This is a genomic window from Amycolatopsis sp. CFH S0740, from assembly GCF_004522315.1.
GTDB classification, from domain to species: Bacteria; Actinomycetota; Actinomycetes; order Mycobacteriales; family Pseudonocardiaceae; genus Amycolatopsis; species Amycolatopsis nivea.
The window spans coordinates 110,314-167,984 of record NZ_SDLS01000008.1 but is presented as its reverse complement, the minus strand read 5'-3'; the positions used below and the strand labels follow the sequence as shown (position 1 = coordinate 167,984).

Below are 57,671 nucleotides of genomic sequence, written 5' to 3'. Positions count from 1 at the left end.
CGATCGCGCCGAAGATGGCCGTGCCGACCGCGCTGCCCAGCGAACGGCTGAACATGTTGGTCGCGGTCACGACGCCGCGGCGCTCCCAGCCGACGGTGGACTGCACGGCCACGACTGTCGGGCTGGAGGAGAGCCCGAGCCCGATGCCGACCACGAACACGGCCGCCGCGGCCGTCCAGACCACCGAGTCCAGGCCGAGGAACGTCGCGATGACGGTCCCGACGAGCAGGAATCCGGTGCCGATCAGCGCGGTGTCGCGGAATCCGATCCGCAGGTAGATCCTCCCGGACAGCGACGCCGCGATCGGCCAGCCGATCGTGAGCGCGGCCAGCGCGAAGCCCGCGGTGAGCGCGTCCGTGCCGAGCACGCCCTCGGAGTAGGTGGGCAGGAACGAGCTGAAGCCGAGCAGCACCGCGCCGGTGACGAGCGCGACCAGGTTCCCGCCGATCAGCGTGCGGCGCGTGAACACCCACAGCGGCAGCACGGGTTCCTCCGCACGCCGTTCGACCAGCACGAACGTGACCAGCATCAGGACGGCGACGGCGAAGATCGCCAGGCTCGGCGCCGACGTCCAGCTCCACGCGACCCCGCCTTCCAGCAGGGCCAGGATCAGCAGCGCGCAGCCGAGCGTCAGCAGGGTCGCGCCGGCGTAGTCGACCTTGTGTCGCGTTCGGTTCACTTGCTCGGTGAACTTGCGGTAGAGCATCCACGCGGCGAGCGCGCCGAGCGGCAGGTTGACGAAGAAGATCCACCGCCAGCTGAGGTATTCGGCGAACACGCCGCCTAGCGTCGGCCCGATCACCGAAGCGACCGCCCACACCCCGGCGAGGTAGCCCTGCACCCGGGCGCGCTCCTCGACCGTGTACAGATCGCCGACCATCGTCATGCTGATCGGCTGGACCGCGCCCGCGCCGATGCCCTGCACCGCGCGCGCCGCGATCAGCACCGGCATGCTCCACGCGACCCCGCACAGCACCGAGCCGAGCAGGAACGCGGCGATGCCGAAGAACATCACCGGGCGGCGGCCGAGGACGTCGGCGAACTTGCCGTACAGCGGCACGGTGACCGCCTGGGTGAGCAGGTAGATCGAGAACAGCCACGGGAACTGGGAAAACCCGCCGAGGTCGCGGACCACGGAGGGGACCGCGGTGGCGATGATGGTGCTGTCGAGGGCCACGAGGCCGGTGCTCAGCATGACGGCGGCGAGAACGGGTCCCCGCTCGGATCGAAGGCCCACGGCGGCGCGTTTCGCCGCGGGCGGACTGCTCGTGCTACCCATGCCGGGAATAAACTCCTTCGCCCCGGCAAGCATTCCCCAGCCGATCGATCGGTGCCCGGGTGTTCGCCTGGCCGTCATCATGGAGGGATGGACAGATGGGTGCGGCCGATCGGCCGGGGCTGGGTCGTGCAGGGCGCGGTACCGGGCCCGGATGTCGACGAGTTCGCCGAACCGGAGGCGGTGACGAGGGCGCTCGCGGCGGCGGAAGGGGACACGCTGCTGGCCGCGCAGCATCCGGCGCGGACGCCCGCGGCGCTGGCGGCCGGGCTGGACGTCGAAGCGGCGCTGCCGGAGGCGCGGGCGACGCTCGAACGGCTGCTGACCAGGCATTACCGGCCGGAGACCGGGTTCGTCGCGGCTTACCGGATCGGCGAAACCATCGCGGGCGTGCTGTGCGTGGTCGACGTCCGGGAGCTGACCTCGGGCCAGGCGCACGTGAAGCACACCGAGGAGGTCTATCCGGAGGTGGTCGCCGAGCGCGCGGCTGTGCTGGACGGCCTCGGGTGCGCGACGAGCGCCGCCCTGCTCGTGCCGGTCGGCGACGCCGCGGAGCTGACCGCGGCGGTCAAGGAAGCGGCGAGTTCGGCGGATCCTGATGTGTCCACTGTGGACCGGGCAGGACTGGCGCACGAGCTGTGGGTGGTGCGGCCGGGGGAGATGCAGGAACGGCTGCTGGAGGCCGCGTCGGCGAGCGATTTGCTGGTGGCGGACGGGAATCATCGCGTCGCGGCCGCGGCGGGGAGCGGTCAGCTGCTGGCGTTGGTCACGGCGGGTTCGCAGCTGGAGATCCGGGCGATCAACCGCGTGCTCCTCGGTACCGGGCACTCCGCGGAGAGCCTGTTGGCGGCTTGGCAGGAAGCCGGGCTGGACGTGACCTGGTCGGATGACGCGACCCCGCCGTCTTGCCCCGGCACGGCCGTCGTGCAGGCGGGCTCACGCGTGCTGCGAGTGCGGCTGCCTGCGGCGGATCCGCTGGTGATCGACCACGAGGTCGTGGAACAGACGCTCCTCGGCTCGGCGCTCGGCCTCGACCCGGACGGTCCGCACGTGCGCCCGCTGCTGCCGGGCAGCCCGGTTCCGCCGAGCGCGGACGCGGTGGTGCAGCTGGCCCCGGTGCCGTTCGAGACAGTGCAGGCGGTGCACGCGGCGGGACGGCGGATGCCGCGGAAGGCCACGTACTTCACGCCGAAGCCGCAGGGCGGGCTGGTGCTGGCGCGCTGGTAAAAAGGTGCAGGTCAGCGTCTGTTCCGCTTAGGATCGCGCAGGTGGAGTTACCGCTGATGCCGCCGGTGCGGCCGATGCTCGCCAAAGCTGTGCACGAGGTGCCGCGCGACGGCGGGTTCTGGTACGAGCCGAAGTGGGACGGCTTCCGGTGCGTCGTGTTCCGCGACGGCGACGAGGTCGAACTGGGTTCGCGCAACGACCGGCCGCTCACCCGGTACTTCCCGGAGCTGGTCGAGCTGCTGCGCGACGCGTTGCCGGAGAAATGCGTCGTCGACGGCGAAATCGTGCTGGTCACGCCGCGCGGGCTGGACTTCGGGGCGTTGCAGCTGCGGCTGCATCCGGCGGCCAGCCGCGTCCGGAAGCTCGCGGAGGAGACCCCGGCCAGCTTCGTCGCGTTCGACCTGCTCGCGCTCGGCGACCGGGACCTGACCGAGAAACCGTTCGCCGAGCGGCGCCGGGAGCTGGAGGGCATTTTCGCGCCTTCGACCGGCTTGCAGCGGGTGCACCTGACGCCGCTCACGACGGATCCGGACACCGCGCAGGACTGGTTCACCCGGTTCGAGGGCGCGGGCTTCGACGGCGTCATGGCGAAGCCCGCCGATCTGCCGTATGAGCAGGACAAACGCGTCATGCTGAAGGTGAAGCACGAGCGCACCGCGGACTGTGTCGTCGCGGGTTTCCGGTGGCACAAGGACGGCAAGGGCGTCGGATCGCTGCTGCTCGGGCTGTACGACGACGAGGGTTCGCTGCACCACGTCGGCGTCGCGAGCAGCTTCACCGCGGCGCGGCGCCGGGAGCTGGTCGAGGAGCTGGCCCCGTGGCGGGAGAACGCGCTCGACGGGCATCCGTGGCGCACCTGGGCGGAATGGCAGGCCGACGAGGTGCGCCGGCCGGGCGCCAACAGCCGGTGGGCTCCGGACAAGGACCTGTCATGGGAACCGCTGCGCCCGGAACAGGTCGCCGAAGTCCGCTACGAACATCTCCAAGGCGGCCGCTTCCGCCATGGCGGGCGATTGGTGCGCTTCCGCCCGGACCGGACGCCGGAATCGTGCACCTACGCGCAACTGGACGAAGCCCCGCCTGCCGAGTTGGCGGATCTGTTCGGGGAGGCCCGATGAGCGGGGTGACACTGGAACTGGACGGCGTAGAACTGACCATTTCCAGCCCCGACAAGGTCTATTTCCCGGAACGAGGCGAAACCAAGCTCGATCTCGTCCGCTATTACCAAGCTGTCGCAGGCCCTTTGCTAGCTAGACTCGGCGGCCGCCCCCTGCTGCTGGAACGCTATCCGGACGGCGCGGGCGGAAAATCGTGGTTCCAAAAACGCACGCCCAAGAACGCGCCGTCTTGGCTGACCACCGCCGTCGTTTCCACACCCAACGGCACCACCAGCGACGCACTGGTGGCAGCAGACCTGGCCCACGTGCTGTGGGCGGTCAACCAGGGTTGCCTGGGCTTCCACGTGTGGCCAAACCGCGCGGCAGCACTGGAAATCGCGGACGAACTGCGCATCGACCTGGACCCGTCGCCCGGAATCGGGTTCCCGCAACTGCGCGAGGCAGCGGTTCTCGTGCGGGAATTCCTCGCCGACTTGGGAATCGAGGTCTACGTGAAGACCTCCGGTTCGCGCGGCCTGCACCTGTATTCGATACTGGAACCGCGCTGGGACGGCTACGAAGTGCGGGCCGCCGCGGTGGCGCTGGCAAGGGCGTTGGAACGGCGGCATCCCGACCTGATCACCGCACAATGGTGGAAGGAAGAACGCGGCTCGCGAGTTTTCGTAGACTTCAACCAGAACGCCCCGTATAAAACGGTCTTCGGCGCTTGGTGCGTGCGCCCGAGGGTCGGCGGACAGGTCTCCACGCCGATTTCCTGGGACGAACTGGCGACAGTGGAACCGGACGCCTTGACCCTGTCGACGGTCCCCGCGCTGGTCGCGGAACGGGGAGATCCGTGGGCTGGTGCGAACGATCGGCCGCAATCGATCGAAGCGCTGCTGGAGATGTCCCGGGAAGATCTGGCCAGCGGCCTGATGGACGCGCCGTGGCCGCCCGTGTACCCGAAGATGCCGAACGAACCGCCCAGAGTCGCACCAAGCAGAGCGAAAAAGACCCCCGCCGAAGGGTGACTCCGCGAGTCAGCAGGAAAGTCCGTGAGGGTTCCCCTCATTGACTCTGATTCCCTCAGGGTTCCCCTCACGACCCTCGGCGGGCCGTGAGGGGCTCCTTCACGGACTTGGATTCCCTCAAGGAGCCCTTCACGGCTTTTTCGCGTGCGTGAGGGCCACCCTGAGGGAATCTGATTCCGTCAGGGTTCCCCTCACGACCAGCTCGGCCGGTCCGTGAGGGTCCCTTCGCGGACCTCGGCTCGCCCGCCGCGCCGCCCGCTCGGGATACCGCCCCAATGCGGCATTGGGTGCGTCCCACGCACCGAACGCCACATTGGGGGCGTCCCACGCACCGAACGCCACGTTGGGTGCGTCACATGCACCCAATGCCACATTGGGGCGCTAGCCCCGACCTCAAGCAAACCGCCGCCGATGCACCCAACGTTCGGTGCACCCACACCACCCCCGCACCCCGATACGAAGCTCTTCTGCGGTCTGAGGGTGCTTGTCAAGGCATCTTTCCCGCCTTGACAAGCACCCTCAGACCGTCAGCACAATCAAGCTTCGGGGTGCCCCACGCAACCGCCACGGCAAGGTCGCCGCCAGGCGACGAGCCGCTGTCACCCCAACGGCAGATCAAACGCCAACTGCTCCTGCCCGCCAACCCCCACCGGCACCCCGGCCAGTGTCCCCGCACACCCAGCACAAGGCGTCACATGCCCAGTCCCAGGCGCGGTCAAATCGATCGGCGTCCAAGTCCGCGATTCCCGCTCCCCGCAAGCAGACCGCCGATACCGCAGATCATCCGCCCGGGTCATCACATGCGCGACCGGATCGTCCTCCGGCAACGCACCCACGAGGTACCACCGAGCCGCAATCGTCTCCGCCATGGAACGAGTCCTCCAAAGAGGCTGGTCCGAGCTACGAAGACATAGTGCGACCACACCACCGCGAATCCGCGCGTTTACCCGTCTTCGGCGTGGCGCGCCCCATCCTCGGGTTCATCGAGATACCGGAGAAACCGCAAAAGCCCCCGCTCGTCCGGCACCTCATCCTCCGCCACACAAGCCGCAAGCTCCCGCTCAACAGCCGCAGAATCAATCCCAGCACCAATCAAAACGAGCTCGGTCCGCCGCGGCCCAGCTCCCCAGCTCGACCGCTCTACCTGCACAAACGCCCCAACAGTATGCAATCCGAACCGAGACCGAGACTCCGGAGCCCCGAGATCCACCTGCCCCTTAACCCGATACAACCCAGCAGGACGGCTCTCCAGAAACGCCAGAAACCGCCGAGGCGAAAGCGGTCGCTCAGCACTGAACACGACACTCTCATACCGCGCGTGCAAATGCTCGGAATGATCATGTTCGCGCAGATCGTCAAAAGACAACTGCCCGTAACTCTCCCGAGGCCGGGGATCGAAAAACAGCCCCGGATCAACCCGCCCCCGCTCGGTCTCCAGCACCGGCACCCCGGGCGCGTACTCCTCGACCACTGCCCGGACCTTGGCCAGCACGTCCGCCTCGGCCCGGTCGACCTTGTTGAGAACCACCAGGTCGGCCACCCGCAGATGCTCAGCCAGCTCCGGATGCCGCGCCCGGGTCGCCTCGAACTCGACCGCGTCGACCACCTCGACCAGCCCGCCGTACCGGATGTCCGGGTTCTCGCTGGCGATCATCAGCCGCAGCAGGTCGCGCGGCTCGGCGATCCCGCTCGCCTCCACCACGATCACGTCGATCCCGGCTTCGGGGCGCGACAGTTTGCCCAGCATCGCGTCCAGCCCGCTGGCGTCGACCGCGCAGCACAGGCAGCCGTTGCCCAGCGAAACCATCGTGTCGACCTGCCCGGCGACCGCGAGCGCGTCGATGTTCACCTGGCCGAAGTCGTTCACCACCACCCCGACCCGGACGCCCTGGCGGTTGGCGAGCAGATGGTTGAGCATCGTGGTCTTCCCCGCACCGAGAAAACCCGCCACGAGCACTACCGGAACCCGCTGCCTGGCCACGCGTCACCCCTCCTGTCGTCCGGGCAGCCGACGATACCCGCAGCGGGCGCCGGGCCGTGGCAGCCCGGCGCCGTGCTCGGCGAAAAGCAGTTGGCGCAGTGTGCCGTCGTGGCAGGATGAGCGGATGATCTGGACGCCGGGCAGGGAGGACCGGGTCGACGGCATGCCGACGGCCGGAGAGTGGCGGCAGTTGTCGGTCGTGCCGGAGAAACGGGAGGTCTTCGGCTACGACCTGTACTTCCGCGAGGGCTGGGCGGACGTGCTCGCGGTGTTCGGCGGCGACGCGACGAGCGTGCTCGGCGGGCTGGCGATGCTGGTGGTCAAACCGGACGCGGTGGTCGGCCGCAGGCTCGGCCCGATCATGGATTACCTGGCGGACAACGGTTTCGTGCCCGTCGCCGCCACCCGGTTCGGCTACACGCGGCATTCGATGCGCGAGGTGTGGCGCTACGACTGGCACATCTACACTGTCGACCGGCTGCAGTTGTGCACTTTCTGGTATCTCACCAACGATGTGCTGCTGTTCCTGGCACGCGACGTCCGCCCGGTAGCGGGATTGCCCGCGACGGTCCGGCTGTGCGAGCTGAAGGGCGTCGGCGATCCGGCGCAGCGCCGGCCGCACCATTTGCGCACGAAGCTGAACCCGCCCAACCGGATCCTGAACTTCGTGCACGTCGGCGACGAGCCGGCGGACATCGTGCGCGAGCTGACGATTTTCCTCGACCGCCCGGAGCGGCTCCGGTTTCTCGAGGAGTTGCGGGCGCATCTCGCCGAGGACCGCACGGCGCAGGCACGAGCCGAGATCGCCGCCATCGAGGCGGATTGCCCGGCGCACGACCTGGACATCGACGCGACGCTCGCCCGGCTGGCTCCGACAGCGGGCGACGCCGCGGTTTCCCGGTTGCGGGACGTCGTCGAGGGCGGGGACCGGATCAGCTGGGACGAGCTGGCCGAGCTGGTGCCTTTCGAGAAGGCCGACCGCTGGGACGTGATCGTGACCGCGTCGTTCGTGGTGCACAACGAGCGCCCGGTGCCGCATGCGCTGCTGCCTGCCGTTTCGGCGGAGGCGTGGACCGCACAGGTGCGGTAGCGCGCCGCCTACAAGGGACGTCGGGCCCGGGGCTTGGCCCAGTGCGCCGGATCCGGGTTGGAGATCAGCTTCGCTTCGCCGGGCTCGTCGCATTCGATCAGCCCGGCCCCGACCGCGGCGAGATCCCAGCGATCGACCTCGGCTCCGCTTTCGGCGACCGCGTCGGCGACCTCGATCCAGGGCACGGATTCCCCGAACCGCAGGCGTTCCAGCAGCTGGAGCGCCCGGCTGCCGTGCTCTGCCCGCTTGAGCGCGTCTGCCACCGCGTCGGCGGCCGTGCTGGCGTCGAAGGTCCGCGGGGTGGAGGCGGCCTCGGCGGCGAGTGCTTCTTCGAGAAACGGGAGACCGGTTGGGCTATCGACGGCCAATGCGTTCAGCGCTTCCCGTCGCTGCGACGGGTCGAGCAACAGGCCGAGTTCCCGGATCAAGTCGGCGGGCTCGTCGGCGACGTGGATGTAGCTGAAGTTGCGATTGTGCTGCTGCAGCAAGGCGCGTAGTCTGCCGGGTTTTTGCTGCGACAGATCGGCTGAGCCTTTCAACGCGGCCAACCGCATCGTCGCGGGCATCGGCCCGGGCTGCTCGTCGCGCAGGAGCAGCAGTAGGGCGGAGCCGCGGTAGATCAAGTCGTTCAGTGCGAGCCGGTCCACGGTGGCCGACGTCAGCTGGTACCGCCACATTTCCCGCCACCGCAGGCCGTCCAGTTCCGGACGCTGTACTGCTTGGACGGCGAATCCCTGCTCAGCCAGCCAACCGAGCACAGGGCGCACCTTGCCCGCGGCGATGCCGTCCGGTTTGACCAGGAGAAGCGCGTGCTGGCGCAGGATTTCCGCAGCCCGGTCGCCGAGGAACCGGGCGGTGTCGCGGGCACCTTCCCGGAAGTAGGTCTCGCGGCGGTAGGCAATGCGCTTCGCGGGCATGCGCGTGAGCGCGGCCCAGTCCATGTCGTCGATCTTCTCCCCCTTGGCCGATGCCGGATCAGGTGATGTTATCCCGGCTCGCGGGGGCGTCGCGGAGGAAGCGCCGATGGGCAGTTCGCCAAGAAAGGTCGAACGTCTTCGGAAGCGTGCCGCCGTGCGGGTGAGGGTCCGGGGCCGGAATCGGCGGATCGGTGTACGACCGCTGTGGCGTCCGGGCGAACCGGTTGATTCCATTCCCGAACGTCCCGCGCGCCAATCGTCTACTGTGGACAAAGCAGCTTCGGTTGTGCTGCCGAATGTTCCGGGTGATCTAGTATTGATATCGGTCGCGTATTGCGCCGGATGTCGCAGGCGGATTGGTCGGTTCCGAGTCTTGCCTCGACGAATTCTCCGCTATTTCGCGAATTTGCGGAGAAAATTGTTCACTCGGATGGACGCTGCCCGGGTTGGGGCGGCATCCATAGAGTTCTGGGCGGCAGTGCACCGGAGGGGGTGCCGTGAGTCCGAGGAAGATCATTCCCGGAGGGCCGGAATGCACCGATTGCTCGAGTACCGCAGCACCACGCTGACCGCCCAGCAGGAGGCCGCAACATTCGGCACCGGCTGGCGTGCCCGCGCTTTCCGCGACGTCGAGTCCCGGCTCACCGGCCGCGGCTTCCCCTGCGTCTTCTCGAGAAACGCCTTCCGAAAGGGATTGTTGTTATTCTCGTTCGCCGAGGGGGCCGGGCCGGACGCCATCGCGCGACTTGGAGTCGAACTCGCCGATTACGTCGAGCTTTCCCGGAATTGGAACGGCCTGCTCGACACGGCGTACCCGTTGCTGATCGTGTTTTCGCCCGCGGCGGTGTCCGCCGGATCGGTCGCGGAGTACCAGGCGTTCGGCTGGGAAGTGCTCCAGAAGCTGCACCACGTCGATCCGGCGCCGTGGCCGGAGAACGTCGGCACCGACCCCGGCGAAAGCTCGTGGTCTATGTGCTTCAACGGAATGCCGTTGTTCGTCAACATGAGCAGCCCCGCCCACGAGGTCCGGCGCAGCCGCAATCTCGGCGTGCATTTCGTGCTCGTGATCAACCCGCGCGAGCGGTTCGACGTCGTCGCGGGCGACACCCCCAGCGGCCGCAACGTCCGCGACAACATCCGGGCGAGGATCGACCGCTACGACGGTGCCCCGCGCGCTCGCCAGCTCGGCTCTTACGGTGTCGCCGGGCTGGAATGGTGGCAGTACGGCCTGCCCGAAGACGATATTGACCGGACGGACGCCTGCCCGTTTTCCTTCCGGGAAGCCGAAACCGCGCGGCCCCGTGTCTGATCGGAGAGAGAGACTTTGCGGCTGGTGTCGCGACCGGACTGAGTCCATTATGGACATGACCGCGCGGGTGTTCGTGATCGTGGCGGTGCGGTAAACCGGCAGCCGGACGGTCGGCAAGGCTGTTGCCGACTCAGCACCCGACCGGGCAAGATCGGTGAGGTCGCCCGACGCTGGGCGGAGTGCTCCGGTGGCGGGGGAGAGGTTCCGATGATCGACGACCCGGTTCTGCTGCCGGCCCGGCCCGCCTCCGCGCTCCTCGGAGCGGTGGCCGCATGACCGCCCGTCCCGGGCCCGTTGCCCCCGAACGCGCGACCCCGCTGCGTCCTGCGCTCGTCCTGATCGGCGTCCTGCTGATCGCCACGAACCTGCGCGCCGCGATCACCTCCCTCGGCCCCATTTTGGGTCTCGTCCAGGCCGATCAGGGGCTTTCCTCGGTAGCCGCGTCCGTCCTGGTCAGCGTGCCGCTCGTCGCCTTCGCCGGGTGTTCCCCGATCGCACCCAAGGTCGCCGCGAAGCTCGGGCTCGAGCGGTCGCTTGGCGCGGCGGTGCTCCTGCTCGCGATCGGGATCCTGCTGCGCTCGACCCCGCCGCAGTTGTTGCTGTGGACCGGAACCGCGCTGCTCGGAGTCGCCATCGCGATCCTGAACGTCCTGCTCCCCGCGCTCGTCAAACGCGATTTCCCGACCCGGATCGGGCCGATCACCGGCACGTACACCGCGGTCCAGTCCGGCGTCGCCGCGATCGCCGCCGGGGTCGCGGTCCCGCTCGCCGGGCAGGAGGCTGGCGGATGGCGGCTTTCGCTGGGTGTCTGGGCGGGGCTCGCGCTGATCGCTCTCGGGGTTTTCCTGCCGCAGCTGCGCCGGTCCGCCGCCGCACCGCCGCTCCTGCGGACGACCGGGGCGGCACGGCCGTGGACGAACGGGCTGGCCTGGCAGGTCACCCTCTTCATGGGGCTCCAGTCGCTCGCCTTCTATGTACTGGTGACCTGGCTGTCCTCGATCGAACAAGCCGCGGGCATCAGCTCGGTGACCGCGGGGTTCCATCAGCTGCTCTTCAATCTTTGCGGCCTGGTCGGCAGCTTGGTGAGCTCCATGCTGATCCACCGGTTGCCTGATCAGCGTCCGGTCGCGATCACCGGGTCGTTGCTGTTGACGGCCGCGCTGACCGGGCTGCTGGTCGCGCCGGGGATCGCGGTGCTCTGGGCGGTCTTCGCCGGGTTGGCCGGCGGGAGCACGCTGGCGTTGGCGTTGTCCCTGTTTGGGCTGCGTACGAAGGATTATTCCGACGCTGGGGCGTTGTCGGGGATGGCTCAGTCCGCGGGTTACACGCTCGCGGCGCTCGGGCCGATCGTGATCGGCGCGATTCACGACGCGGCTTCGTCCTGGACGCCTGCGCTCGGGGTGCTGATCGCGCTCGCGCTGGTGCAGACGACGTTCGGCGCGCTGGCCTCTCGCCCGAAGACGATCGGCTGACGGTCTGGGCCGCTGTCGGACTTCGGCCGGGCGCGGTCCGGCGATGGGGTGGAGAATGAAGGCATGATCAACGTCCTCGTCGCGTACGCGGGCAAGCATGGCGGCACCCGCGAGATCGCCGAAGTCGTCGGCGAGGAGTTGCGCGCCGCCGGGTTCGCTGTCGACGTGCGTGACGCGGGCGAGGTCGACAGCGTCACGGGGTATGCCGCGGTGGTGGTCGGCAGCGCCCTCTACTACGCGCGGTGGCGGCCCGAAGCGGTGCGGCTGCTGGAACGCAACACCGAGGCGCTGCGGGCGCGTCCGGTTTGGCTGTTCCACAGCGGGCCGTGCGGCCCGGGCGCGAATCTGACCCGGGTGAGCCTGCCCGCTCGGGTGACGTTGCTGGCCGCCGCGATCGACGCGGGGCGCACCGAGACGTTCGGCGGGCGGCTCGACCCGGCGCTCGCCGAAGGCGTGCTGGAAAAGCTGATGGCGCGCGGCAGCCGGGCGGGCGATTTCCGCGACTGGGACCGGATCCGGGCGTGGGCGCGGGACATCGGTCGCCGGGCCCATTCTCGCGTGGCGATCTGAGCGTCAGGACGCGCCGAGCACGCGCAGCACCGTGGCGGACAGCTCGTTTTCGGCTTCGGCCGGCGAAAGCCGCCCCGCGTCGGCCTCGCCCGCGGCTGCGTGGCCCAGCTGGATGATCACCGTGACCAGCCAATCCGCCGGCGGCTGCCGGTCGAACTCGCCGGCGAGCTGCCCGCGTTCGACAATCCGCCGCAACCGCTCGGCGACCGGCTCGTGCTGCTCGCGTCCGTCCTCCGCTGAGGACGCCGTGGAGGAGAACCGGCGCAGCAGCGACGGATAACGCGAGGACGCCCGGCGCGCGGCGTCGAGCACCCGCAGGATCGCGTCCGCCGCCGGCCCGGTGTCCGGCCCCGCGGCGTCCATCGCCTCGACGGCTTCCTCCGTGAGCCGGTCGAGGACCGCGGCCAGAAGCCGTTCGCGGGAAGGGAAATGGGCGTACACGGTCTGCCGGGTCACGCCCGCCGCCGTGGCGATGCCCTCGACGCTCGCGTCCGGATCTGTTTCCAGCACACGGAGCGCCGCGTCGAGGATCGCGGCGCGGCTGCGCTGGGCGTCCGCGCGGAGTTTCGCCATCTCTTACACCTTGTCAAGGTTAGCTTGAACGGATATCTTACAGGGTGTCAGAGTTTATCTGGGAGGGGTTCATGGGCACACTCGAACACGCTGATCCGAAGGCATTCATCGCGCGCTTCTTCACTTCTTTCACCGACGATCTGGTGCACACCGACGAGGACGCGGCGACGGTGGTCGACCGCTATCACACGCCCGACGTCGTGCAGATCGTCGACGGGGTGCGGATCGACCGCGCGCGGCTGGTCGCGCATTGCCGTCCGGTGCGGAAGAACCGCCCGGACAGCCGGATCGAAGTCCACGACGCGATGGCCGACGGCGACCGCGTCGCCGCGCGGTACACGCTGCACGTTCGCCAGCGAGGAAAGGAGCTCGAGATCGAGGTGTCGTTCTTCGGCCGGTTCGCCGAGGACGGCCGGATGCGCGAGGCGCACCTGCTGACCCATTCGGCGAAAGCGCCCGAGTAACCCGATTTCTCCGCTTTTGCTTGGTATGTCAGTGATGTGCTGAGTCCACATGCGACTCTTGCCTCTCCGCCGCACCGGGTGTAGACCAAGCCGGTGACCGAAAACGCAGCCGGGGGCAAGGGAAAACGCAAGCTCAGCGCCGATCAGCGGAACTCGTTCCTCGCCGCGTGGCTCGGCTGGAGCATGGACGCGTTCGACTATTTCCTCGTCGTGTTCGTGCTCGCGGACATCGCGAAGGACAAGTCGTTCGGGGCTACTGCCACCCAGCTGGCGTTCATCACCACCGCGACGCTCGTGATGCGCCCGGTCGGAGCGCTCCTGTTCGGACTGTGGGCGGACCGGTCCGGACGGCGTATTCCGCTGATGGTCGACGTCCTGCTGTATTCCGCGGCGGGCGTGCTGTGCGCGGTCGCGCCGAACTTCACCGTGCTCTTGATCCTGCGGTTCATTTACGGCATCGGCATGGGCGGTGAATGGGGTCTGGGCGCGGCGCTCGCGATGGAGAAGATTCCGGTGGAGCGGCGCGGGTTCTTCTCCGGACTGCTGCAGGCCGGTTACTCCGCCGGGTACCTGCTGGCCGCGCTGGCGTACCTGCTGTTCCACACCGCGCTCGGCCTCGAGTGGCGGTGGATTTTCGTGCTGAGCATCTTCCCGGCGCTGATCAGCCTGCTGATCCGGGCGCGGGTCAAGGAATCCGAGGTGTGGGAGGCGGCGCAGGAGAAGATGCGCGTCACCCGGACGTCGGTCAAGGACGTCCTGTTCAACCCGAAGGTGCTGCGCCGGTTCGGGTACCTCGTGCTGCTGATGACCGCGTTCAACTGGATGTCGCACGGCACGCAGGACGTGTACCCGACATTCCTGAAGGCGACCGAGCACGGCGGCGCCGGCTTGAGTGCGGCGACCAGCACGTGGATCGCCGTGCTGTACAACGTCGGCGCGATCATCGGCGGCCTGGTCTTCGGCTCGCTGTCGGAACGCTTCGGCCGCCGGATGACGATCGTCGGCGCCGCGGTTCTCGGGTTGCCGATCATCCCGATCTTCGCCGTCGACCACGGAGCCGGGATGCTCGCGCTCGGCTCGTTCCTGATGCAGGTCATGGTGCAGGGCGCGTGGGGCGTCATCCCGGCGCACCTCACGGAAATGTCGCCGGACGCGATCCGCGGGTTCTTCCCCGGCGTGACCTACCAGCTCGGCAACCTGCTGGCCGCGCTGAACCTGCCGATCCAGGAAAGCATCGCGCAGTCGCAGGGGTACACGGCCGCGCTGCTGTGGACAGTGATCCCGGTGCTGATCGCGGTCGCCGTGCTGACCTCCCTGGGCAAGGAAGCGAAGTCCATCCGCTTCGGCGGCGAGGGAGCGACCACCGCGCCCGCCGGGTCTTCCTGACCCTTTCTGTCCCTGCTGGGTCCGGGCGGCCTTGCCGTCGAACAATCGCCGATATATCGTGGTCATATCGGCGATCGTTCGACGGAGGAGGAAGACATGGCGAGGACCGCAGGCGGAGACCACCTGTTCCGAGGCTTCGGCGGCCCGGAACGCTTCGGCGGGCACGGAGTGCCGTTCGGTTTCGGCCGCCCGGGGCCGGTTCGCCCTGGTGACGGGGGCCGGGGTGGGCCGTTCGGCAGGACGGACGCGCCGGGCGACGGGAGGGGGCGACATCCGGGCGGGCCGGGGGAAGGACACGGGTGGCCTTGGGGAGGCGAACCGGACGAGGAGCGCGGGCGTCCGGGCGGCTTCGGCGGCCAGGATGCCTGGTTCGGGCTGGGCGGACGCGGCTGGGCGGGCTTGTTCGGCGGGCGAGGCTTGGGCGTCGGCCAGCATGCGGTGTTCGGCGGGCCTGGTGCCAGGTACGGGCAGACCGGATTGTTCGGGGGGCCGGGAGTCGCCTTCGGCTGGCCTGCTCACGGGGGTGAGCACCACGGCTGGTCGAGCGAGTCAGGCGAGCACCACGGTTGGCCGGGGGAGCACCACGTCGACCCCGGTCGTCCGGGCGAGGCGGGCGAACACCACGTCGACCCCGGTCGTCCGAGTGAGGCGGGCGAACACCACGTCCACCCCGGTCGTCCGAGTGAGGCGGGGAAACGCCACACGCACCCCGGCCGTCCGGGCGAGGCTGGTGAGCACCATGTGCACTTCGGCTATCCGGGCGAGCATCCAGGACACCCGGGCTACTCGGACCACCTAGGACGTCCAGGCCTTCCCCGTCACCCGGGCCACCCCGGTGACGGGGAAGCCTGGGACGGCACGGTCTTCGAAGCCCGTGGCGGTTTCCCGCCGGGGCCTCCCGGTCCTCCTGGGCCGCCCGGGCCGCCGCATCGGCCGGGGTTTCCCGGGTTCCCTGGGTTCCCGGGCTTCCCCGGGTTTCCCGGCGGTCCGGGAGGTCCCGGCGGCCCTGGCGGTCCGGGAGGGTTTTTCGGTGGCCCACCCCGCGGGGGTCGGGGACCGGCGCGGCCGGTGCGTCCGGCAGTGCTTGCCTTGCTCGCGGAGGAACCCCGGCACGGGTATCAGCTGATGCAGGAGATCCGGCGTCGCACGAATGACGAGTGGCGGCCCAGTCCCGGGTCCATTTACCCGATTTTGCAGCAGCTCGAGGACGAAGGCCTGGTCCGCACTGCGGAGGAGGGCGGCCGTCGGGTCGCGCATCTCACGGAGGCGGGGCGGGAGCACGTCGCGGGGCGCGAGGAGGAGTTCGCCGCGCTCTGGGCGTCTCCGGCTCGTGACGAGGATCCGGGTGCGGACCGGTTCGCGGCGCTGTATCAGCAGATCGGCGAGTTGGCCGGGGCGGCGGCGCAGGTCGCGCACACGGGCAGCGAGGCGCAGTGCGCGGAGGCGCGCAAGGTGCTCCGCGAAGCCCGCCGCCGGTTGTATGCGTTGCTCGCGGACGACGACTCCGAAGACTAGAAACCATCGGTTGGCGAGTCCGTTGTGGACTCGCCAACCGGCGGTCACCTCGGGCTACAACCGGAGGTGGTCCGAGCGCGCGTGTCGGTTGTTGGACGGCGGCGCGGTGCGGCGGGTCCAATGCGGCCATGCCATCGTTTGTCCATCTGCATGTCCATACCGAGTATTCGATGCTGGACGGTGCGGCGAAGATCGGTCCCTTGTTCGCGGAGGCGGCGCGGTTGAACATGCCCGCGGTGGGGATGACCGACCACGGGAACATGTACGGCGGGGACGAGTTTTATCAGACGTCGAAGAAGCACGGGGTCAAGCCGATCATCGGGATTGAGGCGTATGTCGCGCCGGAGTCGCGGTTTCACAAGAAGCCGGTGTTCTGGGGGCAGGCGTCGCAGCGGGGGTCGGACGAGTTCGGCGAGGGCGGCGACGTTTCGGGTGGCGGTGCGTATACGCACATGACGATGGTGGCGGGGAACGCGACGGGGTTGCGGAATCTGTTCAAGCTGTCGTCGCTGGCGTCGATTCAGGGGTATTACCGCAAGCCGCGGATGGACCGGGAGCTGATCGCGGAGAACGCGTCCGGGATCATCGCGACGACGGGGTGTCCGTCGGGCGAGGTGCAGACGCGGTTGCGGCTGGGGCAGCGGGAGGCGGCGATCCAGGCGGCCTCGGATTACAAGGACATTTTCGGGGCGGGGAATTTTTTCCTGGAGCTGATGGACCACGGGTTGCCGATCGAGCGGTCGGTGCGGGAGGGTTTGCTGGAGATCGGGAAGCTGCTGGATCTCCCGCCGTTGGCGACGAACGATTCGCATTACGTGACGAAGGACCAGGCGGACACGCACTCGGCGTTGCTGTGCGTGCAGGCCGGGAAGACGTTGAACGACCCGACGCGGTTCAAGTTCGACGGGGACGGTTATTTCCTGAAGTCCGCGGAGGAGATGCGGGAGTACTGGGACAAGGAAGTTCCGGGGGCGGCGGACAACACGCTGTTGATCGCGGAGCGGGTCGAGTCGTACGAGGACGTGTACACGCACAAGGACCGGATGCCGGTCTTCGACGTCCCCGAAGGACACACCGAAACCACCTGGCTCCATCATGAAGTGATGTCCGGGCTCGAGCACCGGCTGCCGGACGGAGTGCCCGGCGAATACCGGGAGCGCGCCGAGTACGAGCTCAAAGTCATTGTGGAGAAAGGGTTTCCCGGGTACTTCCTCATCACGGCTGACCTCATGACGCACGCCCGCGCGGCGGGAATCCGCGTGGGGCCGGGACGCGGGTCGGCGGCGGGGTCGCTGGTCGCGTACGCGCTTCGCATCACCAATCTCGACCCGATCCGGCACGGTCTGCTGTTCGAGCGATTCCTGAACCCGGAGCGAGTGTCCATGCCGGACATCGACATGGACTTCGACGACCGCCGCCGCGGCGAGATGATCCGGTACGCCACCGAGAAATACGGCTCTGACCGGATCGCGCAGGTGATCACCTTCGGCACCATCAAGACAAAGGCGGCGATCAAGGATTCCGCACGGGTCCACTTCGGACAACCAGGGTATTCGATCGCGGACCGGATCTCCAAAGCTTTGCCGCCGCCAGTGGCTGCCAAGGACATTCCGTTGTCGGGCATCGTGGACGCCAAGCACGAGCGCTACGCGGAAGCGGCGGAGGTCCGCACGCTGGTCGAGACCGACGAAGAGTGCAAGACAATCTTCGACACCGCCCGCGGTCTGGAGGGGCTGATCCGCAACGCGGGTGTGCACGCTTGCGCGGTGATTATGTCCAGTGAACCGTTGATGAACGCGATTCCGTTGTGGCGCAGGGATGACGGGTCGATCGTTACCGGCTGGGACTATCCGTCCTGCGAGGCCATCGGCCTGCTGAAGATGGACTTCCTCGGCCTGCGCAACCTCACCGTCATCGGCGACGCGATCGACAACGTCCAAGCCAACCGCGGCGAAGACATCGACCTCGACCGGCTGGCCACCGATGATCCCGAGACCTTCGCCTTGCTGGTCCGGGGCGACAGTCTCGGAGTGTTCCAATTGGACGGTGGCGCGATGCGGGATCTGTTGCGCCGCATGCGTCCCACCGGTTTCGAGGACATCGTGGCCGTCAACGCGCTCTACCGGCCGGGTCCGATGGCGATGAACACGCACAACAACTACGCCGACCGCAAGAACAAGCGGCAAGCCATCGAACCGATCCATCCGGAACTGGAAGAACCGCTGCGCGAGATCCTTGCCGAGACGCACGGTCTGGTGGTGTACCAGGAACAGATCATGCAGATCGCGCAGAAGGTCGCCGGATACTCGATGGGCCGCGCGGACGTCCTCCGGCGTGCGATGGGCAAGAAGAAAAAGGAAGTCCTGGAAAAGGAATTCGAGGGCTTCCGTGCCGGGATGATCGGCAACGGCTTCTCCGGCGAGGCTGTGCAAGCGTTGTGGGACACGATCCTGCCCTTCGCGGGCTATGCGTTCAACAAGTCGCACGCCGCCGGCTACGCGCTGGTCGGGTACTGGACTGCCTACCTCAAGGCGAACTACACCGCGGAGTACATGGCCGCGTTGTTGACGTCGGTGGGTGACAACAAGGACAAGTCGGCGATCTACCTGTCGGAGTGCCGTCGGCTGGGGATCAAGGTGCTGCCGCCGGACGTGAACGAGTCGGCGTTGCGGTTCGCGGCCGTCGGGAACGACATCCGGTTCGGTCTGGGCGCGGTGCGCAACGTGGGCGCGAACGTGGTGGAGTCGATCATCAAGACGCGCGAGGAGAAGGGCAAGTACTCCTCGTTCACCGAGTTCCTGGACAAGTCGGAGCTGGTGGCCTGCAACAAGCGGGTGATCGAGTCGCTGATCAAGGCGGGCGCGTTCGATTCGATGGGGCACACGCGGCTGTCGATGATCCAGGTGCACGAGGACGCGGTGGAAGCCGTCGTCCCGCTCAAGCGCCAGGAAGCGATGGGCCAATTCGACCTCTTCGGCGGAGAAAACAAGGAACCGGCTTCTTCGCCGTTGGCGCACGTGAAATTCACCGCCGAAGAGTGGCCGCGCAAACAGTTGCTGGCGCACGAGCGGGACATGCTCGGCCTCTACGTTTCAGCGCATCCCTTGGACGGGGCGGAAGGCGTCCTCCGCAAACACGCGCCCCGCACGATCGCCGCGATCATCGACAACCCGCCGAAGGAAGGCGAACTCGTCGTCGCCGGGTTGATCACTTCGCTGGAGCGGCGGGTGAACAAAAAGGGCGAACCTTGGGCGATCTGCACGGTCGAGGATTTGGACGCGTCGCTCGAGGTGTTGTTCTTCGCCAAGTCGTACGCGGTGTGCGCGGCGGATCTGGTGGAGGACAACGCGGTGCTGGTGAAGGGCCGGGTCAACTGGCGGGAAGACAAGATGTCGGTCTTCGGGGCGGATCTGGCGCCGCTGGACCTGACGGAACTCGGGGAAACGCCGCTGGTGCTGCACACGCGGGCGGAGAAGGTGACGCTGCCGGTGGTGCTGGAGCTCAAGCAGACTTTGCTGGCACACCAAGGGAATACGCCGGTCCATCTGCACGTGGGGGAGCAGCGGTACGCGCTGGACGGATACTCGGTGAAGGTGACTCCGGCGTTGCTGGGCGAGGTGAAAACGATCCGGGGGATCACCGTGGCCTCGTGAGTGCTGGCGCCGGTTAGAACCGGCGCCAGCACTCACGAGGTTCCCTCAGCGCTTCAATCCGTGCTCGATCGCCTCGATGATCCGCGGTCGGAGCTGCGCGGTGCTGACGATCGCGTCCACCGACCCGACCTCGACCGCGCGCTGGATGCTGTGCACCCGGTCGAACTCCGACGCCACCTCGCCGAGCTTCTCTGCCCGCACCGACGACGTGACCTCCGCCAGCTCGGCCGCGCAAGCGGCCCGCTCGGCCCCGCTCAGTTCGCCGAGCCGCTTCTGCAGACCGGCCACCCGCGGGTCGTTCGCCGTCCGGGTCTTCACCTCGCCGGCGAACACCACCGCGGCCGCCGGAGCGCCGCCGAGCACCGAAGCGAACGAGCCCTCCAGCGCCAGCACCGTCATGTTCGGGTTCAGCGCCTTCGAGAACACCACGAACGCGCCGCCGTGGTAGCGCGAGATCACCGTGAACACGATCGGGCCCTCGAAGTTCACGATCGCGCGGCCGATCTCGGCCCCGTACTCCAGCTGGAGCTTCTTCATCGACTCCGGCGAGCCGTCGAAGCCGGACAGGTTCGCCAGCACCACCAGCGGACGGTTGCCGCTGGCCGCGTTGATCGCGCGGGCCGCCTTCTTCGACGACTTCGGGAACAGCGTGCCCGCGGTGAACGTGTCCGGGCCGTCGGTGGGCGGGAAGCCGCGGCGGGGCACTGAACGCGATTCGATGCCGAGCAGGCACACCGGGTGGCCGCCGATGTGCACGTCCTGCACCGCGGCGGTGTCCGCGTCCGCCATGCCCGCCCAGCGTTCCAGCACCGGGTGGTCCTGGTCGGAGAGCGCGCGCATCACCGTGCGGATGTCGAACGGCTTCTTGCGGTCCGGGTTGTGCTCGGCGGAGAAGATCTGGCCCACCGTGGCGAAGTCGCTGCCGACGACGGCGTGCGGGTAGTCCGACACGTCGCGGCCCGTCGGGTCGCTGGTGACCGCCTTGCGCGGGCCCGCTTCGCCCGGCACGACGTAGGTGTGCGCGTAGTGCGCCATCAGCACGTCGCGCGCCCCGGCGAGGTTCGGCGCCCAGTACTGCGCCTGCCCGTTCGGGCCCATCACGCGGTCGTAGCCGCCGATGCCGAAGTTGTCCTCGGCCGACACGCCGCCGGAGAAGTCCAGCGACTGCTTGCCGGTGAGCACCATCGCCGAATCCGGCGTCATCACCAGGATGCCCTTGGTGTGCATGAGCATCGTGGCCTCGGCGTTCCAGTACGGCTGCGCGCCCACGGTGATCCCGGCGACCACGATGTTGATCTCGCCGCCGTCCTGGGTGAACTCCACGATCCGCTTGAGCGCGGCCGCGACCCAGTCCATGTTCTCGGTGCCGGACTCCATCGAGATCCGCGCGCCGGACGACAGCGCGAACCACTCCACCGGGACCCGCAGCTCCTGCGCCAGGTTCAGCGCCGCGATCACGCGCGTGCACTCCGGTTCGGCCAGCGCGCCCAGCGACTTCGTCGGGTCGCCCAGCAGCACCACGCGCTTGACGCCCTCGGGCACCAGGTCGGTCGGCGTGCTGACCACGCCGGCGACGAGCCCGGCCTTGTTCTGCCCGCGCGGCCGGTCGACCGGCACCAGCGCGCCGGTGTCGTCGAGGTCGTGCTCGGTGAAGGTCCCGCCGCCGGCCAGCAGTTCGGTGAGCTCGTACGGGTACACCGTGTCGCGGCGAGCCGCGCGCAGCACCTTCTGCCGGTAGTCGTCGAGCGGTTGCACCGGTTCGGTGCTCGGGGCCTCGACCGACAGCCGCACGCCCGCGCCGACCTCGTTGCGGACCGTCACCGCGATGTCGGTCAGTTCGCCGGTTTCGGAGTTCCGCTGCCGGACGAGGAACTGGATCTCCTCCAGGCCCGCGCCGGCGGTCGTCGGCAGCACGCGGCGGGCGAGCAGGTTCAGCTCGTCCATCGTCAGGTCGCTCGGCGGCCACACGTAGATGACGATCCGGTTGGTGTCGAACCGGTTCTTCGCCGGACGCCGTGCCTGCGCGTTGCGGACCGCGTCGAGGCACGCGGCGAGCGTGTCCTCGGCCGAGGGCAGCGACACGAGCCTGCCGTCCGCCTCGCGCAGCGGCGTCAGGTCGCGGACCTGCGACATCGCGATCAGCCGCTCGTCGGCCGGGTTCGCCTTCGCGGTGCCGGTGAACAGGTACACCTCTTCGTCCGCCGACGGCAGCCGCGTGAGGTCGAATTCCTGCAGCCGCTCCAGCTGGAGGCGCTCGGCGACGCGCGGGTGCAGCCCGCGGATCACCCGGTCCTCGGCGAAGCCGGATTCGGTCCGGCGGAAGGTGAAGTGGTGGTGCATCACCGCGCCGCCGCCGCCGGCGACGGTGGTGACCACCCGGTCGACGTCGGCCGGAAGCGGTTGCGCGGCAACGATTTCGCCCAGCTTCGCGGCCATCGCGTCGCTGTCGGGCTGGTCGGTCCACTTGAGATACACGTCCGCCGCGACCGGCACCCCGGCGCCGTCGGACAGCTCGGCCACCGCGCGCATCGCGTCCGGCAGCTGCGGGAAGTCGACCGCGGTGGTGACCACGCGCGCCGGCTCCGGATGCGACGCGGTGACGAACGAGCAGCCCGCGACCTCGCGCACGCGCACGTCGGTGAGCGCCTTGTTGCCGTAGTAGCGCCGGCTCAGCACCTCGAGCATCGGGGCCGGGTCCGCACCCGGCCGCCCGATCCGCTGGCCGAGCAGCCGCACCAGCGGCTCGTTGCTCGACACCATGCCGGAGATCCGCTCGGCGCGGTCGGCCGCGTCCGGGTTGCGGTCGAGGTAGCGCAGGTGGCCGCGGATCTCGACGTACACCTCGGCGCGCGCCCGGCGCAGCATCGGCTGCGCGAACCAGCGGAACACCACGCCGCGGGCGAGGTCGCTGACCGCCGGGAACCGCAGCTGGGTGGCGGCGATCAGGTGCTCGAGCGCGAGCCCGGCCGTCTCCCGCAGCTCGGCCGAGGGCGGGGCCTCCGTGAGCCACTGCCGCAGCAGCGCGGAAACGATCGCGCTGTCGCTCGAAGCCCGTTGCTGGGCAAGGAAAATCCGGAAGACCGCCTCTTCCAGCTCAGGCGTGCGCTCGAGGTCGCCGACGCCGTAGTGGCCGAGCACGCGGCGCAGCCTGCCCTGGAATTTCTCCGGCAGCCCGGCGCGCTCGACGTCGAGGCTCTGCAGGTAGGTGTGGAAGTACTCGCGGGCGCTGTGCACCGGGCTCGACGCGCTGAGGTCGTCCGCCGCCGGCTTGTTCCGGCTCAGCTCGGACAGGTCGGCGAACACGTCGAGCAGTTCGAGCTCGCCCTCCAGCGGACGCGCCGGCAGCTCCGCGCGCGCCGCCAGGTAGCCGCTGAGCACCCGGCCCTGGTCGTGCGGGTCGACGTCGAAGCCGAGCAGCAGGCTGCGCAGATCCTGCCTGCCGCGCTCGACCAGGTCGGCCGCGCTCGTGCCGTCCTGTTCGGCGGGCAGGTCGATCTCGGCGGTCTCGGCCTGCGCGGCGGCCTCGTCCTCGGCCTCGTCGGCCAGCGGTTCGAGGCGCAGCAGCGGAGCCCCGGTCTCCACCTGGCTGCCGATCGACACCGGGAGTTCCTTGACCCGGGCCCGGAACGGCGCGCGCAGCACCGTCTCCATCTTCATGCTTTCCAGCACGAGCACCGGCGCGCCGGACTCGACCTCGTCGTCCACCGCGACCGGCGTGGCGACCACCAGCGCGGGCGCGGGGGAGCGGACGACGCCGCCCTCGTCGCGGCTGATCCGGTGGGTGATGCCGTCGACCTCGACCAGGTGGGTCGGCCCGTGCGTGCCGGTGACGAGCCGGAATCGCGTGCCGTTGACGGTGATCTGCCCGCTGTACTCGTCGAACCGCTCGAGCTCGACGTCGGCCGGGTGCACGTCGCCGCCGCCGCTGACGCCGACCCGGAACCGCTTCGGCCCGGTGCGCGCGACAGTGACGCGGTAGGACGCGCCGCGCAGTTTCAGGTCGAGCGGACGGATTTCGTGGCGCACCTGCGGACGGCCGCCGAACGCGGTGGAGAGCAGACGCTGCCTGCCGACCTCCTCGTCGTCCTCGTAGGCCTCGATCGCCGCCGCGGCGAGCGCGACCGCGGAATGCCGCGTGGTGACGAGACGGCCCTCGGCGCGGACGCGGTCGATCCAGCCGGTGTCCGCGCTGGCGTCGATGACCTCGGGCTGGTCGAGCAGGTCGAGCACGAAGCTCTTGTTGGTGGCGCCGCCCTCGATGAGCACGGACGTCTCGGCCATCGCCCGGCGCAGCCGCGCGAGCGCCTGGTCGCGGTCGCGGCCGTAGGCGATGATCTTGGCGATCATCGAGTCGAAGTCGGCGGGGATCGTGTCGCCCTCGCTGACGCCGGTGTCGACCCGGATGCCGGGGCCGGCGGGCAGCAGCAGCCGCGCGATGCGGCCGGGGGACGGCGCGAAGTCGCGGTCCGGGTCTTCGGCGTTGAGCCGCGCTTCGACGGCGTGCCCGGACTCCTCCGGCTGCGCGCCTTCGAGCTTGCCGCCGGACGCGACGTGCAGCTGCAGCCGCACGAGGTCGGTGCCGGTGGTGATCTCGGTGATCGGGTGCTCCACCTGGAGGCGGGTGTTGACCTCGAGGAAGGCGAACATCCGGTCGCCGGGGTGGTAGAGGAATTCGACGGTGCACGCGCCGCGGTAGCCGACCGCGACCGCGAGCCGCTCGGCCGACGCCTTCAGCTCGGCGGTCTGCTCCGCGCCGAGCACCGGCGACGCCGACTCCTCGATGATCTTCTGGTTGCGCCGCTGCACCGAGCAGTCGCGGACGCCGAGCGCCCACGCCGTCTCGCCGTCGGAGATCACCTGGACCTCGACGTGCCGCGCGCCGGTGACCAGGCGCTCCAGGAACACGACGCCGCTGCCGAACGCGCGCAGCGCCTCCTGGCTGGTGCGCTCGTACGCCTCGGTGAGGTCGCCCGCCGACTCGACCTTGCGGATGCCGCGCCCGCCGCCGCCCGCGGTGGCCTTGAGCATCAGCGGGTAGCCGATCTTGTCGCCCGCCGCGAGGGCTTCCTCGAGCGTCGCGACCTCGCCGCCGCTCCACGGAGCGACCGGGACGCCGACCTCCTCGGCGATCAGCTTCGCGCCGATCTTGTCGCCGAGCTTGCGCATCGCGTCCGCGCTCGGGCCGACGAAGGCGACCCCGATCTTGTCGCACAGCTCGGCGAACGCCGGGTCCTCGGCGACGAAGCCCCAGCCGACCCACGCGGCGTCGGCCTTGGTGTCGACCAGCGCCTTCTCCAGTTTGGCGAGGTCGAGGTAGGGCCGCGCGGAGGCGGGGCCGAGCGAATAGGCGACGTCGGCTTCGCGGACGAAAGTCGCGGTGGCGTCCGCGTCCGTGTAGAGCGCGACCGTCTCGATCCGTCGCCCGGTCTCGGCGGACAAGTCCCGGACGGCGTGGATCAGCCGCATCGCGGCCTCTCCGCGGTTGACGATGGCGACGCGATTGAACACGGACAAAGCCTCCCAGTGAACCTGACTGCACCACGCACAGCAGGCGACGCCGGACCCGCCGGAACGTCGCCTGTCTTCGTCGTACACATTGCTCCCTTACCGCCGGGTACACCAATGTCGCGGATGACGCATGCCGCGCCTGCCGGTTTGTAGGAACCCGCCAAAAACGGCTCGTGTCACGTCGTCCGGGCCTCGTTTATCGCGAGGTATGCCACAAATCACGCCCGGCCGGCCAGGGGTGGAGGCAACTGGACGGCCAGGCGTTTCCAGGGGGTCGGACAGGGGTCACCCGCAGTTCAGGCGGCGGAGCGGAGCGTGCCCGGCGGAACCGGAGCCGAGGCTCCCCTGAACTGGGAAAATGTGACCCTTGACACTCCGGCGGGGTGCCCCTACCGTCGCGGGTAATCGATTTCTCGACGTGGGGCGGGCCGAGAGGGCGGGGCATGGGCGACGGCGTCGCGCTGGCCGAGCTGGCCGGCGTCAGCAAGACCTACGGCGGGGTGCGTGCCCTGGGCGCGGTGGACTTCACCGCGGCGAAGGGGGAGGTGCACGCGCTGCTCGGCGAGAACGGGGCAGGCAAGTCCACGCTGCTGAAGATCTTGTCGGGGGAGATCGCCGCCGGGGAGGGGGCGATCCGGATCGCGGGGGAGGCGGTCCGGTTCGCCCGCCCGGCCGACGCGCGCCGCGCCGGGGTGGCGATGATCCATCAGGAACTGGACCTCGTTCCCGCGCTTTCCGTGGCGGAGAACGTCTTTCTCGGCCGCGAACCGCACACCCGCGGCGGCACGGTCGACCGGCGGCGGATGGTCGCGGCCACCCGCGAGGTGCTGGAGCGCTCCGGCGTCGACCTCGATCCGCGCACGCCGGTCGAACGGCTGCGCACCGGCGAACAGCAGCTCGTCACCATCGCGAAAGCGCTGTCGCTGGACGCGCGGATCCTGCTGATGGACGAACCCACGTCGGCGCTGTCGCCGCGCGAGGTGGAGCGGCTGTTCACGGTCATCGACCAACTGCGCGCGGACGGGGCGGCGATCGTTTACGTGTCGCACCGGATGGACGAGATCGGGCGGGTCGCGGACCGGGCGACGGTGCTGCGCAACGGGGAGGTCGTCGCGGAGTTCAGCGCGGCCGAGCTGACTGCCGAGCGGGCTGCGGAGGCGATGGTGGGCCGTCCGGTGCACCTCATGTTCCGCGCGGACAGCGTGCCCTCGCCGAGTCAGGACGAGGTGCTTCGCGTCGAGGATCTCGTGATGCGGCCGCGCGCCGGGCGGCGGGAGCCGGACGGGATCAGTCTGACCGTGCGGGCCGGAGAGATCGTCGGTGTCGCCGGATTGCTCGGCGCGGGACGGACCGAGCTGCTGGAGGCGCTGTACGGCGCTGCCGGGGGAAAGTTGTTGAGCGGGCGGATTTTCCTGCGCGGCAAGGAGTTCCGGCCGCGCTCGCCGCGCGGGTCGCTGAGGTCGGGGATCGCGTTCGTGCCCGAGGACCGGCGGATCGCGGGGCTGGCGCTGGAGCATTCCGTCGTGGCGAACACCGTGCTGTCCATTGTGGACCGGCTGGCGCGGTTCGGGATCGTTCCCGGCAGGCGCGAGCGGGCGGTGGCCGGGGAAGAAGCGGGGAGGCTCGGGGTGAAACTGGGGTCGCTCGCCGATCCGGTGGGTTCGCTGTCCGGCGGGAATCAGCAGAAAGTGGTGCTGGGACGGGCTTTGCTGACCGAACCGGCGCTGCTGTTGCTCGACGAGCCGACGCGCGGGGTGGACGTCGGGGCGAAGGCGGAGATCTACCGGCTGCTCGGCGAGGCCGCGCGGAGCGGCGTCGGGGTGCTGCTGGCGTCCTCGGAACCGGCCGAGCTGGTCGGCGTGTGCGACCGCGTGGTGGTGCTGCGCGGCGGACGCAGCGTGCACGAGCTCGACACGGCTCAGGCCGGCGAGGCGGAACTGCTCGCCGCGTCGATGGGAGACGTCCGGTGAACGGGCGTTCGGTGCTGGCCGCGGTGTTCCGGTTCCAGAGCGTCTTCGGGCTCGTGCTGGTCTTCGCGGCCGCGATCGTCTTCTCCCCGCACCGCGACGGGGAGCTGGTGTTTCTCGGCAGCGGCAATCTGTTCAACGTCGTCCGCGCGATCTCCGAGATCGGCATCATCGCGGTCGGCATGACGCTGGTGATCCTGGTCGGCGGCATCGACCTGTCGGTGGGCTCGGTGATGGGGCTGGCCAGCGTCGGTGTCGCGCTGCTGCTCACCAGCGGCGGCTGGGGACTCGTGCCGGGCGTGCTGCTGATCCTCGCGCTCGGCTTCGGTTTCGGGCTGCTGCAAGGGATCGCGAGCGCGCGGTTCCGGATCCAGTCGTTCATCGTGACGCTCGCCGGGATGCAGATCGCCCGCGGGATCGCCCGGATGTGGTCCGGCGGCGAGGGCGTTTCGATCACCTACGGCACCGGTCCCGGCCAGGCTCCGGTGCCGTTCTCGCTGCTGGGCGAGCGGACGTTCGGCGGCGTGGTGCCGATCCCGGCGCTGTTCTTCGTGGTCGTCGCGGCGCTCGCGGTGCTGGTGCTGCGGGCGAGCGCGTTCTCGCGGCACGTGTACGCGATCGGCGGCAACGAGAAGGCCGCGGTGCTGTCCGGGGTACCGGTGATCCGGGTGAAAGTGCTGGTCTTCGGCCTGTGCGGGCTGCTCGCCGCGCTGGCCGGGATCGTCCACGCGGGACAGTACAACTTCGGCGGGCCCAACGACGGCACCGGTTACGAGCTCAACGCGATCGCGGCCGTCGTGATCGGCGGGACCAGCCTGTCCGGCGGGCGCGGGTCGGTGTCCGGCACCGTCGCGGGCGCACTGCTGGTCGGCGTGCTCGACAACATCCTCCAGCTCAACGACATCGATTCGAACGTCCAGCTGATCGTGGTCGGCGTGGTGATCGTGCTGGCCGCGGGCCTGCAGCGGCTGCGCCCGGCCACGGCATAGGCGTCCGGGAAAAGGGGAGCAGATGTCCGGCATCATCCGCGGCGGGGCGGTACTGGCGGGGCTGGCCCTCGTCGCCGCCTGCGGCACCACGCACGAGAACGCGCCGGGCGCGTCGTCCGGCACCGCGCCGGCCGCGAAACAATGCCACGGCCCGAGCGGGAAATACAAAATCGGGATGAGCCAAGCGAATCTCGCCGAACCGTATCGCGTCCGGATGGACGACGACATCCGCAAGGCCGCGGCCGGCGTGCCGCAATTCAGCGTCAGTTACGCGGATGCCGCGCAGGACAACGCGAAACAGGTCGAGCAGGTCAATACGTTCCTGACCCAGGGCATCGACCTGCTGATCATCAGCCCGAACGAGGCGACGCCGCTGACTGGAGTCGTGAAGAAGGCTTACGACCAGGGGATCCCGGTGCTGGTGCTGGACCGCAAGGTCGACGGCGACGGGTACACGTCGTTCATCGGTGCGGACAATGTGGACATCGGCCGTCAGGCGGGGAAGTTCTTCGCCGAGAAATTGCTGCCACAGGGTGGGAAAGTCGTCGAACTCAAGGGTCTGGCCGGATCGACGCCCGCCAAGGAACGCAGCGACGGATTCAACCAGGGCATTACGGACCGCAATATCACCGTCGTGGGCAGCGCGGACGCGGATTGGTTGCGGGACAAGGGACAACAGCAGGCGGATGCGTTGCTGAAAGCGCATCCGGACGCGCAAGCGATGTTCTCCGAGAACGACCCGATGGCCGAGGGCGCGCGCATCGCCGCGCAGAACGCGGGCCGCGCGGACCTGCCGATCGTCGGCATCGACGGCCTTCCGGTGCCCGAAGGCGGCATCAAAGCGGTGGAGGCCGGACGGTTGTCGGCCACGTTCATCTACCCGACCGGCGGCAAGGAAGCCGTTGCGGCAGCGAAGAAACTGCTCGTCGACTGCCAGACCGTGCCCAAGACGCAGACCCTGCCCACCCGCCTGGTGACGCGCGACAACGCCGCCCAGGTGTACGCCGAACTGAACCGGAGCTGACCTATGGCGCGAATCGGTGTCCTCGCCGTCTCCGACGGGCGCGACCACGTGCACCGGCGGAACACCGGCTTCATCCGGTCCAAAGTGGACGAGTTCACCGCCGCCTTGACCGCGGCGGGCCACGACGTCGTCACCGGAGGACTGGTAGCCACGAACACCACCGCGACCGCGGCCGCGCGCTCGGTCGCCGCGAGTTCGGTGGACGTGACGGTGCTGTACTACGCGGTGTGGGCGTTTCCGCACTTCACCATGCTGGCCGCGGACGCGACCCCGGGCCCGCTGCTGCTCGTCGCGAGCACCGACCCGACCGAGCCGGGGTTGGTCGGAATGCTCGCCGCCGGAGGAGCACTCGACCAGATCGGCCGCACGCACACCCGCTTGTGGGGCTCGCCGTCCGCCCCGGAACTGATCGCCGAAGTCGGCGCGCACGCGAGCGCCGCCGCTGCCGTCGGTTCGCTGCGCGGTTCGACCTTCGGCCGCTTCGGCGGACGGCCGATGGGCATGAACACCGCGGTGGCCAATACCGATCAGTGGATGCGCCAATTCGGTGTGGACGTCGAGGAAATCGACCAATACGAACTGGTCCGCCGCGCCGAATCCGGCCCTTCTTCCGCGGCTGTCGACGGCCGGAAATGGCTGGAACAACATGCCACCGTGCACTACGATGGAGATCGGCTCACCCCGGAGTTGCTGGAACGCCAACTGCGTCTCTACCTTGCCGTGCGCGATGTCGCTGCCGAACGCCACCTGGATTTCTCCGGTATCAAGGCACAACCGGAGCTGACCGAGCACTTCGCGACCGCCGATGTCGCCGAGGCGCTGCTCAACGATCCGTACGACTGGAACGGCCCCAAAGCCGTGCACGTCACCGCCACCGAAGCGGACATGGACGGTGCGCTGACCATGCAGCTGATGCATCGGATCACCGGGACGCCCGTGCTGTTTGCTGATGTCCGGCACTACCACCCGGACCGCGACGTATGGGACCTGTGCAACTCCGGCCAGCACGCGACGTGGTTCGCCGCGCGGAGCGAGGACCCGGCGGAGAATTTGGCGCGAGTGCACCTTTATCCGGAGGTGTTCTTCTTCCCCGCGGGCGGGGCTTCGGTGCAGCACATCGCCGCCCCCGGCCGGATGACCTTGGCGCGGTTGAGCCGGTTGGACGGGGAGTATCGGATGCAGTTGGTGCTGGGGGAGTTCGAGAACTACGACGCGCGGACGACGGAGGAGCTGGTGTCGCGCTCGACGCCGGAATGGCCGCACGCGTTCGCGCGCCTCGATGTTGCTGCGGAGACGTTCCTGTCGCGCTTCGGAGCGAATCACGTGCACGCGGTGCCGGGGGATCGGCGGAGAGAACTGCGCGCGGCGGCTCGGTTGATGGGGGTGCGGGTGGAGGAGTGGAGCCGGTGACCCTCTGCTCGACGGCTCGCTGAGGCTTTCCGGCAGCGAGTGCGCCGCGCTCGTGGGGCTGGCACTCGCTGGCGAGGTCCGTGAAGGGCTCCTTGAGGGAATCAGATTCCTTCAAGGAGCCCTTCACGGACCTTCAGCCGGAGAGAAACCGCCCAGCGCGGCTCGTCGGCCGGTGCTCCGCATGACTTCAGCGGAGCGGCGTCCCAGGGGTGCTCGAGCCCGCCAGCCACTCGTCCCCTTCCCGGTACAGCGTCTCGACGGCGGCGCCGGTCAGGCCGGGGAGGCCTTCCCGCACGGTGAACCCGGCCTTCGTCTGGACATAGCCGAGGTGCCGGTAGCCGATCGGAAAGCGGCCGAGCACAGCCGGATCGAGGGACAGCGAAGCCGCCGGGTCGACGGCATCGAGCCGGTCCTTCTCGTAAATCGGCTGGCGGCGCACGATCTTCCACTGCCGCTCGTGCACCGCGAGGAAGTCGTAGAACCGGCCGGTGCACACCACGTCCACGGACACGCCGTCGACGTCCGCGCGCTGGTTGATGGTCATCTTCGTCTGGGCGACCGCGCGATCGCCGGAGATGTCGGCGGTGTGCCCGCCCAGGAAGTGCAGGATGCTCACCCCGTTCTCGAATCCCGTGCGGCTGGCGGCGATGAACTCGGACGCCGGGCCCTGGAACCAGGTCGCGCTCATCCAGCCCGTGCGGGGATGCCACACCGTGGCGAACCGTTCCCAGTCCCCCGCGTCTCGCCACAGGGCCCAGTTTTCCACCAGCGCGCGGATTTCGAGCCGGTCAGTGTCTGTTGTGGACAAGAGAGTTCCCTTCGGCGGAGACCGCTGTCTTGGCTTGTTCGCGGATCGGCAGGAGCAGGAATACCCCCAGCAACGGGCCAGCCGCCAGAACCGCGAGGGCGAGGAACAGCGAACCGGTGGCGCTGAACACCGCGCCCACCGCGACCGGAGCGAAGACGCCGCCGAGTTGCCAGGCGGTGTTGGCGAAACCGAAGGACCCGCCGACGAACCGCGGATCCGCGTACTGGGGCACGGTCGAGTTCGTGAGCACCGTATAGCCGTAGACGCCGAGCCCGAGGAACGGAGCGAGCACGAGCAGCATCGAGTAGCTCCGGACCAGCCCGAACACCGCCAGGATGAGCGCGAAGTACCCGCTGAGCACCATCAGATGCGTCTTGCGGGTGCCGCGGACGCGGTCGGACAGGAAGCCGACCAGCGGTTTGACCCCGATGGCCGTGGTGCTGACGACGACCATCACCAGCGCCGCCTTCCCGGCGGACAGGCCGAGCGCCTTGACCATCAGCGAATTGCCCCAGGCCAGGAACCCGAGGGTGGCCCATTGCATGCCGAGGCCGGCCGCCGCGAGCGACACCAGGTTGCGATTGGCGAACATCGCGCGCAGACCGAGCCTGCCGCCGCCCGGGGCCGGGGGTTCGCCGGCGGGTTCGACCGGGGACGGCGGATTGTTGCGCAGGAGGGCCCAGCACACCGCGCCGACGGCGACGGTCAGCGCGCCGAGGAGGTAGTAGACGCCGTTCCAGTGCAGTGCCGTCAGCAATTCCGGGATGGCGGCGTTCGCGATCACCCCGCCCAGCGCGGTCGACGTGATGTACAGGCCGAACGCGGTGCCGCGCTCGCGAGGCGGGAACCAGCGGCTGATCAGCTTGGTGAAGGACGCGACGTCGGCGCCGCTGACCAGCCCGATGAGGATCTGGATCGCGATTCCCACGCCGACGTTCTTGACGCTGCCGAACGCGAAGGTCAGCATTCCCGCGGTCACCAAGGAGATCCCGGCTGCCATCCGGCCGCCGATCAGGTCGGCGACGATGCCGCCGGGGATGTTGGTGACGACGTAGCCGATGGACAGCGCCGTGGCGAAGATCCCGAGCTGGGCCACGGAAAGTCCGAGGGAATGCGAAGCGTCGACGGCGACCACCGACCACGCGGTGCGGTTGATGTAGATGAGGGTGAAAGCCAGCCAGCAACTGGCCAAGATCACCCAGCGGTAGCGGGAAACGGCCGGGTGCTCGGGCAGGGCTGTGCCTGCGGACGGCTCCGCGGTGTCCATGCGAGGACCTCCTTGTCCTGGATGGTGACGTGTCAGTGCAGCAAGCCCCACTCGCGGAGCTGTGCCGCGTTGTGGCGCAAGGCGGCGCGCGGGGTGCGGTCGAGGCTCATGTCCTCCACGGACACCCAGCCGCGGTAGCCGTGCTCGTGAAGGAGTCCCAGGACGTGCGGGACGTCGACCTCGCCGTCTTCGAGCGGCGTCCACCCCGGCCGCCACGCCCCGCCCGGCGACCGGAAGTGCGCGGCGTTCTTCAGGTGCACGTGCCCGAGGTGATCGCCGAGCAGGTCGAGCGCGATTTCGTGCGCCTCGTAGCCTTCGAAGACGAAATTCCCGACGTCGTAGATGACGCCGACGTGCGCCGGGTCGAACCGCGCGACCACCCGGTGCGCCAAAGACGCGCTGGAGCAGATGGTGTTGTGGTGGATCTCCAGCAACGCCCGGACGCCGGTTTGCTTCGCCGTGGCCTCGATGTCGGCGAAGAACGCGACTGTTTCTCCGTAGAGGACGGAATACGGTTTGTTCGTACGGGAGATCCTCGGTGCCTGCAAGCGGATCTGTCCGGCACCGGCGGCAGTGGCCATGTCGCAGGCCAGCCGGAGCGTGGCGGTGTCGCCGACTTCGACGTAGGGCGCCAGTCCGACCACTTCGAGCCCCGCTGCGCGAGTTTCCGCCGCCACGCTCTCCGCCGCCGCGACGTCGAGCGGGAGGGTGGACCGGTGGCCGACGAGGAACGGGTGCGCGGGAGGCGAATCCGGGATGCTGCCGGGACGCGGCTCGACGCGCCATTCGACACCGCCGAACCCCGCCGCGGCGATTTCGGCGATCGATTCGCCGATGTCCAGGGTGGGCAACGAGATCGTCGCGACGCTGAACCTCATCGCCGCGAAGAGCGCTCGACGGCGAGCGGCGTCCGGGGGAGCGGGGCGAGCTGGGCGCCGCCGCAGACATGCAGGACTTCGCCGGTGATGAAGGACGCGGCGGGCGAGGCGAGGAACGCGACGGCGTTCGCGACATCGCGGGGTTCGGCCATGCGCGGGAGCGGGGTGATCGCCTGGTACTGCTCCAGCAGGCGCCGCATTTGCTCCTCGTCGCGGTCGTAGCCGGTGAAGTCCGATTCGATGAAGCTGGGCGCCACGGCGTTGGCGGTGACGCGGTACTTCGCCAGTTCGGTGGCGAACGAGCGGGTCATGCCGACGAGGCCGGCCTTCATCGTCGTGTAGGCCACCGGGCCGCCGGAAACCCAGTTCCGCGAGGCGATGTTGACGATCGCGCCGCCGTTTTGCGCTTTGAAGAAACCGAGCGCGCGGCTCACCAGGATCGCCGGCGCGCGCAGGTTCACGCCGCTCATCAGGTCCCAGTCGTCCGGGGCGAGTTCGGACAGGGTCGAACGGCGGTTCACCGCGGCGTTGTTGACGACGACGTCGATCCGGCCGAACCGGGCGCCCGTCTCGTCCACCAGCGACTCGATCGCCTCGACGGACCCGAGGTCGGCGGCGATGTCGACGGCGGGAGCGGCGAACCGCTCGCGGAACCCCGCGACGGTCGCGGCCGCCGCTTCCTTGTTCACGTCCGCCACCACGACGGCGACGCCGTCCTCGAGGAGCCGCGCGGCGATGGCGCTCCCCAGTTTTCCGGCCCCGCCGGTGACGATGGCGACGCGTTGCGGCTCGGTCATTCTCTTCTTTCCTTTCAGCGCGCGAAAAAGAACTCGGTCAGCGGATCCAGTCCGCGATGGCGGCCACGACCTCGCCGGGATGCTCGTGATGGGTCCAATGGCCCCCGGGAAGCACCTGGATCCGGGCGGCAGGAAGGATTTCCCTGGCGAGAGCGGCACGTTCTTCGCTCCGGTAGAACGCCAGGACCGGAACCGGGAAACCGGCGAAGAACCCGGCGGTCTCGGTCTGGAAATGCAGGGCCTCCGGCGCGAAGGCGAAGTCGGCGAACAAATCGCGGATCGCTTCCGGCGTGGCCGAGACCGGCCCGCCGGCGCCCGGCAAGGGGCTCGGCCCGGACTTCAGGAAGTGCTCGGCCGCGACGGCGACGGGATCCTCCCGCCGGAGCCGCCCGGCCAGCGCCTCGATCCGGGCGCGGTCGTCGTCGGGGAGCCCGAACGCCGGATCGACGACGACCAGACCGGCGACGAGTTCCGGCTCCTGCCGGGCGAGGAAGGCAGCCGCCTCGCTGCCCGCGGAGTGCCCGACCAGCACGACGCGAGCGAGTCCGAGCCGCTCGAGCACGGCCCGGACGTCGGCCGCGACATCCGGGAGCCGCATGCCCTCGCCCGGCCGGGACTCGCCGTGCCCGCGCAGGTCGACGGCCACGACCGGAGCGAGGGCACGGAGACCGTCGAGGATCGGAGCCCAGTCCGCACGGGACCGGGCCCAGCCGTGCACGAGCACGAAGGAGAACGGCGCGGCGCCACCGGAAAACCGCTCGAAAGCCAGCTCGACGATCTTTGCGCTCATGGGGTGTCCTCCGGGGAGTCTCTTCGGTCCTCAGATCGTCAGCGGCCGCCGGTTATTTAGCAAATACCTGTTATCGGCCATCCCCATGCTCCGGAGGCATAGCATGTCTCCATGCTTGAGTTGCGTCAGCTCGACTACTTCCGCGCGGTGGCCGAATACGGCTCGATCTCGCGTGCCGCGGCCGCACTGCACCTCACTCAGCCCACGTTGAGCAGGCAGATCGCCCAGCTGGAGAAGAACCTCGGACACCAGTTGCTGCGGCGCACGCCCGCCGGCACCACCCTGACCGTCGCGGGGGAAGGCCTGCGGGCGCACCTGCTGTCGATCTTCGAACTCGTCGACCGGGTCCCGGAAGTCCTCCAAACCGCCTCGGCCGGCGGGCGCCTCGTGCATCTCGGAGTGCCCTCGGGAGTTCCGCACGGCTGGATCGAGGACTACCTGGCGTCGGTCGCCGCGGAGGCGCCGGAGGTCCGGTTCGCCATCGTCGAGGCCACCAGCGAGGAACAGCGGCGGATGCTCAACAACGGACTGCTCGATCTGAGCTTGATGCACACCGAACCGCCCGAACTCCACGCGGAATTGCTGTTCCGGCAACGACTCGGCTGCGTCTTCCGCGAAGACGCGCTCCCGGCCGGCCGAACCGAAATCGACGTCACGGACCTCGCCGGGCTGCGCGTCATGGCGCATTCCTCCAAGGGCGAGGAAATCAGCCTCCGCACCGCCGCCGCGACCACCCGGACCGAAGTCGACTGGCTGTTTCGCGCCTTCTCCGAACACAGCGAACTGATCGCCACGAGTTCCCGCGTGGACGCGGTCCTCATCGGCAATGCCTCGGCGCGCAAATGGTTCCCCGGCTGGACCTGGGTCCCGCTCAGCGAACACCGGCCCGAACACTGGATGCGCACCTGGGCCGCCTGGGCCGGCACGGACCCGAAATACGGCGACCTGCTCCTGCACTGCCTGCGGGAAACCGCACGGAAATACCGGGCCGATCCCACTTACCGCGCGCAGCCGTGAGTTCAGCAGATCGCCGAGCCGGTCCGGGCCGGTGCTTTCCGAGCCGCGCGGCCCGCCAGCCCGACAGCGAAGGCGGCGGCCAACGCGAACACCGCGGCCTCGTAGGTCATCGCGTGCCACAACGCCCGGCCGGGGTTCCCGGCGGACGTCGCGTAGGCGATGCCCGCGAACGTGACGCCGAGGGTTCCGCCCAGTTGCTGTGCCGTCGGGAGCAGACCCGAGACCGAGGTCGCGGCTTCGGGGCGGACTCTGGCGATGATCTGGGTGAACGCCGAAGCGGTGAACACGCCGAACCCGATGCCGCCGAGGCACAGCGCGAGCCAGTACAGCCACCGCAGGGCCGGGTCGCCGATGGTCGCCGGGACGACCAGCGACACCGATCCCATGGCCAGGGAGGACGACGCCAGAGCCCACGGGCCGAAGCGCCGGCCCAGCCTCTTCGCGATCCCGCTCCCGGCCAGCGCCCCGACGGCGTACGGGGTGATGCCGAACCCGGTCTGAAGCGGACTCCAGCCCTGCCCGCCTTGCAGATGCATCGCCAGCAACAGCGTGAAGGACGGCACTCCGGCGTTGAACACCAGGACGATGCCCAGCCCCCATCGCGTCGCCGGTTCTGCCCATGCGGACGGATGGATGAGCGGTCCCGCCGCCCTGCGCTGGGAAATCGCGAAACCGGCCAGCAGCGCGGCAGCCAGCGCCAGGCTCAGCCACGTCCACCACGGCCAGCCGGCGTCCCGCCCCATTGTCAGGGGAAAGACCAGCAGGGCCAAGCCGAACAGGCTCAGCGCGGCCCCGGTCCGGTCGACGCGTGCCGTCGTGCGTTCGCCGTGGTCCGGCGGCAGCGCGGGGGAGAGCGCGAGGGCGGCGATGCCGACGGGAACGGTCAGCAGCATCGCCGCCCGCCAGCCGAGGCCGAGCGGGTCGAGCTGGATGAGCACCCCGCCGAGCACCGGGCCCGCGAGCGAAGCGGCCGCCATGGTCGCGCCGAACGCGCTCAACGCGGCGGCACGACGGCCCGGGGCCACCGCGGACTGGATGATCGACAGAATCTGCGGCGCCATCAGCCCGCTGCCGAAACCCTGCAGCAACCGTCCGGCGATCAGCACCCACGCTTCGGGCGCGGCGGCCGCCCCGACCGAGGCGAGAGTGAACAGCGCCATCCCGGCGACGAACATCCTCCGGTAGCCGTAGTTGTCTCCCAGCCGCGCGGAAACGATCAGGGAGCAGGCGTAGGCGAGGGTGTAGGCGGCGAGAACCAATTGGCTCTCGCCTGCCCCGGCGCCCAGATCCCGCTGGACGTCGACCACGCCCACCTGCATGACCGTGACGCTGAACAGCTGCACGAACGTGCCGGACAGGATGATCGGCAGGAGAAGCCGCCGGGAGGGGGACCGCATCGTGGTCATCGGGAGGACCGCTGCAAGGCGACGGCGGCGAACATCGTCGCCAGCTCCGCCGGCCGGATGACGAAGGGCGAGTGGCCGCCCGGCAGGGAACGCACCTCGAACGGATTGTCCGGCGTCATCTGGTCGGCCTCGGAGATCATCAGATCCTGTGTCACCGGCGGCAGCGCGAGGTCGCCGGTCAACCGGAGGTAGGAGCGCGGGAGCCGTCCCCAGCGCTCCGCCGAGAGCGGAACCGGCGTGCCGTAGTGCGAGAACGGGTGATCCGGGTGCAGGAACTGCCGCCACGATTCCGGCGCGTCCGCGGGGAGGTCGTTCAGGAACGCCCGGCGGATCACGTCGGTGACCGCGGGGTCGGGAGAAAACGGATTGATCCGGATCGCGCCCAGTTCGGCCGGGTCGCCGACCGGCGGAATCTGGACGGCGCCGGCGTTCTCCTCGGCTTCGATGTAGTCGGAGAACCGCGGCCGGCCCGCGGGCACGAACGCGGACAGGTACACGAGGCGGTCGACCAGTTCGGGAGCCTGCTCCGCAGCGGCCGACACGACGGAACCCGCGGCGCTGTGCGCGACCAGCAGCACATTCCGGTAGCGGGTGCGGGCGCTGGCCAGCGCTTCGAGCACGACGTCGGTGCTGTCCTGCAAGGTGAGGTCGCTCAGCGCCGACTTCTCGGCCGCGAGCCCCGGCTGGCCGGGCTGGAAGTACCCGCTGGGGACGGGCGCGCCGAGCCCGCTGCCGGGCAGGTCGACGGCGATGCTGGCGAGGCCGTGGCGGCTGAGCGCGCGCTGGGTCGAGCTCCAGTGCAGGGCGGCGTGCCAGGCGCCGTGCACGAGCAGCAGGACGGTCTCGGACGAGGACGGACGGGTCATTCCAGGGCCCTTCGCAAGGGTTGATCACGGACCGCACCAGATCACCGCAGCTCCGCCCCGTTATCCACGTACATATCTGACAGGAGCCTTCGTCATACTTTCCGCGTATCGTGGCCGCGTGGAAGCCCGTCATCTCCGCTACGCTCTGGCGCTCGCCGAGCACCAGCATTTCGGCCGCGCCGCGGCGTCGCTGGGCATCGCCCAGCCGCCGCTGTCAACCCAGATCGCCGCGCTCGAACGCGAGGTCGGCGAGCGGCTGTTCGACCGCACCCCGCGCGGCGTTTTCCCCACCGCCGCGGGCAATGCCTTCCTTGCCAGGGCGGACAGCGCGCTCGCCGAGATGAGACTCGCGCGCGTCGAGGCGGGCCGGGCCGCGCGCGGGGAGACCGGGCGGTTGCGGCTCGGGTTCATCGGATCCGCGCTGCTCGACCCGCTGCCGGGCGTGCTCGGCCGGTTCCGGCGGGCCCGTCCGGACGTCCGGATGGTCCTCCAGGAACTGGACACGCCGACCGCGTCCGCGGCCCTGCTCGCCGGCGAACTGGATGTCGCGGTGGGGCGCGGCGGCCCTCGCGGAGCCGGGGCGGAGGACCTGGTGACGGTGCCCATCGGCGCGGATCATCTGGTCGCCGTGGTCTCGTCGGCGCACCCCTTCGCCGGGCAGCGGTCCGTCGAGGCCGGGCAGCTGGCGCGCGAGCCGCTCGTGGTCAGCGCGGACGCCGCCGGTTCTTACCTGCGACCGTTGTTCGAGCACGATCCCGCCGCCCTCGACGGGGCCGCGCTGGCGCGCGACGTCCACACGATCGCCGGGCTCGCCGCCTGCGGTGCGGGGGTCGGGCTCGGCCCGAACCGGATGCGCATGATCGCTCGCGACGACATCCGGTTCTGCGACGTCGAGCCCCGCTTCCGGCTGCCGGATTTGCAGATGTCCTTCCGAGCCGCCGACTCCTCGCCGGTTCTCGCGGCGTTCCTCGCCGTGGTGCGGCAGAACTGCGCGGAGGTCGGCTCCCGGCTGGACGACCTGCTCGCCCGCCATCCGGCGCTGGGCTCTTCCTGACCGTTGCGTCCACTGTGGACGCGAGAAAACTCAACGACCGCAAGGAGAACTATGTCGCGGGACACGCTCGAATCGGTGCGCCTCGACGACGTGGAACTGGCTTACCGCGTCGAAGGCGACGGGCCGGAGCTGGTCGTCCTGGTGCACGGGTGGCCGCAGACGAACGCGTGCTGGCGGCACGTGATCGAGCCGCTCAGCCAGGGGCGCACCGTCGTCGCCCCGGATCTGCGCGGTTACGGCGCTTCGGGCCTCGCCCGGTCCGGGGCCTACAGCAAACGGGCCGCCGCCGCGGATCTGAGCGGCCTGATCCATCACCTGGGGTTCGAGTCGGCGTCGGTGGTCGGGCACGACCGCGGCGCGCGGGTCGCGCATCGCTGGGCGCTCGATCGCCCGGCGGAGGTCAAAGCGCTGGCGCTGCTGGACATTCTGCCCACGAGGGTGGTCATGAACTCGTTCGACCGCGATTCGGCGAGCGCGATGTGGCACTGGTTCTTCCACCGGAACACGGAGCTGGCGGCGAAGCTGGTCGACGGGAACGTCGAGGCGTATCTCGGTCATTTCTTCGCCAGGGTGCGCGAATCCGGCGCCGTCGACGAGGAGACCTTCCAGCACTACGTCGAGGCGTTCAGCGACCCGGCGCGGCTGCGGGCGTCCTTCGAGGACTACCGGACCGGCTTCTCGGACGACCTCGAACGCGACGAGGCGGATCACGCCAGCGGACTGCGGGTGCGGGCCCCGCTGCTGCTCCTGTGGGGCGCCGAGGGCGGACTCGGCGGGCGCGACGTGGTGCGCGTCTGGCAGGACCATCACGCCGCTCCCGCCGCGGTCACCGGTCATGTCGTCCCCGGCGGCCACTACGTTCCGGAAGAAGCGCCTGGCGAGGTCGTGGACGCCGTCGAGGCCTTTCTCGAGCGGACGCGCTGACCTTCTCGAAGCTCCACACCCGACGAACTGCTGCTCGCTCGGGTCGCTGCCGACCTGCCCCTGTCCGGCCGCTTCCCACGCGGATTCGCTTTCCGGTCCGGCGTCGAGACCCAATGCCAGGAACTTGAGCTGCGTTGCCCCGCTGGCCGCCGCGCAAGGCGAGCGTACGTGAGGGGCACCCTGAGGGAATCTGATTCCCTCAGGGTTCCCCTCACGACCCTGCCAACCCGGTCACATATGGATGAATCGGGCGTTTCGCCGGACGGTGAGACCTTTGTGGACGGCCATTCGGGCGTAAGCACCGCGGCTCAAGGTCCTGGCATGGGGAATCCGCGTCCGTGAGGGCCGCGAGGGGCTCCTTGAGGGACTCAGATTCCCTCAAGGAGCCCCTCGCGGCCCGCTGACCCCGGCCGCACCGCCGACCTGGGCAAACACGCCTCGAAACGCACCTGCCGCGCCTCTTAAGTTCCTGGCATTGGTACTCAGACTCCCTCGGGGTTCCCCTCACGTACTTCACCGGGACCACGCAGCCCGGCAGTCCCTGCGCCCCGGGCAGCCACGCCGCACACCGCACCCGCAGCCTCGCCTTGGGTTCCTGGCATTGGCGTCGAGACCGGACTCTGCCGCCACCTCCGCTGAGCGGCAACCGAGCCGCCGCTCATCATTGAATCGATTCGTCCCGGTGGTCGCCGATATTTCCGGGAGGCGGGCGACGATCTTTCCGCGCGCCCTCGGGCCGTCCGGTTCCACGATCGTGGCGGTCCGTTTCCGCAGGTCGAAGCGGCCCCGGTCCGGCGGGGGCGGCGGCGGGTGCGTTGCCCGATCCTGCTGTCAATGCTGCCTTTGCGTAGCCGACTGAGACGTAGATCTCCACCGTTGGGGTGAAATCTCCCCCGTCGGGCAGCTTAGGCTCTTACGGCGCGTTACTTATTGAGAAACATTCACTTCGGTCCGGACAGGTTCGCGACCGGGTAACGAAGGAGGCGCCGTCGTGGAAACCGAACCGCAGGTCGTCCGCGCGACGATCATCTTCGGGCTGCGCACGTTCGGGTCCGTCCCGCTGCCGGTGCGCGCCGATCTGGAATACGACCCGGCGGATCCGTTCGCGGTGTCGGTCGGCTACCACGCGGGCGGCGGAGTCGTGCGCTGGCTGTTCGGGCGGGACTTGCTCGCCGACGGCCTGCTCGCCCCGGCCGGCGACGGAGACGTCCAGGTGCGTCCCGCCGCCGACGACAGCCGCGTGCTGGTGGAGCTGAACGCACCCGACGGCTCCGCGGTGCTGGAGGCGGCGGCGAACGAACTCGCCGACTTCCTCGACCGCACCTACGACGAGGTCCCGGTCGGTTCCGAAGACCGTTGCTTCGACTTCGACGAGGAACTCGCGAAGCTCGCCCTGCGCGACTGACTGTCCATAGTGGACACCGGGCGGCAGTGGCCGGGCGGGCTCCCGGGCAGGAGATGACCTGCTGCGGGAGTCGGCGAGGCTTCGTCGCTGCACTATTGCCTGCCGCGTCGAGGATTCGGCTCGAGGGCGGATCGGCCCATCGGCCAGCTCAGGTCCGGCGGGCTTAATCATCACTGAAGTCGGGCCGAGTCGCCCCGCGAAGATCACCCAGGGCCCGGCGACCTCGTGCCGCAAGGAATAAGTGAAGCCGGGCGGGCTTGCGTGGCGAGGATCAACCGAAGTCCGGTGGGCTCGTGCCGCGAGGATCAGCTGAGGCCGGGCGCGCTCGCACTGCGAGGATCAGCTGAAGCCCGGCGGGCTCGAGCCGCGAGCACCAACTGAAGCCAGGCGGAGTCTGAAGCCCGGCGGAGCCGCACTCCAAGAACCGCCAGTCGCGGCGCGAGCGGCGAACCGCGAACCGGGCATCCCCCGACCAGGTGCCCCCGCATGAACGGCCGATGAACGACCCCGCACCGTCGCCGCGAAACCGGCATCCCGCCAACAACCGCGCCGGTAGGACTTCTTCCCAGCGCACCCTGTCACCGCTGCGTCAGCGTCAGCCCCCCCCGACCAGGCGGACTCGGCCGCCGCGTGAGTGAACCTCGTGGTGATCCGGGTTGACCGCACTGGGAGAACGCGTACGGTCGCCTGTGTTGGCTGTTGTCCAGAACCATACTGCGGTCAGCGCCCCAAGCAGGTCTCTGCGAAAGGAGCGCAAACCCATGACTCTCCACCTTCCCGGCGTCACCGCGCCGGTGGAACTGACTGTCCGCGCGACGAGGCGGGCGGATGCGATTCACCTCGCACCGGTCGGGGACCTCGACGCGGCTACCGCGCATGTTTTCGAGGCGGCCGTCGCGCCGTTGGCCGGGCCGGTGGTCGTCGACCTGTCCGGTGTCGCGTTTCTGAGCTGCGCGGGCGTTCGCGCCCTGCTCGACGCGCACCAGCGGAACCCTCAGCTCACTGTCGTGGTCGGACCGGCGCACGCCGTCCGGCGGTGTCTTTCGGTGACCGGCGCCGATGAAATTCTGGGTGTCCGCGAGGCGGTCGCCGCCTGATTCAGCGAGTTTCACGACCGCCGCGCACGGGTAGGCCGCCGACATGACGATCGAGACGAACCGCGTTCCGCAGCTCGAACTCACCAACGGCGTCCGGATTCCGCAGTTCGGCCTGGGCGTCTTCCAGATCCCGCCGGACGAAACGGCCGCGGCGGTGCGCGAAGCCCTGGAGGCCGGATACCGGCACCTCGACACCGCGCAGATGTACCGCAACGAAGAAGGCGTCGGCGCGGGCATCCGCGATTCGGGCGTACCGCGCGAGGAAATCTTCGTCACCACAAAGCTGGCGAACGATGCGCAAGGCCACGACAACGCGATCAACGCGCTGGAGGGGAGCCTGCAGCGGCTCGAACTGGACTACGTCGACCTCTACCTGATCCACTGGCCGCTGCCGAAACAGGACAAGTACGTCGCCACCTGGCACGGCTTCGAGGAACTGCAGCGTGCCGGCAAGGCCCGCGCGATCGGGGTGTCCAATTTCCAGATCCCGCACCTCGAACGGCTGGCCGCCGAGTCGGCGACGGTGCCCGCGGTCAACCAGATCGAGCTGCATCCCGCGCTGCAGCAACCGGAACTGCGCGCCTACCACGAAGCGCACGGCATCGTGACCGAGGCGTGGAGCCCGCTGGCGCAAGGCGAGGTCCTCGAAGACCCGCTGCTGGCCGAACTGGCCGAGAAACACGGCAAAACGCCTGCCCAGATCGTGTTGCGCTGGCACATCCAGCTCGGCAACGTCGTGTTCCCGAAGTCGTCGTCGCCGAAGCGGATGCGGGAGAACATCGACATCTTCGACTTCTCCCTGAGCGACGGCGACCTGGACGTACTCAGCGGGCTCGACGAAGGCCGCCGGACGGGCTTCGACCCGGACACCTTCGAAGGCTGAACCGGATCGGCCGGCCGCCCGTGTAGGCGACGTGCGACTGTCCTGTTTCGTAGTGCCCGGCGACATCGAAGACCTCGGCGTGCCCAGCGGCGGCAACACCTACGACCGCCGCATGGCCGAGCAACTGCGGCTGCGGCTGCGGCCGGTCGGCGGGACCTGGCCGGACGGCGACCGGCAGCAGCTGGACCAGGTCCTCGCCGAGGTGCCCGACGGCGCGAAAGTGCTGCTCGACGGCTTGATCGCGTGCGGAGTGCCGGACGTCCTCGCCCGGCACGCGGACCGGATCGGCCTGGCCGTCCTCGTGCATCTCCCGCTGGCCGACGAAACCGGCCTGGACCCGCAGCGCGCGGCTGACCTCGACGCCCGCGAACGGAAGACGCTCCACCTGGCGGACCAGGTCATCGTCACCAGCCCGGCCGCCGCCCGCGCCGTCGAGCAGCGGCACGGCCTCGCGACCGTCCACATCGCACCGCCGGGGACCGATCCGGCGCCGCGGGCGACCGGGACCGACGGGGTGTCCCAGCTGATCTGTGTCGCCGCGGTGACCCCGCGCAAGGGCCAGGACATCCTCCTCAACGCACTGTCCGAAGTAGACGGATTGAAGGTGGATTTCGTCGGCTCGCGCACCCGAAACCCGGCCTACGCCAACAGCTTGAGCCACCCTCGCGCCCGTTTCACCGGCCCGCTCGCCGGAGAAGCGCTGGAGAACGCCTACGACCGAGCCGACCTGCTCGTCCTGCCTTCGCACGCCGAGACGTACGGCATGGTCGTCACGGAGGCGCTTGCTCGCGGGATCCCGGTGCTGGCCTCGAACGTCGGCGGCGTACCGGACGCGCTCGGCCGGGCACCGGACGGAGAGCTGCCAGGAATGCTCATCCCGCCCGGCGACGAAACCGTGCTCGCGGACGCGCTCCGGAGCTGGCGCGACGACCCTGACCTGCGGAAACGACTCAGTGCTGCGGCTGTCGCACGAGCGCGCACACTGGAGGGATGGACCGACGCTGCGGCCCGGTTGCGCGGAATCTTGGCGGTGGATTGATGCGGTGGCTGCGACTGCTGGCCGGAGCCGCGCTCATCGCCGCGTTGTGGTGGCGGCTCGGCACGGGAGCGTTCACCGGCGGCCTGCGGGCTCTGGGACCGGGCCCGATCGCGATAGCCCTGGTCATCGGCGTCGTGACCACGCTCGCGAGCGCCGCGCGCTGGCGGCTGGTCGCGGGTCGGCTCAGCCTGCACTTGCCGTTCCGTGAAGCCGTCGGCGACTACTACGGCGCGCAATTCCTCAACGGCGTCCTCCCGGCCGGCGTGCTCGGCGACGTCCACCGCGCGGTCCAGCACGGACGACGATCGGGCGACGTCGGCCGCGGGATCCGGGCGGTCGTGCTCGAACGCGCCGCCGGGCAGACCCTGGTGGTGGTCGCCGGACTGGCCGTCGTGGTCTTCCGGCCGGAGCTGCTGCCGCGGCAGGTGCTGATCTGCCTGGGGATCGTGATCGTGGCGCTGGCCGTCGTCGCGGTGGCGATGCGGAAACGGCTGCGGCACGTCTGGGCGGCCGACATCCGGACCGGCGTGCTCGAAGCGTGGCCCGGCGTCACCGGCTGGTCTTTGCTGGCGGTGGCCGGGCATCTGACGCTGTTCGTGGTCGCCGCCCGCGCGGCCGGTACGACCGCGCCGTTGACCGTCCTGCTGCCGTTGCTCGTGCTCGCGTTGCTGGCGATGGGGATGCCGCTGAACGTCGGCGGATTCGGCCCGCGCGAAGGCACCGCGGCGGTTTCGTTCGCCGCCGCCGGACTGGGCGTGGAACAGGGCGTCACGGTCGCGGTCGGCTACGGCGTGCTCGGTCTGGTCTCGACGCTGCCCGGCGGGGCGGTTCTCGCGCTCCGCCGGATGATCCGGCGGCCGGGCCCGGACGCCCGGCCGGTATCGTCCGGCCGGTGGCGGCGGCTTTTCGGGGGATTCGGCGACGGTGGTTCGCGGCGCTGGCCGTCGTCCCCGTTCTGGCCGCGTCGGCCTGCGCGTCTTCGGTCGCGGCGATCACCCGGGCAGGCGACGTCGTGCACACCGCAGCCGGCGCTGTCCGCGGCAGTGTCGCTCCCGATCACCGGCTCTTCCAAGGCATCCCGTACGCGGCCGCACCTGTCGGGCAGCGGCGCTGGCAGCCGCCCGCCCCGGTCGAGCCCTGGACGGGGGAGCGCGACGCCACGAAACCAGGGCCCCGCTGTCCGCAGGCCGCCGACGGAGCCCTGACCAGCGAAGACTGCCTCTATCTGAACGTCTGGACCCCGCCGGCCGGCGAGACCGGACGGCCGGTCCTGGTGTGGCTGCACGGCGGCGCGTTCCTCAGCGGCGGCGGCGACCGCTACGGCGCCGCCCGGCTGGTCGACCGCGGCGACGCGGTGGTCGTCACGCTCAACTACCGGCTCGGCGCGCTCGGCTTCCTCGCCGACCCGTCGCTGGGCCCGGAGCCCGGGAACTACGGCTTCCTCGACCAGCAGCAGGCGCTCCTGTGGGTGCGCGACAACATCGCGTCCTTCGGCGGCGACCCGAACCAGGTGACGATCGCGGGGGAGTCCGCGGGCGGGATGTCGGTGTGCGACCACCTCGTCGCCCCCGGCTCGCGCGGGCTGTTCCGCGCCGCGATCATCCAAAGTGGACCGTGCCAGGCGCAGGCGACGCTGCCCGCCGCCGAAGCCAAGAGCATCGAGTACGCCGCCGCGCGCGGCTGCACCGACCGCCGGACCGCCGCGAAGTGCCTGCGGGAGTTGCCGGTCGGGAAACTCCGGACCGCACCGGCGTACGGCTCGATCGCGGGCATCGAGATGCCGGGACCGGTCACCGGCGGTTCGGTGCTGCCCGGCAAGGTTCCCGCGACTCCGGTGCCGGTCATGCTGGGCACGACGCACGACGAGTTCACGTACTTCCTCGCCGAACAGGCCGCGGCCGGTCGCGAAGTCACGCGGCACGGCTACCCGCAAGCGCTTGCCAACGTCTTCCCGCACGCGGACGCGGTCGCTCGCGAGTACTCGGTGGATGCGTTCAGCGGCAACGCATCGCTGGCGTACGCGGCGGCTGTGACCGACTGGGCGTTCGCCTGCCCGTCCGCGCGGCTCGCCAGTTCGCTGCCCAGCGTGTCGACCTACGAGTTCAACGACCCGACCTCGCCGGCGGCGGCCGCGCTGCGGGCACCGTTCCCGCTCGGGGCCACGCACACCGCGGAGCTGCCCTACCTGTTCGATTTCGCCGAGCAGCCAACGACATTCACCCCGGCGCAGCAACGGCTCGCGGACCGGATGGTCGACGACTGGACGGCGTTCGTCCGCGGCGGCCCGACCGGGCAGGCGGTCGCGTACCGGCCGGGCGGCGCGCAGCCGCTGACCGGATTCGCGAAAGATCACCACTGCGGGTTCTGGGCTTCTCTACGCTGACCGGATGACCGTCCGCGCCGAAGACCTCGACGATGCCCTCACCTGCGTATCCGCCGCTCTCGAGCCCGTCACCGGCGGCGATTGGACGCGTCCGGCAGGCGACCTCGAGTGGGATTGCCGCTACACCGCGGAGCACCTCGGCGACACGCTCCTGTCCTACGCCGCACAGGTCGTGAGCCGCCCGGCCGACCGCTACGTGCGCTTCCTCGCCAAAACCGACGCTGACGCGTCCCCGGCCGAACTGCTCGAATTCGCTCTCACCGGCGGGCGTTTGCTCGCCGCCGCGGTCCGGAGCAGCCGACCGGACGAGCGCGCCTACCACCCGACCGGCCGCTCCGATCCGGCCGGTTTCGCCGCGATGGGCTGCGTGGAACTGCTGCTGCACGGGGACGACATCGCACAGGGCCTCGGCGTCGCGATCGACCCGCCGCGCGGCACCTGCGCCCGCGTCGTCGCGCGGCTTTTCCCCGAGCGGGAGCCGATTCCCGACGCTTGGGACGCGCTGCGCTGGTGCGCCGGGCGGATCGCCCTGCCCGGACGGCCCCGGCGGACCGGCTGGAAGTGGCGGGGCAGCCCGCTCGAGGACCGGTCGAATCCCGAGGAGTGAACACACCTGCCCGGGGGCTGGTCACATCCGGTAGTCTTGACCACCAGGTCGAGAGGCGCTGCAACGGACCGGTGGTCCGCCACGCTCGGCCGGTACCACCATCCAAGGGCGCCTCCGTGAACTCATGCGGAGGTGGCGATGACCCAGAACCTGCGGAACCTGCTCGACCAGCGCGTCGTCGTGCTCGACGGAGCCTGGGGCACGATGCTGCAGGGGGCCGGTCTCGCTCCCGAGGACTACCGGGCGGACTGGCTCGAAGGGCATGAGAAGGACGTCACCGGCGACCCGGACCTGCTGAACCTCACGCGGCCGGACGTCGTGCTCGACGTGCACCGCCAGTACCTCGCCGCGGGCGCGGACATCACCACCACCAACACGTTCACCGCCACCAGCATCGGCCAGGCCGACTACGGCCTCCAGGACCGGGTGCGCGAGATGAACCTGCGCGCCGCGGAGCTCGCGCGCCAGGCCGCCGACGAGTTCGGCGACCGCTTCGTGGCCGGGTCGATCGGCCCGCTAAATGTCACGCTGTCGCTGTCGCCGCGCGTCGAGGACCCGGCGTTCCGCGCGGTCACCTACGAAGAGGTCAAGGCCTCCTACGCCGAGCAGATCAAGGCGCTCGCCGACGGCGGCGTCGACCTGCTGATGATCGAGACCATCTTCGACACCCTCAACTGCAAGGCCGCGATCACCGCGGCCCGCGAGGTCGCGCCGCACCTGCCGCTGTGGATCTCGGTGACCATCGTCGACCTGTCCGGGCGCACGCTGTCCGGCCAGACCGTCGAGGCGTTCTGGACCTCCGTCGCGCACGCGCGCCCGATGGTCGTGGGCGTCAACTGTTCGCTCGGCGCCGCGGAAATGCGCCCGCACGTGGAGGAACTGGCGAAGCTCGCCGACACCTACACCGCGTGCCACCCGAACGCGGGCCTGCCCAACGCGTTCGGCGGCTACGACCAGACGCCCGAGGAAACCGGCGGCATGCTCGGCGAGTTCGCCGGGGCCGGAATGGTCAACATCGTCGGCGGCTGCTGCGGCACCTCGCCCGCGCACATCGCGAAGATCGCCGAGGCGGTCAAGGGCCTGCCGCCGCGTCCGGTGCCCGCGCACGAGCCGAGCACGCGGTTCTCCGGGCTGGAGCCGTTCAAGATCGGCGCGGACACCGGGTTCGTGATGATCGGCGAGCGCACCAACGTCACCGGCTCGGCGAAGTTCCGCAGGCTGATCGAGGCGGGCGACCACCAGGCGGCGGTGGACGTCGCGCTGGAGCAGGTCCGCGGCGGCGCGAACCTGCTCGACGTCAACTTCGACGCCGACCTGCTCGAATCCGAGCAGGAGATGACGACGTTCCTCAACCTCATCGCCACCGAGCCCGAGGTCGCGCGCATCCCGGTGATGATCGACAGTTCGCGCTGGAGCGTGCTGGAGGCCGGGCTCCGCTGCGTGCAGGGCAAGGGCGTGGTCAACTCGATCAGCCTCAAGGAGGGCGAGGGCCCGTTCCTGGAGCAGGCGCGGCGCATCCACGACTACGGCGCCGGCGTCGTGGTGATGGCCTTCGACGAGAAGGGCCAGGCTGACACGGTCGAGCGCAAGGTCGAAATCTGTTCCCGCGCCTACGATCTGCTCACCCGCGAGGCCGGTTTCGCGGGCGAGGACATCATTTTCGACCCGAACGTGCTCGCCGTCGCCACCGGCATCAGCGAGCACAACGGCTACGCGAAGGCGTTCATCGAGGCGCTGCCGCTGATCAAGGAACGCTGTCCGGGCGCGCACACCTCCGGCGGCATCTCGAACCTGTCGTTCTCCTTCCGCGGCAACAACGTCGTGCGCGAGGCGATGCACTCGGCGTTCCTGTTCCACGCCGTGCGCGCCGGGCTCGACATGGGCATCGTCAACGCCGGCCAGCTCGCGGTGTACGAGGACATCCCGAAGGACCTGCTGGAACTCGTCGAGGACGTTCTGTTCGACCGCCGCGAGGACGCCACCGACCGGCTCGTGGAATTCGCCGAGACGGTCAAGGGCAGCGGGACCAAGCGCGTGGTCGACCTGTCCTGGCGGGAAAACCCGGTGGCGGAACGGCTTTCGCACGCGCTGGTGCACGGCATCGTGGACTTCATCGAGGACGACACCGAGGAGGCCCGGCAGGAGTTCGCCCGGCCGCTCGAGGTCATCGAGGGCCCGCTGATGGACGGCATGAAGATCGTCGGCGACCTGTTCGGCTCCGGGAAGATGTTCCTGCCGCAGGTCGTGAAGAGCGCGCGGGTGATGAAGCGGTCGGTGGCCTATCTCGAGCCGTACATGGAGGCGGAGAAGGCCAAACTGCAGGCCGAGGGCCGCTTCGAGACCACCCGCGGGCAGGGCAAGGTCGTGCTCGCCACGGTGAAGGGCGACGTGCACGACATCGGCAAGAACATCGTCGGCGTCGTGCTGGGCTGCAACAACTACGAGGTGATCGACCTCGGCGTGATGGTGCCCGCGGCGCAGATCCTCGACACCGCGGTCGCCGAGCACGCGGACGTCGTCGGGCTGTCCGGGCTGATCACGCCGTCGCTGGACGAGATGGTGTCGGTCGCGCAGGAAATGCAGCGGCGCGGGCTGAAGCTGCCGCTGCTGATCGGCGGCGCGACCACGTCGAAGCAGCACACCGCGGTCAAGATCGCCCCGGCGTACGACCACACGACGGTGCACGTGCTCGACGCGTCGCGAGTGGTCGGCGTGGTGTCCGACCTGCTCGACACCGACCGCGCGGACGCGCTGGACACCGCCAACCGCGCGGAGCAGCAGCGGCTGCGGATCCAGCACGAAAACCGGCACTCGACGCCGATGCTCACTCTTCAGCAAGCCCGCGCCAACGCCGAGAAGGTGTCGTTCGACGAGATCCCGACGCCGGAGTTCACCGGCGTGCGCGTGGTCGAGCCGTCGATTCCCGAGCTGCGCGAGATGATCGACTGGCAGTTCCTGTTCCTGGCCTGGGAACTCAAGGGCAAGTACCCGGCGATCCTCGACCAGCCGGTCGCGCGCGAGCTGTTCGACGACGCGAACCAGCTGCTGGACGAGATCATCGAGAACGGCTCGTTCGCCGCACGCGGCGCATACGCGTTCTGGCCCGCGCATTCCGAGGGCGACGACATCCTGCTCGACGGCGAGTACTCGGACTGGAAGTTCCCGATGCTGCGCCAGCAGACGCAGAAGCCGGACGGCCGCGCGAACCGGTGCCTCGCCGACTACATCGCCCCCGCCGGTTTCGGCGACCACCTTGGCGGGTTCGCGGTCGGGATCCACGGCGCGGAGGACCTGGCGGCCCGCTACGAAGCCGAACACGACGACTACCGGGCGATCATGGTGAAGGCGCTGGCCGACCGGCTGGCCGAGGCGTTCGCCGAGTACCTGCACCTGGAAGCCCGCCGCCGCTGGTTCGAGCCGGACGTGCAGCCGGACCTGGCGGACCTGCACGCCGAGCGCTTCCGCGGCATCCGCCCCGCGCTCGGCTACCCGGCGAGCCCGGACCACAGCGAGAAGAAGGACCTGTTCGAGCTGCTGGGCGCCGACGAGCTGGGGATCGGGCTGACCGAGTCGTACGCGATGACCCCGGCCGCCGCGGTGAGCGGGCTGATCTTCGCGCATCCGGAATCGCGGTACTTCACGGTCGGCCGCCTTGGCCGCGACCAGATGGAAGACTACGCGGCCCGGCGCGGCGAGGAACTGTCCGAAGTGGAGCGGTGGCTGCGGCCCAATCTGGCTTACTGAGCCGAAGGGGGAACGACCTGCCTGGGTCGTTCCCCCTTTTTCGTTTTGGCAGGGTTGCGGCGGCCCGAGATCAGCTCACGGCGTCGTCGGGCGGTTGCTCCCCTTCCACGGCGTGAAGGAATGCGTTCATGCTGGACGAGGGATTGTCGTGCGGAAAACTCGTGCCGTTGCGGCGATGGCGCTTCTCCAGGCTGAGAGCGCGGCGAACTGCCTGCGCGCGATACGGCAGGTACTGGGAGGCGTCAATGCTCTTCCCTGCCCTGTTGTCCAGCGCGCGACTCGCTCGCTCGATGTCCGCCGTCGTGCAAAACTTGTCGAAGTCTTTGTGGTGTAGCACCAGCCAGAGTTCGAAGCACGGATTCGAGATCGCCAGGCCGATGCCGTGTTTGCGGGCGAGGGCGACCGCGGCGTCGAGGTTCGGATGGTTCCTAGGCCATTCGACGTCGAAAATGCACCAGCACTCGTCGATTTCCGGGTCCTTGCCGCGCTCGGCCGCAAGCCGGACGAGAGTAAGCGGCACACCGTGCTGGGGATGCAATTCCAGATTGAGCGCAACGTCGTGGGCGATGTGCGGAAGCCGCTTCAATCCGTTGACGTAGTCCGGTTCTGAGTTCTTTCCTTCGGTGAATACCACGATTGTCCGTCGCTCCGGACGCCTCGCGGTAGCGCGTTTCAGCGATTTGGCTTGTGTTCTGCGCGGAGACAACGTCGTCAGCCGATCAATCCGAGCGAGCGGAGGAAATCTGCTTGGTCGACTTGCGGCAGTGCTCCGAACCGGCCGTGCAGATAGGCGGTCTCCAGATTCTGTGACTTGCGCACCCGTTCTCCGGCGAACTCGGCCAGTGCACCTAACCGGGTGGCGCCTCGGACGTTCTTCTCGGTGAGCCAGACTTCGTCCCGGTTCAGGTGGTTGAGCAGATTCGTGTCGTGAGAAGTGAAGACCAGTTGGGCGCCGAGCGGGTTGGTGCTCGGATCGTGGAACAGGTGGACCAGTTGCGCCGACAGCTTCGGATGCAGACTGGCGTCGAGTTCGTCGAACAGCAGCAGGGACCCCTCGTGCAGCGCTGTCAGGACTGGGCCGATGAGATGGAACCAGGTTCTGGTTCCATCCGACTCCGCCGCGAAATCCAGCGACGCGCGCTCGTCGGCCACGCGGTGCACGAGCCGGATCCGTCGACTCAGCGGTTCGATACCGGCTTGGCGGGGGTCGATCACGACGTCGTCGATGCCGAGGTCCGCCAGCCGCAGAAGCGCCAACGCGCGTTCTCTGCTCGTGACGTTCGGAAACGCGTCTTCCTCGAAGAGGGAGGGCTGGCCGGGTTGCTGGAAAAACCGAAATGTCGATTCCAATTGACTAGCGGACGGCAGCCTTCCGTCCCGATTTCGCGGTGCGCCGTGCCCGGGGGCAGGCCTCATGGTCTGAGTGCGCACGATCGCCCGTGAAAAGTCGGAAACCAGCGGTTCGTCGAATCGGCGCGCGATGGACAGGGCCAGGGTTCGTTCGGTCAGCAGCTCCCGGGTCCCGGACAGATTGCCGAGGCCGCGCTGGAGCTTCAGTTCTTGCCCGTCGCGTTCGAAAATCCGACGGCGCTTCTTCTCCGGGTAGTGGAAGAGCCCCTCGTAGCGCACCTTGGCGGCGTCCAATTCGAGGATGTACTCGAACCGAACCCCGCTGATGGTGAACTCCACGGTGTACTGGCTGGGAGACGTTGGACCGGCCCCGAACGCGAACGGTTCGACGGGGATTTCCTCGTCCCAGGTCCGCAGGGACTGCTCTACAGCGTCGCGAAGCCAGGCGAAGGCCGCGACGATATTGGACTTGCCCGACGCGTTGGGGCCGAAGATCGCTGCGACCGGCAGCAGGCTTTCCCCCAGAAGCGGCTCCGCTCGCGCAGCTTCGCGGTCCTTGTCGATCGCGACCATGGAGAGCTCCACGGGGTCGTCGATCGAGCGGTGGTTCGAGACCTCGAAGCGGATCAGCATGGCCTCAGCATAACTCCCCTCCTGCAGTGAGACGGCAAGAAGAGCCCTGTTTTCGTCAAGTTATGACGAACTTAGACCTCTGACGACATATCTGGCGTCGTCAGGCGACTGCTTCAGGACAGCAGTTCGGCAAGCCGCTCGGTGTCGCGCAGGTACTGCTCGTACGGGAAACCCGCCTTCAGCAAGGCCTCGCGGAACTCGTCCCGGAGCGGTTTCCCGGTGTCGTGGAAGGCTCTGCGGCCCGCGTCGGTGAGCGTGACCAGCCGTCGTCGGGCGTGGTCGGGGTCTTGGCGCACCTGGACGAGCCCGGCTGATTCCAGCGGGCGCAGCGCGCGGCTGATCGCCGGGTCGGACACCGACATCGCCTGCGCGAGCTGGTGCTGCGTCGCGGGTTCGATGTCGTCCACTGTGCCCAGCAGGCGCAGCTGGCTGTAGGTCAGCCCGGCTGAGTCGTCCGCGCGTTTCCGCGCGGCTTCGCCCAGCAGGTACACCACTCGATGAAGCGCTTCGGCAAGTCCGTCGTCCACGGGAGCGAGCCTACCAGGAGTGTTGACGGGTTAATATTAACTATGCAAGACTCATCGGCATGGAGATCCCTTACGTCGCTCAGACCCTGTTCCCCCTGATCTGGCCGCTGATCGCGGTCGCCGGCGCGCTGATCCGCACCCGGAAGAGCCCTTCGCTGCAGGCCAGGCTCGAAACCTGGCAGCGGTGGTGGGCCGTCGCCGCGCTCGGCTGCGGCAGCCTCTGGATGGTCTTCGCCTTCCTCGGCATGCCGGGCGTGATGGCCGACACGATCGGATTCGCCCGCTCGCCGTTCCAGTTCGAGATCGCGTTCGCCAACCTCGGGCTCGCGGTGATGGGCTTCCGCGCCGCCTCGTCGTCGGCCACCGCCCGGGAGCGCATCACCGTCGGCCTCGGCGCCGGGATGTTCCTGTGGGGCGCGCTGATCGGCCACGTGTACCAGTGGTTCGCCAACGGCGACCACGCGCCGGGCAACACCGGCGGCGTCCTGGTCTGCGACCTGCTGTTCCCGGCGGTGCTGATCGTCCTCGCGGTCCGCTCGAAGCGACTGGCCCCGGTTGTCGAAAAGCCCGCGCTGGTCTAGCCGACCTGCACGTCGTGGCCGCTGGGTTTAGTTTCGACGCCGTGGCAAGACTCAGTGTGGTCCGATTCGGACTGGTCGCGGGACTGGTCGTGCTCGCGGCCGGCGCGGCAGTGCTCAGCGCGACGGTGTCGCCCTGGTGGTGGTTCCTGGCGGGACCGTTGCTGCTGCTCGCGGCGACCGGGGTGTACGACGTGATCCAGCGGCGGCATTCGGTGCTGCGGAACTATCCGGTGCTCGGGCACCTGCGGTTCCTGCTCGAAAGCATCCGGCCGGAATTGCAGCAGTACTTTGTGGAACGCAACTTCGACGGCCGTCCCTACGACCGCGACGTCCGGTCCATTGTCTACCAGCGCGCCAAGGGCACGGCCGCGGAAGAACCATTCGGCACCGAGCGCGACGTGTACGCCGAGGGATACGAATTCCTCGTCCCGTCCCTCGCGCCGGTGCCGGTTCCGGATCACGCGCCGCGAGTCCGGGTCGGCGGGCCGGACTGTACGAAGCCGTACGAGATGGCGTTGCTGAATGTGTCCGCGATGAGCTTCGGTTCCTTGTCCAGCAACGCGATCCTCGCGCTGAACCAAGGTGCCGCCCGCGGTGGCTTCGCCCACGACACCGGCGAAGGCGGCTTGTCGGAGTATCACCTGCGGGGCGGCGGCGACCTGATCTGGGAAATCGGCACCGGCTACTTCGGCTGCCGAACCTCGGACGGAGATTTCGACCCGTCGACCTTCGCCGACAAAGCCGCGCACGACGCGGTGAAATGCGTTTCCTTGAAACTCTCGCAAGGCGCGAAGCCCGGGATGGGCGGTGTCCTGCCGGGTACCAAGGTTAATGCGGAAATCGCCCGGGTGCGCGAGGTTCCCATGGGAGAAACGGTCGTTTCCCCGCCGTATCACCGGGTATTCTCGACGCCGCGTGAACTGGTGCAGTTCATCGCCCGGATGCGCGAGTTGGCCGGTGGGAAACCGACCGGCTTCAAGCTGTGCGTCGGTTCGCGGGTGCAGGTGCTGGCGGTGTGCAAGGCGATGCTGGCCGAAGGGGTCACGCCGGACTTCATCGTGGTCGACGGCGCTGAAGGCGGTACCGGTGCCGCCCCGCTGGAGTTCGCGGATCACCTTGGCACGCCGCTCACCGAGGGGCTGCACATTGTCCACAATGCACTGGTCGGCACCGGTCTGCGGGACCGCATCCGGCTCGGGGCGAGCGGAAAGGTCGCGACCGGGGCGGACGTGGTGAAGCGGCTGATCCAGGGCGCGGACTACACGAACGCCGCGCGGGCGATGATGTTCGCGGTGGGATGCATCCAGTCGCAGCGATGCCACACGAACAAGTGCCCGGTCGGGGTGGCGACGCAGGACCCGCGCCGGGGGCGGGCGCTGGACGTGGGCGACAAGACAGAGCGCGTGCGGCGGTACCAGGAGGCGACGGTCGCCTCGGCGATGCGCATCATGGCAGCGATGGGGGTCTCGGACCCGGCGGAGCTGTCGCCGCGATTGCTGCGCCGCCGGGTGGATCCGCGGACGGTGCTGTCGTACGCGGAGTGGTACGAGTGGTTGGAACCAGGGCAGTTGCTGGCGGAGCCGCCTCGCGACTGGGCGGAGGAGTGGGCGGCGGCGGATGCGGATCGGTTCGCTTGAGGGCGGGGGCGTTGCTGGGCGGCGGTTGATCTGGACCGGTTCTCTTGAGTGCAGGGCGCTGCTGGACGGGGGACTGGGCTGGACTTTCGCCTGAGCGCGGGAACGCCGCTGAGCGGGCGCTGATCCGGACCGGTTCGCTTGAGCGCAGGGCGCGACTGGGCGGCGGCTGATCCAGATCGGTTCTCTTGGACGCAGGGCGCTGCTGGGCGTGGGACTGGGCGGCGGCTGATCCGGACGTTCGCCTGAGGACGGAAGTGCCGCTCGGCAGCTGATCTGGCCTGGTTGCGGGCGCGTCGTGCGACGGATATTCGCCGGGTGATCGACGGTGAGGCGGGCACCTGGTCGGCCGAAGCCCGTTGCGCTTTTTCCGGTTCTCTTTGGTGCCCCAATGCGGCATTGGGTGCGTCTGACGCACCGAACGCCACATTGGGTGCGTGGAACGCACCCAATGTGGCGTTGGGGCCATCTCTGCCGCGTGGTTTGCGGCGGGGTCGCGGTAGCGGCGCTTGCCAGGGCGATGCGGAGCACCTGCTGGCGAGCCGGGCTGCGCGGCTCCGCTCGGTGGAGGTCCGTGAGGGCCACCCCGAGGGAATCAGATTCCGTGAGGGTGGCCCTCACGGACGTCGGCAACGCGCGCCGGGTCCGTCGGCTGGGGCGGGAACTTCGGCCCACCGCGGAGAAAACCCCATGGGGGACATGCCGGGCGAAGGGCCGTTGCCGAGCCGGGGGCAGCCGGGTGAGGAGTTTGCTGGGCTGAGGCCGGTTGGGCGAAGGGTCGTTGCTGAGCCTGGTGCAGTCGGGCGAGGAGTCTTGCCGGACTGAGGCCGGTCGGATGAAGAGCCCCGGGCCGACGCCGGTCGGGTGAAGAGCCGCCGCATGCGGCCAGTTCCGCATCGCCGCGTCCAGCCCACCCCACCGTTGACGTGCCGTCCCCCGCGACTGGCCCCCACCGGGCCCCGCCGATGGGGGAGTGTGGGCGGGGCCGGGCGGAGGGATCGTGGTGCCCCCGTCCGGTGGTCCACTGGCGATTCGTCCTCCGATCGGGCACGATCGGTGATCGTGGCTTCGGGAGACGGGCAGGACGCGGGAGACCTCGAGGTATCCGTCCGGTGGCGGGGGCCGGCCGCGGTGGTGACCGTGGGCGGGGAGATCGATCTGGTCACCGCGCCCGAACTCGGCGAGTTCGTGGGCGGGGTGCTCGAGCGCGAGCCCGGCGTGCTGGTGGTCGACCTGCGTGCGGTCGATTTTCTCAGCTCGTCCGGGCTGCAGGTGCTGGCCGGCGCGCACCGCAAGCTCGACGCGGGCGCGTTGCGGGTCGTGAGCACGTCTTCGATCACGTCGCGGCCGTTCACGACCACCGGCCTCGACGAGTGGATCTCGCTGTTCCCCTCGGTCGACCAGGCGCTGGCCGGGGTCGCCGGAGCGGGCGGCTGACGATGGACGTGCAGGAGGACACCCGCGCGCTGAGCTGCCACGGGATCGTGGCCGAACCGGGGGCGCTGCGGGCGCTGCGGCACCG

46 protein-coding genes, 1 pseudogene and 1 riboswitch (2 of these 48 only partly in view) are annotated in these 57,671 nt (G+C 69.4%); of the genes and pseudogenes, 30 read left to right on the top strand and 17 right to left on the bottom strand.

Features of this window, described 5'->3' with window-relative positions:
* A protein-coding gene (locus tag EIZ45_RS16415; protein WP_043830174.1) for an MDR family MFS transporter crosses the window boundary here: on the bottom strand, positions 1 to 1,279 show its 5' portion. It extends 248 nt beyond the left edge of the window; 1,279 of the gene's 1,527 nt are visible here — the first part of the coding sequence; it begins with the start codon at positions 1,277 to 1,279; the stop codon falls past the left edge of the window.
* An 87-nt stretch (positions 1,280 to 1,366) separates the two neighbouring features.
* On the opposite strand from EIZ45_RS16415, the gene EIZ45_RS16410 reads away from it, so the two are divergent.
* From EIZ45_RS16410 to ligD, 3 genes are read left to right on the top strand one after another with little or no spacing between them, the layout of a single operon-like run.
* Positions 1,367 to 2,503 carry a DUF1015 family protein gene (locus tag EIZ45_RS16410; RefSeq protein WP_043830172.1) on the top strand — a complete coding sequence of 379 codons (1,137 nt, stop codon included), beginning with the start codon at positions 1,367 to 1,369 and terminating at the stop codon, positions 2,501 to 2,503.
* Positions 2,504 to 2,544: 41 nt separating this feature from the next.
* Entirely contained in the window at positions 2,545 to 3,621 is a 1,077-nt protein-coding gene (locus EIZ45_RS16405; RefSeq protein ID WP_200864257.1) for an ATP-dependent DNA ligase, read from the top strand.
* Entirely contained in the window at positions 3,618 to 4,631 is a 1,014-nt protein-coding gene (gene ligD, locus EIZ45_RS16400; RefSeq protein ID WP_134663512.1) for a non-homologous end-joining DNA ligase, read from the top strand. Before EIZ45_RS16405 ends, ligD begins: the two co-directional genes overlap by 4 nt.
* 599 nt (positions 4,632 to 5,230) lie before the next feature.
* Here the strand turns inward: ligD and EIZ45_RS46845 are convergent.
* The gene (locus EIZ45_RS46845) at positions 5,231 to 5,500 is read right to left on the bottom strand and encodes a hypothetical protein (RefSeq protein ID WP_043830167.1); all 270 of its coding nucleotides are present in this window, start codon (positions 5,498 to 5,500) and stop codon (positions 5,231 to 5,233) included.
* 74 nt (positions 5,501 to 5,574) lie between these two features.
* On the bottom strand, positions 5,575 to 6,612 hold the full coding sequence (locus tag EIZ45_RS16390; protein WP_134663511.1) for a GTP-binding protein: 1,038 nt from the start codon (positions 6,610 to 6,612) through the stop codon (positions 5,575 to 5,577).
* Positions 6,613 to 6,736: 124 nt separating this feature from the next.
* Here EIZ45_RS16390 and EIZ45_RS16385 point away from each other — a divergent pair, with 124 nt between their 5' ends.
* A complete protein-coding gene (locus tag EIZ45_RS16385) occupies positions 6,737 to 7,702 on the top strand; it encodes a nucleoside-diphosphate kinase (protein WP_134663510.1) in 966 nt (321 codons plus the stop codon).
* Between the two features lie 8 nt (positions 7,703 to 7,710).
* Here the strand turns inward: EIZ45_RS16385 and EIZ45_RS16380 are convergent, their stop codons facing one another.
* Positions 7,711 to 8,643, bottom strand: a complete 933-nt coding sequence (locus tag EIZ45_RS16380) for a nucleoside-diphosphate kinase (RefSeq protein ID WP_167756466.1) — start codon at positions 8,641 to 8,643, stop codon at positions 7,711 to 7,713.
* Positions 8,644 to 9,151: 508 nt separating this feature from the next.
* On the opposite strand from EIZ45_RS16380, the gene EIZ45_RS16375 reads away from it, so the two are divergent.
* From EIZ45_RS16375 to EIZ45_RS16365, 3 genes are all read left to right on the top strand, one after another.
* The gene (locus tag EIZ45_RS16375; protein WP_134663508.1) at positions 9,152 to 9,928 is read left to right on the top strand and encodes a YqcI/YcgG family protein; all 777 of its coding nucleotides are present in this window, start codon (positions 9,152 to 9,154) and stop codon (positions 9,926 to 9,928) included.
* A 272-nt stretch (positions 9,929 to 10,200) separates the two neighbouring features.
* A complete protein-coding gene (locus EIZ45_RS16370; RefSeq protein ID WP_134663507.1) occupies positions 10,201 to 11,400 on the top strand; it encodes an MFS transporter in 1,200 nt (399 codons plus the stop codon).
* A 63-nt stretch (positions 11,401 to 11,463) separates the two neighbouring features.
* The gene (locus tag EIZ45_RS16365) at positions 11,464 to 11,970 is read left to right on the top strand and encodes a flavodoxin domain-containing protein (protein ID WP_043830160.1); all 507 of its coding nucleotides are present in this window, start codon (positions 11,464 to 11,466) and stop codon (positions 11,968 to 11,970) included.
* 3 nt (positions 11,971 to 11,973) lie between these two features.
* On the opposite strand, the gene EIZ45_RS16360 is transcribed toward EIZ45_RS16365, so the two are convergent.
* Positions 11,974 to 12,543, bottom strand: coding sequence for a TetR/AcrR family transcriptional regulator (locus EIZ45_RS16360; RefSeq protein WP_134663506.1), 570 nt, complete (start codon positions 12,541 to 12,543; stop codon positions 11,974 to 11,976).
* Positions 12,544 to 12,614: 71 nt separating this feature from the next.
* Here EIZ45_RS16360 and EIZ45_RS16355 point away from each other — a divergent pair, with 71 nt between their 5' ends.
* Together EIZ45_RS16355 and EIZ45_RS16350 are read left to right on the top strand one after the other, a co-directional pair.
* Positions 12,615 to 13,007, top strand: a complete 393-nt coding sequence (locus tag EIZ45_RS16355) for a nuclear transport factor 2 family protein (protein WP_134663505.1) — start codon at positions 12,615 to 12,617, stop codon at positions 13,005 to 13,007.
* Positions 13,008 to 13,190: 183 nt separating this feature from the next.
* The gene (locus EIZ45_RS16350) at positions 13,191 to 14,393 is read left to right on the top strand and encodes an MFS transporter (protein ID WP_370318144.1); all 1,203 of its coding nucleotides are present in this window, start codon (positions 13,191 to 13,193) and stop codon (positions 14,391 to 14,393) included.
* A gap of 549 nt (positions 14,394 to 14,942) precedes the next feature.
* Here the strand turns inward: EIZ45_RS16350 and EIZ45_RS16345 are convergent.
* A complete protein-coding gene (locus EIZ45_RS16345) occupies positions 14,943 to 15,188 on the bottom strand; it encodes a hypothetical protein (protein ID WP_134736055.1) in 246 nt (81 codons plus the stop codon).
* A gap of 273 nt (positions 15,189 to 15,461) precedes the next feature.
* On the opposite strand from EIZ45_RS16345, the gene EIZ45_RS16340 reads away from it, so the two are divergent.
* Together EIZ45_RS16340 and dnaE are read left to right on the top strand one after the other, a co-directional pair.
* Complete coding sequence (locus EIZ45_RS16340) at positions 15,462 to 15,908, top strand: PadR family transcriptional regulator (protein WP_037814993.1); 447 nt, start codon at positions 15,462 to 15,464, stop codon at positions 15,906 to 15,908.
* Between the two features lie 128 nt (positions 15,909 to 16,036).
* Entirely contained in the window at positions 16,037 to 19,561 is a 3,525-nt protein-coding gene (dnaE, locus tag EIZ45_RS16335) for a DNA polymerase III subunit alpha (RefSeq protein WP_134663502.1), read from the top strand.
* Between the two features lie 45 nt (positions 19,562 to 19,606).
* Here the strand turns inward: dnaE and EIZ45_RS16330 are convergent, their stop codons facing one another.
* Positions 19,607 to 25,069 (bottom strand): biotin carboxylase N-terminal domain-containing protein, encoded by a 5,463-nt coding sequence (locus EIZ45_RS16330; RefSeq protein ID WP_134663501.1) that lies wholly within the window; start codon positions 25,067 to 25,069, stop codon positions 19,607 to 19,609.
* A 443-nt stretch (positions 25,070 to 25,512) separates the two neighbouring features.
* On the opposite strand from EIZ45_RS16330, the gene EIZ45_RS16325 reads away from it, so the two are divergent.
* The 4 genes from EIZ45_RS16325 to EIZ45_RS16310 are packed head-to-tail and all read left to right on the top strand — an operon-like array spanning position 25,513 to position 30,459.
* Positions 25,513 to 27,039, top strand: a complete 1,527-nt coding sequence (locus tag EIZ45_RS16325) for a sugar ABC transporter ATP-binding protein (RefSeq protein WP_134663500.1) — start codon at positions 25,513 to 25,515, stop codon at positions 27,037 to 27,039.
* Positions 27,036 to 28,025 carry an ABC transporter permease gene (locus EIZ45_RS16320; RefSeq protein WP_037818734.1) on the top strand — a complete coding sequence of 330 codons (990 nt, stop codon included), beginning with the start codon at positions 27,036 to 27,038 and terminating at the stop codon, positions 28,023 to 28,025. The genes EIZ45_RS16325 and EIZ45_RS16320 overlap by 4 nt, the downstream gene beginning before the upstream one ends.
* 22 nt (positions 28,026 to 28,047) lie before the next feature.
* Complete coding sequence (locus EIZ45_RS16315) at positions 28,048 to 29,049, top strand: substrate-binding domain-containing protein (protein WP_037818736.1); 1,002 nt, start codon at positions 28,048 to 28,050, stop codon at positions 29,047 to 29,049.
* Positions 29,050 to 29,052: 3 nt separating this feature from the next.
* Positions 29,053 to 30,459, top strand: coding sequence for an L-fucose/L-arabinose isomerase family protein (locus EIZ45_RS16310; protein ID WP_134663499.1), 1,407 nt, complete (start codon positions 29,053 to 29,055; stop codon positions 30,457 to 30,459).
* 187 nt (positions 30,460 to 30,646) lie between these two features.
* Here the strand turns inward: EIZ45_RS16310 and EIZ45_RS16305 are convergent, their stop codons facing one another.
* The 5 genes from EIZ45_RS16305 to EIZ45_RS16285 are packed head-to-tail and all read right to left on the bottom strand — an operon-like array spanning position 30,647 to position 34,999.
* Positions 30,647 to 31,267 (bottom strand): nuclear transport factor 2 family protein, encoded by a 621-nt coding sequence (locus EIZ45_RS16305; RefSeq protein WP_134663498.1) that lies wholly within the window; start codon positions 31,265 to 31,267, stop codon positions 30,647 to 30,649.
* A complete protein-coding gene (locus EIZ45_RS16300; protein ID WP_134663497.1) occupies positions 31,248 to 32,534 on the bottom strand; it encodes a nitrate/nitrite transporter in 1,287 nt (428 codons plus the stop codon). Before EIZ45_RS16300 ends, EIZ45_RS16305 begins: the two co-directional genes overlap by 20 nt.
* Before the next feature lie 32 nt (positions 32,535 to 32,566).
* Positions 32,567 to 33,412, bottom strand: coding sequence for a sugar phosphate isomerase/epimerase (locus EIZ45_RS16295; protein ID WP_134663496.1), 846 nt, complete (start codon positions 33,410 to 33,412; stop codon positions 32,567 to 32,569).
* Positions 33,409 to 34,209 (bottom strand): SDR family NAD(P)-dependent oxidoreductase, encoded by an 801-nt coding sequence (locus tag EIZ45_RS16290; protein WP_134663495.1) that lies wholly within the window; start codon positions 34,207 to 34,209, stop codon positions 33,409 to 33,411. Before EIZ45_RS16290 ends, EIZ45_RS16295 begins: the two co-directional genes overlap by 4 nt.
* 37 nt (positions 34,210 to 34,246) lie before the next feature.
* Positions 34,247 to 34,999 (bottom strand): alpha/beta fold hydrolase, encoded by a 753-nt coding sequence (locus tag EIZ45_RS16285; RefSeq protein WP_134663494.1) that lies wholly within the window; start codon positions 34,997 to 34,999, stop codon positions 34,247 to 34,249.
* A gap of 111 nt (positions 35,000 to 35,110) precedes the next feature.
* On the opposite strand from EIZ45_RS16285, the gene EIZ45_RS16280 reads away from it, so the two are divergent.
* Positions 35,111 to 36,016: a LysR family transcriptional regulator gene (locus EIZ45_RS16280; RefSeq protein ID WP_051729636.1), complete on the top strand. Its 906-nt coding sequence runs from the start codon at positions 35,111 to 35,113 to the stop codon at positions 36,014 to 36,016.
* 2 nt (positions 36,017 to 36,018) lie between these two features.
* Here the strand turns inward: EIZ45_RS16280 and EIZ45_RS16275 are convergent, their stop codons facing one another.
* Both EIZ45_RS16275 and EIZ45_RS16270 read right to left on the bottom strand, forming a co-directional pair.
* The gene (locus EIZ45_RS16275) at positions 36,019 to 37,422 is read right to left on the bottom strand and encodes an MFS transporter (RefSeq protein WP_134663493.1); all 1,404 of its coding nucleotides are present in this window, start codon (positions 37,420 to 37,422) and stop codon (positions 36,019 to 36,021) included.
* Complete coding sequence (locus EIZ45_RS16270; protein WP_134663492.1) at positions 37,419 to 38,288, bottom strand: alpha/beta fold hydrolase; 870 nt, start codon at positions 38,286 to 38,288, stop codon at positions 37,419 to 37,421. The genes EIZ45_RS16275 and EIZ45_RS16270 overlap by 4 nt, the downstream gene beginning before the upstream one ends.
* A gap of 118 nt (positions 38,289 to 38,406) precedes the next feature.
* Between EIZ45_RS16270 and EIZ45_RS16265 the strand changes: the two genes are divergently transcribed.
* The 10 genes and pseudogenes from EIZ45_RS16265 to metH all read left to right on the top strand — a co-directional run bounded on the left by EIZ45_RS16265 (position 38,407) and on the right by metH (position 51,424).
* The gene (locus EIZ45_RS16265; protein ID WP_134663491.1) at positions 38,407 to 39,342 is read left to right on the top strand and encodes a LysR family transcriptional regulator; all 936 of its coding nucleotides are present in this window, start codon (positions 38,407 to 38,409) and stop codon (positions 39,340 to 39,342) included.
* Between the two features lie 51 nt (positions 39,343 to 39,393).
* Positions 39,394 to 40,266: an alpha/beta fold hydrolase gene (locus EIZ45_RS16260; RefSeq protein ID WP_134663490.1), complete on the top strand. Its 873-nt coding sequence runs from the start codon at positions 39,394 to 39,396 to the stop codon at positions 40,264 to 40,266.
* A gap of 991 nt (positions 40,267 to 41,257) precedes the next feature.
* Positions 41,258 to 41,671: an SsgA family sporulation/cell division regulator gene (locus tag EIZ45_RS16255; RefSeq protein WP_037818751.1), complete on the top strand. Its 414-nt coding sequence runs from the start codon at positions 41,258 to 41,260 to the stop codon at positions 41,669 to 41,671.
* A 761-nt stretch (positions 41,672 to 42,432) separates the two neighbouring features.
* Complete coding sequence (locus tag EIZ45_RS16250) at positions 42,433 to 42,768, top strand: STAS domain-containing protein (protein WP_134663489.1); 336 nt, start codon at positions 42,433 to 42,435, stop codon at positions 42,766 to 42,768.
* 43 nt (positions 42,769 to 42,811) lie between these two features.
* Complete coding sequence (locus tag EIZ45_RS16245) at positions 42,812 to 43,651, top strand: aldo/keto reductase (RefSeq protein ID WP_134663488.1); 840 nt, start codon at positions 42,812 to 42,814, stop codon at positions 43,649 to 43,651.
* 52 nt (positions 43,652 to 43,703) lie between these two features.
* On the top strand, positions 43,704 to 44,690 hold the full coding sequence (locus tag EIZ45_RS16240) for a glycosyltransferase family 4 protein (RefSeq protein ID WP_240690659.1): 987 nt from the start codon (positions 43,704 to 43,706) through the stop codon (positions 44,688 to 44,690).
* Positions 44,642 to 45,499 (top strand): annotated as a pseudogene (locus EIZ45_RS16235) (YbhN family protein); the annotation flags it as partial. The gene EIZ45_RS16240 and the pseudogene EIZ45_RS16235, both read left to right, overlap by 49 nt.
* A gap of 203 nt (positions 45,500 to 45,702) precedes the next feature.
* Positions 45,703 to 47,073 carry a carboxylesterase/lipase family protein gene (locus EIZ45_RS16230; protein ID WP_240690658.1) on the top strand — a complete coding sequence of 457 codons (1,371 nt, stop codon included), beginning with the start codon at positions 45,703 to 45,705 and terminating at the stop codon, positions 47,071 to 47,073.
* Positions 47,074 to 47,077: 4 nt separating this feature from the next.
* The gene (locus tag EIZ45_RS16225; RefSeq protein WP_134663485.1) at positions 47,078 to 47,680 is read left to right on the top strand and encodes a maleylpyruvate isomerase N-terminal domain-containing protein; all 603 of its coding nucleotides are present in this window, start codon (positions 47,078 to 47,080) and stop codon (positions 47,678 to 47,680) included.
* Between the two features lie 44 nt (positions 47,681 to 47,724).
* A riboswitch (S-adenosyl-L-homocysteine riboswitch) is annotated at positions 47,725 to 47,801 on the top strand.
* Positions 47,802 to 47,818: 17 nt separating this feature from the next.
* A complete protein-coding gene (gene metH / locus EIZ45_RS16220; RefSeq protein ID WP_134663484.1) occupies positions 47,819 to 51,424 on the top strand; it encodes a methionine synthase in 3,606 nt (1,201 codons plus the stop codon).
* Between the two features lie 70 nt (positions 51,425 to 51,494).
* On the opposite strand, the gene EIZ45_RS16215 is transcribed toward metH, so the two are convergent.
* The 3 genes from EIZ45_RS16215 to EIZ45_RS16205 all read right to left on the bottom strand — a co-directional run bounded on the left by EIZ45_RS16215 (position 51,495) and on the right by EIZ45_RS16205 (position 53,934).
* On the bottom strand, positions 51,495 to 52,058 hold the full coding sequence (locus EIZ45_RS16215; protein ID WP_078870727.1) for an RloB family protein: 564 nt from the start codon (positions 52,056 to 52,058) through the stop codon (positions 51,495 to 51,497).
* A gap of 77 nt (positions 52,059 to 52,135) precedes the next feature.
* Positions 52,136 to 53,407 carry an ATP/GTP-binding protein gene (locus tag EIZ45_RS16210; protein ID WP_134663483.1) on the bottom strand — a complete coding sequence of 424 codons (1,272 nt, stop codon included), beginning with the start codon at positions 53,405 to 53,407 and terminating at the stop codon, positions 52,136 to 52,138.
* Positions 53,408 to 53,520: 113 nt separating this feature from the next.
* The gene (locus EIZ45_RS16205) at positions 53,521 to 53,934 is read right to left on the bottom strand and encodes a MarR family winged helix-turn-helix transcriptional regulator (RefSeq protein WP_037818764.1); all 414 of its coding nucleotides are present in this window, start codon (positions 53,932 to 53,934) and stop codon (positions 53,521 to 53,523) included.
* 59 nt (positions 53,935 to 53,993) lie between these two features.
* On the opposite strand from EIZ45_RS16205, the gene EIZ45_RS16200 reads away from it, so the two are divergent.
* From EIZ45_RS16200 to EIZ45_RS16180, 4 genes are all read left to right on the top strand, one after another.
* Complete coding sequence (locus EIZ45_RS16200) at positions 53,994 to 54,515, top strand: DUF6790 family protein (protein WP_134663482.1); 522 nt, start codon at positions 53,994 to 53,996, stop codon at positions 54,513 to 54,515.
* Between the two features lie 41 nt (positions 54,516 to 54,556).
* Positions 54,557 to 56,152 (top strand): FMN-binding glutamate synthase family protein, encoded by a 1,596-nt coding sequence (locus EIZ45_RS16195; protein ID WP_304571979.1) that lies wholly within the window; start codon positions 54,557 to 54,559, stop codon positions 56,150 to 56,152.
* A gap of 1,059 nt (positions 56,153 to 57,211) precedes the next feature.
* Entirely contained in the window at positions 57,212 to 57,586 is a 375-nt protein-coding gene (locus EIZ45_RS16185; protein ID WP_051172419.1) for an STAS domain-containing protein, read from the top strand.
* A 2-nt stretch (positions 57,587 to 57,588) separates the two neighbouring features.
* A protein-coding gene (locus tag EIZ45_RS16180; protein WP_134663480.1) for an ATP-binding protein crosses the window boundary here: on the top strand, positions 57,589 to 57,671 show its beginning. It continues 325 nt past the right edge of the window; 83 of the gene's 408 nt are visible here — the first part of the coding sequence; its start codon is at positions 57,589 to 57,591; its stop codon lies off the right edge, out of view.

Excerpts from the sequence above, each read along its gene's own strand:
- EIZ45_RS46845 (WP_043830167.1), bottom strand. The coding sequence starts at position 5,500 with ATGGCGGAGACGATTGCGGCTCGGTGGTACCTCGTGGGTGCGTTGCCG.
- EIZ45_RS16200 (WP_134663482.1), top strand. The coding sequence starts at position 53,994 with ATGGAGATCCCTTACGTCGCTCAGACCCTGTTCCCCCTGATCTGGCCG.
- EIZ45_RS16360 (WP_134663506.1), bottom strand. The coding sequence starts at position 12,543 with ATGGCGAAACTCCGCGCGGACGCCCAGCGCAGCCGCGCCGCGATCCTC.
- EIZ45_RS16350 (WP_370318144.1), top strand. The coding sequence starts at position 13,191 with ATGGACGCGTTCGACTATTTCCTCGTCGTGTTCGTGCTCGCGGACATC.
- EIZ45_RS16385 (WP_134663510.1), top strand. The coding sequence starts at position 6,737 with ATGATCTGGACGCCGGGCAGGGAGGACCGGGTCGACGGCATGCCGACG.
- EIZ45_RS16270 (WP_134663492.1), bottom strand. The coding sequence starts at position 38,288 with ATGACCCGTCCGTCCTCGTCCGAGACCGTCCTGCTGCTCGTGCACGGC.
- EIZ45_RS16290 (WP_134663495.1), bottom strand. The coding sequence starts at position 34,209 with ATGACCGAGCCGCAACGCGTCGCCATCGTCACCGGCGGGGCCGGAAAA.
- EIZ45_RS16325 (WP_134663500.1), top strand. The coding sequence starts at position 25,513 with ATGGGCGACGGCGTCGCGCTGGCCGAGCTGGCCGGCGTCAGCAAGACC.
- metH (WP_134663484.1), top strand. The coding sequence starts at position 47,819 with ATGACCCAGAACCTGCGGAACCTGCTCGACCAGCGCGTCGTCGTGCTC.
- EIZ45_RS16210 (WP_134663483.1), bottom strand. The coding sequence starts at position 53,407 with ATGCTGATCCGCTTCGAGGTCTCGAACCACCGCTCGATCGACGACCCC.
- EIZ45_RS16225 (WP_134663485.1), top strand. The coding sequence starts at position 47,078 with ATGACCGTCCGCGCCGAAGACCTCGACGATGCCCTCACCTGCGTATCC.
- EIZ45_RS16355 (WP_134663505.1), top strand. The coding sequence starts at position 12,615 with ATGGGCACACTCGAACACGCTGATCCGAAGGCATTCATCGCGCGCTTC.
- EIZ45_RS16310 (WP_134663499.1), top strand. The coding sequence starts at position 29,053 with ATGGCGCGAATCGGTGTCCTCGCCGTCTCCGACGGGCGCGACCACGTG.
- EIZ45_RS16410 (WP_043830172.1), top strand. The coding sequence starts at position 1,367 with ATGGACAGATGGGTGCGGCCGATCGGCCGGGGCTGGGTCGTGCAGGGC.
- ligD (WP_134663512.1), top strand. The coding sequence starts at position 3,618 with ATGAGCGGGGTGACACTGGAACTGGACGGCGTAGAACTGACCATTTCC.
- EIZ45_RS16370 (WP_134663507.1), top strand. The coding sequence starts at position 10,201 with ATGACCGCCCGTCCCGGGCCCGTTGCCCCCGAACGCGCGACCCCGCTG.
- EIZ45_RS16260 (WP_134663490.1), top strand. The coding sequence starts at position 39,394 with ATGTCGCGGGACACGCTCGAATCGGTGCGCCTCGACGACGTGGAACTG.
- EIZ45_RS16300 (WP_134663497.1), bottom strand. The coding sequence starts at position 32,534 with ATGGACACCGCGGAGCCGTCCGCAGGCACAGCCCTGCCCGAGCACCCG.
- EIZ45_RS16280 (WP_051729636.1), top strand. The coding sequence starts at position 35,111 with ATGCTTGAGTTGCGTCAGCTCGACTACTTCCGCGCGGTGGCCGAATAC.
- EIZ45_RS16375 (WP_134663508.1), top strand. The coding sequence starts at position 9,152 with ATGCACCGATTGCTCGAGTACCGCAGCACCACGCTGACCGCCCAGCAG.
- EIZ45_RS16275 (WP_134663493.1), bottom strand. The coding sequence starts at position 37,422 with ATGACCACGATGCGGTCCCCCTCCCGGCGGCTTCTCCTGCCGATCATC.
- EIZ45_RS16315 (WP_037818736.1), top strand. The coding sequence starts at position 28,048 with ATGTCCGGCATCATCCGCGGCGGGGCGGTACTGGCGGGGCTGGCCCTC.
- dnaE (WP_134663502.1), top strand. The coding sequence starts at position 16,037 with ATGCCATCGTTTGTCCATCTGCATGTCCATACCGAGTATTCGATGCTG.
- EIZ45_RS16285 (WP_134663494.1), bottom strand. The coding sequence starts at position 34,999 with ATGAGCGCAAAGATCGTCGAGCTGGCTTTCGAGCGGTTTTCCGGTGGC.
- EIZ45_RS16245 (WP_134663488.1), top strand. The coding sequence starts at position 42,812 with ATGACGATCGAGACGAACCGCGTTCCGCAGCTCGAACTCACCAACGGC.
- EIZ45_RS16380 (WP_167756466.1), bottom strand. The coding sequence starts at position 8,643 with ATGGACTGGGCCGCGCTCACGCGCATGCCCGCGAAGCGCATTGCCTAC.
- EIZ45_RS16295 (WP_134663496.1), bottom strand. The coding sequence starts at position 33,412 with ATGAGGTTCAGCGTCGCGACGATCTCGTTGCCCACCCTGGACATCGGC.
- EIZ45_RS16250 (WP_134663489.1), top strand. The coding sequence starts at position 42,433 with ATGACTCTCCACCTTCCCGGCGTCACCGCGCCGGTGGAACTGACTGTC.
- EIZ45_RS16365 (WP_043830160.1), top strand. The coding sequence starts at position 11,464 with ATGATCAACGTCCTCGTCGCGTACGCGGGCAAGCATGGCGGCACCCGC.